General features: G+C 26.7%; 51 protein-coding genes and 5 tRNA genes (1 of these 56 running past the window's edge). 22 read left to right on the forward strand and 34 right to left on the reverse strand.

Features of this window, described 5'->3' with window-relative positions:
- Window positions 1–81: 81 nt before the first annotated feature.
- From wtpA to ABVS04_RS13135, 15 genes are all read right to left on the reverse strand, one after another.
- The gene (gene wtpA, locus ABVS04_RS13065; RefSeq protein ID WP_368031196.1) at window positions 82–1,029 is read right to left on the reverse strand and encodes a tungstate ABC transporter substrate-binding protein WtpA; all 948 of its coding nucleotides are present in this window, start codon (window positions 1,027–1,029) and stop codon (window positions 82–84) included.
- A gap of 98 nt (window positions 1,030–1,127) precedes the next feature.
- Window positions 1,128–2,150 carry an energy-coupling factor ABC transporter ATP-binding protein gene (locus ABVS04_RS13070; RefSeq protein ID WP_368031198.1) on the reverse strand — a complete coding sequence of 341 codons (1,023 nt, stop codon included), beginning with the start codon at window positions 2,148–2,150 and terminating at the stop codon, window positions 1,128–1,130.
- Window positions 2,147–2,842 (reverse strand): ABC transporter permease, encoded by a 696-nt coding sequence (locus ABVS04_RS13075; protein ID WP_368031199.1) that lies wholly within the window; start codon window positions 2,840–2,842, stop codon window positions 2,147–2,149. Before ABVS04_RS13075 ends, ABVS04_RS13070 begins: the two co-directional genes overlap by 4 nt.
- 34 nt (window positions 2,843–2,876) lie before the next feature.
- On the reverse strand, window positions 2,877–3,692 hold the full coding sequence (locus tag ABVS04_RS13080; RefSeq protein ID WP_368031200.1) for a substrate-binding domain-containing protein: 816 nt from the start codon (window positions 3,690–3,692) through the stop codon (window positions 2,877–2,879).
- 18 nt (window positions 3,693–3,710) lie between these two features.
- Complete coding sequence (locus ABVS04_RS13085; RefSeq protein ID WP_368031201.1) at window positions 3,711–4,958, reverse strand: molybdopterin molybdotransferase MoeA; 1,248 nt, start codon at window positions 4,956–4,958, stop codon at window positions 3,711–3,713.
- Window positions 4,959–5,951, reverse strand: coding sequence for a cysteine desulfurase (locus ABVS04_RS13090; protein ID WP_368031202.1), 993 nt, complete (start codon window positions 5,949–5,951; stop codon window positions 4,959–4,961).
- Window positions 5,944–6,315: a winged helix-turn-helix domain-containing protein gene (locus ABVS04_RS13095; protein WP_368031203.1), complete on the reverse strand. Its 372-nt coding sequence runs from the start codon at window positions 6,313–6,315 to the stop codon at window positions 5,944–5,946. The genes ABVS04_RS13090 and ABVS04_RS13095 overlap by 8 nt, the downstream gene beginning before the upstream one ends.
- Window positions 6,299–6,727 carry a ModE family transcriptional regulator gene (locus ABVS04_RS13100; protein WP_368031205.1) on the reverse strand — a complete coding sequence of 143 codons (429 nt, stop codon included), beginning with the start codon at window positions 6,725–6,727 and terminating at the stop codon, window positions 6,299–6,301. Before ABVS04_RS13100 ends, ABVS04_RS13095 begins: the two co-directional genes overlap by 17 nt.
- Window positions 6,720–7,508, reverse strand: coding sequence for a formate dehydrogenase accessory sulfurtransferase FdhD (gene fdhD / locus ABVS04_RS13105; protein WP_368031206.1), 789 nt, complete (start codon window positions 7,506–7,508; stop codon window positions 6,720–6,722). The genes ABVS04_RS13100 and fdhD overlap by 8 nt, the downstream gene beginning before the upstream one ends.
- Before the next feature lie 75 nt (window positions 7,509–7,583).
- Window positions 7,584–8,552, reverse strand: coding sequence for a cytochrome b/b6 domain-containing protein (locus ABVS04_RS13110; protein ID WP_368031207.1), 969 nt, complete (start codon window positions 8,550–8,552; stop codon window positions 7,584–7,586).
- Window positions 8,542–9,156: a formate dehydrogenase FDH3 subunit beta gene (gene fdh3B / locus ABVS04_RS13115; protein WP_368031208.1), complete on the reverse strand. Its 615-nt coding sequence runs from the start codon at window positions 9,154–9,156 to the stop codon at window positions 8,542–8,544. The genes ABVS04_RS13110 and fdh3B overlap by 11 nt, the downstream gene beginning before the upstream one ends.
- A gap of 9 nt (window positions 9,157–9,165) precedes the next feature.
- Window positions 9,166–11,988, reverse strand: coding sequence for a formate dehydrogenase subunit alpha (locus ABVS04_RS13120; RefSeq protein ID WP_368031209.1), 2,823 nt, complete (start codon window positions 11,986–11,988; stop codon window positions 9,166–9,168).
- A gap of 19 nt (window positions 11,989–12,007) precedes the next feature.
- Complete coding sequence (locus tag ABVS04_RS13125) at window positions 12,008–12,220, reverse strand: Tat pathway signal protein (RefSeq protein ID WP_368031210.1); 213 nt, start codon at window positions 12,218–12,220, stop codon at window positions 12,008–12,010.
- Window positions 12,221–12,319: 99 nt separating this feature from the next.
- A complete protein-coding gene (locus ABVS04_RS13130; RefSeq protein ID WP_368031211.1) occupies window positions 12,320–13,093 on the reverse strand; it encodes a molecular chaperone in 774 nt (257 codons plus the stop codon).
- Window positions 13,083–14,780: a 4Fe-4S binding protein gene (locus ABVS04_RS13135; protein ID WP_368031212.1), complete on the reverse strand. Its 1,698-nt coding sequence runs from the start codon at window positions 14,778–14,780 to the stop codon at window positions 13,083–13,085. Before ABVS04_RS13135 ends, ABVS04_RS13130 begins: the two co-directional genes overlap by 11 nt.
- Window positions 14,781–15,009: 229 nt before the next feature.
- Between ABVS04_RS13135 and ABVS04_RS13140 the strand changes: the two genes are divergently transcribed.
- Genes ABVS04_RS13140 through ABVS04_RS13150 form a run of 3 tightly spaced genes read left to right on the forward strand, consistent with a single transcriptional unit; the run spans window position 15,010 to window position 18,335 of the window.
- Window positions 15,010–16,098 (forward strand): ABC transporter substrate-binding protein, encoded by a 1,089-nt coding sequence (locus ABVS04_RS13140; RefSeq protein ID WP_368031213.1) that lies wholly within the window; start codon window positions 15,010–15,012, stop codon window positions 16,096–16,098.
- Window positions 16,088–17,680 (forward strand): sensor histidine kinase, encoded by a 1,593-nt coding sequence (locus ABVS04_RS13145; RefSeq protein WP_368031214.1) that lies wholly within the window; start codon window positions 16,088–16,090, stop codon window positions 17,678–17,680. The genes ABVS04_RS13140 and ABVS04_RS13145 overlap by 11 nt, the downstream gene beginning before the upstream one ends.
- Window positions 17,673–18,335, forward strand: a complete 663-nt coding sequence (locus ABVS04_RS13150) for a response regulator (RefSeq protein ID WP_368031215.1) — start codon at window positions 17,673–17,675, stop codon at window positions 18,333–18,335. Before ABVS04_RS13145 ends, ABVS04_RS13150 begins: the two co-directional genes overlap by 8 nt.
- A gap of 57 nt (window positions 18,336–18,392) precedes the next feature.
- Here ABVS04_RS13150 and ABVS04_RS13155 read toward each other — a convergent pair whose 3' ends face one another.
- The 5 genes from ABVS04_RS13155 to ABVS04_RS13175 all read right to left on the reverse strand — a co-directional run bounded on the left by ABVS04_RS13155 (window position 18,393) and on the right by ABVS04_RS13175 (window position 24,474).
- Window positions 18,393–21,422 (reverse strand): efflux RND transporter permease subunit, encoded by a 3,030-nt coding sequence (locus tag ABVS04_RS13155; RefSeq protein WP_368031216.1) that lies wholly within the window; start codon window positions 21,420–21,422, stop codon window positions 18,393–18,395.
- A 3-nt stretch (window positions 21,423–21,425) separates the two neighbouring features.
- Window positions 21,426–22,124: an efflux RND transporter periplasmic adaptor subunit gene (locus tag ABVS04_RS13160; protein WP_368031217.1), complete on the reverse strand. Its 699-nt coding sequence runs from the start codon at window positions 22,122–22,124 to the stop codon at window positions 21,426–21,428.
- 34 nt (window positions 22,125–22,158) lie between these two features.
- Entirely contained in the window at window positions 22,159–22,773 is a 615-nt protein-coding gene (locus ABVS04_RS13165; RefSeq protein ID WP_368031218.1) for a TetR/AcrR family transcriptional regulator, read from the reverse strand.
- Window positions 22,774–22,869: 96 nt separating this feature from the next.
- Window positions 22,870–23,313, reverse strand: a complete 444-nt coding sequence (locus ABVS04_RS13170) for a hypothetical protein (RefSeq protein ID WP_368031219.1) — start codon at window positions 23,311–23,313, stop codon at window positions 22,870–22,872.
- A gap of 333 nt (window positions 23,314–23,646) precedes the next feature.
- Window positions 23,647–24,474 (reverse strand): LysR family transcriptional regulator, encoded by an 828-nt coding sequence (locus ABVS04_RS13175; RefSeq protein WP_368031220.1) that lies wholly within the window; start codon window positions 24,472–24,474, stop codon window positions 23,647–23,649.
- 97 nt (window positions 24,475–24,571) lie between these two features.
- Here ABVS04_RS13175 and ABVS04_RS13180 point away from each other — a divergent pair, with 97 nt between their 5' ends.
- Window positions 24,572–25,495, forward strand: coding sequence for an AEC family transporter (locus ABVS04_RS13180; RefSeq protein ID WP_368031221.1), 924 nt, complete (start codon window positions 24,572–24,574; stop codon window positions 25,493–25,495).
- Window positions 25,496–25,520: 25 nt separating this feature from the next.
- On the opposite strand, the gene ABVS04_RS13185 is transcribed toward ABVS04_RS13180, so the two are convergent.
- From ABVS04_RS13185 to ABVS04_RS13210, 6 genes are read right to left on the reverse strand one after another with little or no spacing between them, the layout of a single operon-like run.
- Window positions 25,521–26,225 (reverse strand): pirin family protein, encoded by a 705-nt coding sequence (locus ABVS04_RS13185; protein WP_368031222.1) that lies wholly within the window; start codon window positions 26,223–26,225, stop codon window positions 25,521–25,523.
- A gap of 3 nt (window positions 26,226–26,228) precedes the next feature.
- Complete coding sequence (locus ABVS04_RS13190) at window positions 26,229–26,732, reverse strand: NADPH-dependent FMN reductase (RefSeq protein ID WP_368031223.1); 504 nt, start codon at window positions 26,730–26,732, stop codon at window positions 26,229–26,231.
- 32 nt (window positions 26,733–26,764) lie between these two features.
- Window positions 26,765–27,532 (reverse strand): class III extradiol ring-cleavage dioxygenase, encoded by a 768-nt coding sequence (locus ABVS04_RS13195; RefSeq protein ID WP_368031224.1) that lies wholly within the window; start codon window positions 27,530–27,532, stop codon window positions 26,765–26,767.
- A gap of 8 nt (window positions 27,533–27,540) precedes the next feature.
- Window positions 27,541–27,744: a CDGSH iron-sulfur domain-containing protein gene (locus ABVS04_RS13200; protein ID WP_368031225.1), complete on the reverse strand. Its 204-nt coding sequence runs from the start codon at window positions 27,742–27,744 to the stop codon at window positions 27,541–27,543.
- Between the two features lie 26 nt (window positions 27,745–27,770).
- On the reverse strand, window positions 27,771–28,337 hold the full coding sequence (locus tag ABVS04_RS13205) for a YceI family protein (RefSeq protein WP_368031226.1): 567 nt from the start codon (window positions 28,335–28,337) through the stop codon (window positions 27,771–27,773).
- A gap of 55 nt (window positions 28,338–28,392) precedes the next feature.
- Window positions 28,393–28,845: a MarR family winged helix-turn-helix transcriptional regulator gene (locus ABVS04_RS13210; RefSeq protein ID WP_368031227.1), complete on the reverse strand. Its 453-nt coding sequence runs from the start codon at window positions 28,843–28,845 to the stop codon at window positions 28,393–28,395.
- A 124-nt stretch (window positions 28,846–28,969) separates the two neighbouring features.
- Between ABVS04_RS13210 and ABVS04_RS13215 the strand changes: the two genes are divergently transcribed.
- Complete coding sequence (locus tag ABVS04_RS13215) at window positions 28,970–29,899, forward strand: AEC family transporter (RefSeq protein WP_368031228.1); 930 nt, start codon at window positions 28,970–28,972, stop codon at window positions 29,897–29,899.
- Window positions 29,900–29,912: 13 nt separating this feature from the next.
- On the opposite strand, the gene ABVS04_RS13220 is transcribed toward ABVS04_RS13215, so the two are convergent.
- The 3 genes from ABVS04_RS13220 to ABVS04_RS13230 are packed head-to-tail and all read right to left on the reverse strand — an operon-like array spanning window position 29,913 to window position 31,609.
- The gene (locus tag ABVS04_RS13220) at window positions 29,913–30,188 is read right to left on the reverse strand and encodes a heavy-metal-associated domain-containing protein (protein ID WP_368031229.1); all 276 of its coding nucleotides are present in this window, start codon (window positions 30,186–30,188) and stop codon (window positions 29,913–29,915) included.
- A 3-nt stretch (window positions 30,189–30,191) separates the two neighbouring features.
- Window positions 30,192–30,518 (reverse strand): hypothetical protein, encoded by a 327-nt coding sequence (locus tag ABVS04_RS13225; RefSeq protein ID WP_368031230.1) that lies wholly within the window; start codon window positions 30,516–30,518, stop codon window positions 30,192–30,194.
- Entirely contained in the window at window positions 30,515–31,609 is a 1,095-nt protein-coding gene (locus ABVS04_RS13230) for a transglutaminase-like domain-containing protein (RefSeq protein ID WP_368031231.1), read from the reverse strand. Before ABVS04_RS13230 ends, ABVS04_RS13225 begins: the two co-directional genes overlap by 4 nt.
- Window positions 31,610–31,858: 249 nt before the next feature.
- On the opposite strand from ABVS04_RS13230, the gene selD reads away from it, so the two are divergent.
- The gene (selD, locus tag ABVS04_RS13235) at window positions 31,859–32,896 is read left to right on the forward strand and encodes a selenide, water dikinase SelD (protein WP_368031232.1); all 1,038 of its coding nucleotides are present in this window, start codon (window positions 31,859–31,861) and stop codon (window positions 32,894–32,896) included.
- Window positions 32,897–32,927: 31 nt separating this feature from the next.
- Here the strand turns inward: selD and ABVS04_RS13240 are convergent, their stop codons facing one another.
- A complete protein-coding gene (locus ABVS04_RS13240; RefSeq protein ID WP_368031234.1) occupies window positions 32,928–35,477 on the reverse strand; it encodes a transporter substrate-binding domain-containing protein in 2,550 nt (849 codons plus the stop codon).
- Between the two features lie 191 nt (window positions 35,478–35,668).
- Window positions 35,669–35,768, reverse strand: a tRNA-Sec gene (locus ABVS04_RS13245).
- Window positions 35,769–35,823: 55 nt separating this feature from the next.
- On the opposite strand from ABVS04_RS13245, the gene selA reads away from it, so the two are divergent.
- Together selA and selB are read left to right on the forward strand one after the other, a co-directional pair.
- Window positions 35,824–37,170 (forward strand): L-seryl-tRNA(Sec) selenium transferase, encoded by a 1,347-nt coding sequence (gene selA / locus ABVS04_RS13250; protein WP_368031235.1) that lies wholly within the window; start codon window positions 35,824–35,826, stop codon window positions 37,168–37,170.
- The gene (gene selB / locus ABVS04_RS13255; RefSeq protein ID WP_368031236.1) at window positions 37,170–38,999 is read left to right on the forward strand and encodes a selenocysteine-specific translation elongation factor; all 1,830 of its coding nucleotides are present in this window, start codon (window positions 37,170–37,172) and stop codon (window positions 38,997–38,999) included. The genes selA and selB overlap by 1 nt, the downstream gene beginning before the upstream one ends.
- A 25-nt stretch (window positions 39,000–39,024) precedes the next feature.
- On the opposite strand, the gene ABVS04_RS13260 is transcribed toward selB, so the two are convergent.
- Window positions 39,025–41,016 (reverse strand): methyl-accepting chemotaxis protein, encoded by a 1,992-nt coding sequence (locus ABVS04_RS13260; protein ID WP_368031237.1) that lies wholly within the window; start codon window positions 41,014–41,016, stop codon window positions 39,025–39,027.
- 120 nt (window positions 41,017–41,136) lie between these two features.
- On the opposite strand from ABVS04_RS13260, the gene ABVS04_RS13265 reads away from it, so the two are divergent.
- The 3 genes from ABVS04_RS13265 to ABVS04_RS13275 all read left to right on the forward strand — a co-directional run bounded on the left by ABVS04_RS13265 (window position 41,137) and on the right by ABVS04_RS13275 (window position 44,834).
- A complete protein-coding gene (locus ABVS04_RS13265) occupies window positions 41,137–42,762 on the forward strand; it encodes a UvrD-helicase domain-containing protein (protein ID WP_368031238.1) in 1,626 nt (541 codons plus the stop codon).
- A 63-nt stretch (window positions 42,763–42,825) separates the two neighbouring features.
- Window positions 42,826–43,572: a hypothetical protein gene (locus ABVS04_RS13270; protein WP_368031239.1), complete on the forward strand. Its 747-nt coding sequence runs from the start codon at window positions 42,826–42,828 to the stop codon at window positions 43,570–43,572.
- Window positions 43,573–43,580: 8 nt separating this feature from the next.
- A complete protein-coding gene (locus tag ABVS04_RS13275) occupies window positions 43,581–44,834 on the forward strand; it encodes a response regulator (RefSeq protein WP_368031240.1) in 1,254 nt (417 codons plus the stop codon).
- Between the two features lies 1 nt (window position 44,835).
- Here ABVS04_RS13275 and ABVS04_RS13280 read toward each other — a convergent pair whose 3' ends face one another.
- Window positions 44,836–45,951, reverse strand: coding sequence for a response regulator (locus tag ABVS04_RS13280; RefSeq protein ID WP_368031241.1), 1,116 nt, complete (start codon window positions 45,949–45,951; stop codon window positions 44,836–44,838).
- Window positions 45,951–47,567 (reverse strand): sensor histidine kinase, encoded by a 1,617-nt coding sequence (locus tag ABVS04_RS13285; protein WP_368031242.1) that lies wholly within the window; start codon window positions 47,565–47,567, stop codon window positions 45,951–45,953. The genes ABVS04_RS13280 and ABVS04_RS13285 overlap by 1 nt, the downstream gene beginning before the upstream one ends.
- A gap of 148 nt (window positions 47,568–47,715) precedes the next feature.
- Between ABVS04_RS13285 and ABVS04_RS13290 the strand changes: the two genes are divergently transcribed.
- The 11 genes from ABVS04_RS13290 to pdxH all read left to right on the forward strand — a co-directional run.
- Window positions 47,716–48,090, forward strand: a complete 375-nt coding sequence (locus ABVS04_RS13290; protein WP_368031243.1) for a hypothetical protein — start codon at window positions 47,716–47,718, stop codon at window positions 48,088–48,090.
- 73 nt (window positions 48,091–48,163) lie between these two features.
- A tRNA-Gln gene (locus ABVS04_RS13295) sits at window positions 48,164–48,238 on the forward strand.
- Window positions 48,239–48,261: 23 nt separating this feature from the next.
- A tRNA-Tyr gene (locus ABVS04_RS13300) sits at window positions 48,262–48,346 on the forward strand.
- A gap of 23 nt (window positions 48,347–48,369) precedes the next feature.
- Window positions 48,370–48,445: transfer RNA gene (locus ABVS04_RS13305), tRNA-Phe, on the forward strand.
- Window positions 48,446–48,474: 29 nt separating this feature from the next.
- Window positions 48,475–48,561: transfer RNA gene (locus tag ABVS04_RS13310), tRNA-Leu, on the forward strand.
- A gap of 138 nt (window positions 48,562–48,699) precedes the next feature.
- A complete protein-coding gene (locus tag ABVS04_RS13315) occupies window positions 48,700–50,886 on the forward strand; it encodes an ABC transporter substrate-binding protein (RefSeq protein ID WP_368031244.1) in 2,187 nt (728 codons plus the stop codon).
- 93 nt (window positions 50,887–50,979) lie between these two features.
- Window positions 50,980–52,971, forward strand: a complete 1,992-nt coding sequence (locus ABVS04_RS13320) for a transporter substrate-binding domain-containing protein (RefSeq protein ID WP_368031245.1) — start codon at window positions 50,980–50,982, stop codon at window positions 52,969–52,971.
- 79 nt (window positions 52,972–53,050) lie between these two features.
- A complete protein-coding gene (locus tag ABVS04_RS13325; protein WP_368031246.1) occupies window positions 53,051–53,560 on the forward strand; it encodes an NADPH-dependent FMN reductase in 510 nt (169 codons plus the stop codon).
- Window positions 53,561–53,641: 81 nt separating this feature from the next.
- Complete coding sequence (locus tag ABVS04_RS13330) at window positions 53,642–55,018, forward strand: PhoH family protein (protein ID WP_368031247.1); 1,377 nt, start codon at window positions 53,642–53,644, stop codon at window positions 55,016–55,018.
- Window positions 55,019–55,498: 480 nt separating this feature from the next.
- Complete coding sequence (locus ABVS04_RS13335) at window positions 55,499–57,007, forward strand: HD domain-containing protein (RefSeq protein WP_368031248.1); 1,509 nt, start codon at window positions 55,499–55,501, stop codon at window positions 57,005–57,007.
- 51 nt (window positions 57,008–57,058) lie between these two features.
- On the forward strand, window positions 57,059–57,671 hold the 5' portion of the coding sequence (pdxH, locus tag ABVS04_RS13340) for a pyridoxamine 5'-phosphate oxidase (protein ID WP_368031249.1). The gene runs 26 nt beyond the window's last position; the window shows 613 of its 639 coding nt (coding positions 1–613); the start codon lies at window positions 57,059–57,061; its stop codon lies off the right edge, out of view.

Raw genomic sequence — 57,671 nt, forward strand, 5'->3', positions numbered from 1 at the left:
AAAGATTTAGAACAAATCATTCATATGCTCAGAGTTTACACTAAAAAACAATTAGGTTTTATGTGCGAAAGTTGAGAATAATTATTTAAAAAGAATAGAATTATTTCCTGTAAAAATAGTAGGATTAATTACCCCTTGACCATTTTTAATCATAATATCTTGTCCTTCTTGAGATAATACAAAATTTACAAATTTAACTGCACCTTCTTTGGCTAATGGTAATTTTTCATTTTCAATAATTGTAATACCATAAATCATTGAATCACCTTTTTTGGTTGTAAAAGAGTTTGATTCTTTACCATCGATATTAAATGAAACTGTTTTATAAAATTCAGAAAATTCGTTATCTTTTAATGAGATTTCTTTAGGTAAGGTTATATATTTTAAATTATGTTGTTGTGCAACTGATTTATAAATATATAAGTAATCATATTTATTTTCTTCAAGAAGTTTCAATAATTCGGATTCTGCAGGTCTTACAATAACTTTATTTTGATTTTCTTCACCTATAGTATAAGAATCTCCATATGAAAATAATTTATTATAAAGATTTGGTATTTTATAATAATCTTCTGCAAGTTTAGTAACTAACATTGCTCTGTAACCACATGGATCCATATTTGGGTTAGAGTGTCCAATTTTAACATCTTCTTTCAAAAAAATCTCTGGCCAATTTTTACTATTTATTTCATCTGAATATTTAGCATTTTTAGTGAATGCAATTACCATTTCATTAGTAGAAAATTGAGCATTAAATTTTGCATATCTTGGAATAAGTAAGTTATCTATTACTTTATAATCAGCACTTGCTAAAACATCAGCATTTCTATTTCCTTCTGTAATCTTTTTAGCTGCTTCAATTGAACCTGAAGATTCTACAACAACATCATATTGAGGATATTTTGCTTCAAAAGCTTTTTCGATTTCTCCAAAAGGAACTTTTAAAGAACCTGCTTGAAAAACAGTTATAGTTTCTTTTGCTAATAGTGTTGAACCTATTAATCCTAGTATAAATAATTTCTTTTTCATCTCTTTTCCTATGTAATATTTTATAATATGCAAAATTTGCATATTATAAAATATTAAAAAAACAATCTCTTAAATTGCTTTTTTAATCATTTAAATCTTTAAATCCAACAAACACCAGAAAGATTTATATTTACAAAAATTTTATCCCCTGGAAGTAGTGATTGTTTTTGCATATCTTCCCTTGTAATTTTACAATTAAAACTCATACTACCTATAGAAAATTCTATTAATAGGTGACTCTCATTTGTTTGTTGATATATAGAACAAATAGTTGCTACAAGTGTATTTTCATTTTGCATTTCATCACAATCTTTTCTACAAATATCAATATGTTCAGTATTTATCATCATGACTGAATCTCTTTTCTTTACTTCACTATTTGGAATAGTTAATCTTTGACCATCTGAAAAAACTTTTACTAGATTTCCTTCTTTATTTTTTTCCCATGGAGCAAAAAGAAGATTTACACTAGAATTTTCTACAAGATTTCCTTGAAATAAAGCGATTCTTCTATCACAGATATGATTTAACCAATTATGATCATGGCTTGAAATAAAAATAGTTGTATTATATTTTTGTTTTGCTGTTAATATTGCTTCTTTTATAAGCTGAGCTGAATTTGTATCAACCCCCGCTGTTGGCTCATCCAAAATTAATACTTTTGGCTTTAATATCAATCTTGCTGCAAGAGCTACTCTTTGCGCTTCTCCACCTGAGAGTTGACTCCATTTTCTATTTGCAAAACTTGTATCTAGACCTACTAAGGTTAATGCTTCTTGAACTTTTTCTTTTAAATTATCAGTATTATTTCGCAAGCTTAATCCATAAGCAATATTGTCAAATACTGTTCTTTTTAAAAGATATGGATTTTGAGGAACTATTACCACACTCTGTTTTGTTTCTAAATCAATTTTTTTATTGCAAATACCATTAAATAATATTTCACCCCTTGTTGGTTTACAAATAAAAGAGAGTAATGAAAAAAGTGTAGACTTCCCACTACCATTAGGTCCAAAAAAACCAATAATTTGATTTTCTTCTAAGCACAGTGCATCAACACTAAGTATTTTTTTACCATCATAATATTGTTCTATATTATTTAGTTCATATAAGTTACTCATTGATTCCATTTCCTTTTCAATACAGATAAAGCAATATTAACCATCAAAGCAACTGCAAATAAAACTAAACCAAGAGCAATACCTGTCACAAATTCACCTTTTCCTGTTTCTAGAGCAATTGCAGTGGTAATTGTTCTTGTATGGTATTTTATATTTCCACCAACCATCATAGATATACCAACTTCTGTGATAATTCTTCCATAAGCAGTCATAGCAGCTGTCATAAGACCAAATCTAGCTTCAATTAAAGTACCAACTAAAATTTGATAAGAACTTGCTCCTAAGCCTTTTAAAGATGTATATAATCTTTTATCAACAGCTTCTACTTGGGTAGCAGTTAAGGCAATAATAATAGGTAATCCTAAAACAATCTGACCCATAACTATAGCTTGTTGAGAAAAAAGTAAATTATACTCTCCCAAAGGTCCTACCTGTGAAAGCATTGTATATGCAATCAATCCAATTACAACCGTTGGAAGAGCTAAAAAAGTATCAACAATTGTACGAACAATTGTTTTACCTGGAAAGTTATAATATCCAAGTAAAAAACCCAAGGGTAGCCCTATTATTAAACTAATTAATAATGACAATGAAGAAACAGTAACTGTTACACTAATTGCTGAGTATACACTCTCATTTCCTGAAGTAAGAAGTTCTATCGCTTCATTGAAGCCATCTGTAAAAAGATTCATTCTATAAACTAACCCTAATCTTTAAAATTTTTATTTATTTACTTGCGTTTGGTGTAAATAATGTTTTATCTAATAATTTAAAATCACCAATGAATTTTTGTGTTTCATCTTTTACTAACCAATCACTAAAACTTGCTGCTAATTCAGATTTTACATTTGGACATTTATCTTTATTGATTGGAATAACACTATATTGGTTAAATAATGTTTTATCTTTTTCAACTACAATTTTCATTTTATTATCAGCACCTTTTTGAGCTTCATATTTAATCCAAGTACCTCTATCTGTCATTGTATATCCATTTTTTTCAGCGGCCATATTAATAGTAACTAACATACCTTGACCTGTTTGAACATACCAAGAATCAGCTTCAGGAAGAACTTTAGTTGCATTTTCCCATAAAGAAAGTTCTTTTTTATGTGTTCCTGAATCATCTCCCCTTGAGAAAAAATTAGCTTTTGCATCTTTGATTGTTTTTAAAGCTTCAACTGTACCTTTTCCAGACACATGTGCAGGATCTGATATTGGTCCTACAATAATGAAATCATTATACATAACTTCTTTTCTATCAACTCCAAAACCATTTTCAACAAATTTTTTCTCTGATGCAGGTGCATGAACTAATAAAACATCAACATCACAATTTTCACCCATTTTAAGTGCTTTTCCAGTTCCTGTTGCTACCCATTTAAGATTAGTTCCTGTTTCTTTTTCAAACTGTGGTGCTAAATAATCTAATAATCCAGTGTCATCAGTACTTGTTGTTGTTGCCATCATTAAAGAATCAGCTGATAAACTCATAGCTAATAGTGTAGATAATCCTACTGATAATAAAGCTTTTTTAATCATTTTATATTTTCCCTTTTATTAATTAAATATATTTGTTTCTTGTGTTGTTGATATGTTATTAAAGCTAATAACATACACCTCTTGCCCCACTTCTATAGATGATGTACTCTCTTTTGTTACAAGAATAGAATTACTCTCATATAAAGCTGTTATCATCCCTGATCCATATTTATTGTTTCTAGTTACTTTAAAACCTCCATTTTTAAGTTTACCAAGGACGATATTTACTCGTCCCGCTTTTGTTTTAAATTGTTCATAATTCATAGCAAATGCCGTTTCATGGTAAATATTTTCATTTCCTTGAATTTTATTTAAAATAGGAATTGCAAATAAATAAATATTAACCATTGCAGTTAATGGATTTCCAGGAAGACAAATTACAAGCGATTTATCCATAGTTCCCATCATAATAGGACGACCTGGTTTTATATTCACTCCATGAAAAGCTGTTTTTAAACCATTTTGTAAAAATGCCTCTCCTACAAAATCAGCATCTCCCATAGAAATACCACCACTTGTAATAATCACATCATAGTTTTTCAAAGTTTTTATGTAGTTTTTTGAATCTTCGAGATTATCTGGAATTACTCCACAATAAGTTGCCTCAAAACCTTTTTCTTTTAATTGTGAAATTAAAGCAAATGAATTACAATTGTAAATTTCTTCTTCATCCGCATTTTCCCATGGTTCTTTAATTTCATTTCCAGTTGATAAAACAGCTATTGAAATTTTTTTATAAACTTCAACCATAACCAAACCTTGAGAAGCTAAAAGAGTAATATGAGATGAGTTAATTTGCTCACCTTTTCTAAAAAGAATATTACCTTGCTTTTGCTCTTCTCCTTTTAATCTTAGGTTCGCACCTTTTTTTATATCATTAGGAATTCGAACTGTAGTAGAAGTAAGATCAAAACAGTTTTCAATAGGAACAATAGTATCAGCATCAGAAGGAACTTTTGCTCCTGTCATGATTTTATAACACTCATTATCCCAAAGTGATTCTTTTACTTTTTCACCTTTGTCTCCTGCAAATATAGTTTTATTTATATTTAAAGTCTTCCCCGCATCTTCAAATTTAAAAGCAAAACCATCCATTGCAGAATTATTAAAAGAAGGAAGATTTTTTACACACACAACATCTTTCGCAATAATTCTTCCAATAGCTTCACTAATAGAAATAATCTCAGTGAAAGTTGTGGGAATTGCTAATTCCAAACTCTTTTTTACTGCATCTTTAAAATCTAAAAAATTCATTTTTTCGGCCATTTAATTTCCTTGATTTAAAACTTTTATTTGTTTATATTTTTTTGCAATTTTATTTACAATTTTCTCTATTTCTATCTCTTCTAATTTTTGAGTAAATGTTAAAGATATAGAGTTTCTACTAGTAGTTTCATCATAATCCATAGCTTGAATAATTCTTGAAGGTTTTGACAGTCCAAGAGAACATCCTTCTCCATTTGTAATATATATTTCATCTAAAGCAAGTGTTCTTATAAGTTCTCTTGCTTTAATATTTTTTAATGCAAAATGAAGAGTATAAGGTAATGTTTGAGTATTATCAACGAAAAAATAAATATCATCTTTTAGCTCATCTTTTAATTTTTCTATAAATTTATCTTTTATTGATATTTCAAATTTTTGAATTTTTAAAGCTTCAAAAATATTAAAAAGTGCAATTCCATCTTTGTTTGAGATTACTTGTTCTTCAAATAAATCTCCATTAAAAAGAATTAAACCATGAAAAGAGTATCCCGTTAGTTTATATGGATCAAAATAAATTACGTCACTATTTTTATCAAAATGTGCGCTGGCATTTGAAATAATTTTTGCATTTGTTGATTTTTTTATATTTTCTATTGATGTTTTTACAAAAGTATCCATAACATAAGAAGATATAAAAATAAAATCCATTTCTAAATCTTCTAATTTTTGAATATTTACATTTCCATCTTTTAATAAATCAATCCAAATTATTTCAAATCCCAACTCTTCAAAAAGAATTGCAGCATCTATTAAACTCTGTGTTTCACCTACACTAATTGCAATTTTGCCTTTTTTATTCAATTCTAATAATAAAGATAAGAATCCGCTTTTAGAAAAAGAAAAACTATTAATGTTTCCAAATGAATATTTTTCTTTGAACTCTTTTTCAGTTTTGTTATACTCTTCATTATTACTTAGAATATTTAAAGACATGTCATCTTTAATATGCAAATTTTGCATATTATTATATTGCAAAATATTAAGTTTATACATTTTTACTTTCCTTTACTATATTTGATTCCCTATCTAAAAAAAGTTCTTTAAACCTTTTTTGAGAATATTCTTTTATATCTGCATCAAGTGTTTTATAAAGCTTCATCAACTCTTTTGCTTTTAAAGTTAATTTACTCCCACTATCTTGAGCTCGACCTTTTTTTGTTAAAACTAAATCATCTTCAATGTATTCTTCAAGTATTTTTATATGACTCCAAGCTTTTTTATAATTCATTCCAACATTTTGTGCAGCTTTTGCAATTGATCCTGTTTGGTCAATTTGATTTAAAATCTCAGTTTTTCCACTTCCAAAAATAAGATTTCTATTTTCATCTTCTATCCAAACCTTAACTTTTATTTCCATTTTTATGACCTTTTTTTTCTCTAAAACATCCTAATTGACAGTGAACAACTTCAATATCAGAATTTTTAACAGTAGAACCTACTGTTCGCAGTGTTGAATTTTGAGCTTCATCCCATAATACTTTACATTCTAAAGTTTTATGCCCCATATAGTTTTGTTTTAGTTTATTATAAACTTGAATATTTGGATCTTGGAACTTTAATTTTCCAAAAACACCCAACTCACAGTTTGTAATTTTTATACCTAAGCTTTTTGTTATTGCACTCATCTCTTTTGGTTTTTTACCAATTAATCTAGCAACTTTAAAAGCTTTTAGACAAGAGAGTTTCCCCTCTTCATCTAAATTTGTCATAAGTAAATCTTTTTGAACTTTATCTAGTTCTATTTTTAAATTATCATCAATACTAGACATCTATTCTTCCACCATGTGTATATAGATTCATTTTTCTTCCTCTTGCAAAGCCAATAAGAGTAATTCCATGTTTATGTGCCGTTTGGACACCTAAATACGTTGGAGCAGTTCTTGAAACTATAATAGGAATTCTATGCATAACAGCTTTTGTAACCATTTCAGAACTTAATCTTCCACTTACAAATAGTATTGATTTAGTAGTATCAAGTCTTTTTATTTTACACTTTCCAACTGCCTTATCAATTGCATTATGTCTTCCTATATCTTCAGCTGTCACTGTTGTTCCATCTAATAAATATACCATTGCTTTATGAACACAACCTGTTAGGTTATAAAGTTCACTTTCACGATAAAATATTTTAATTTCATCTGAAATAGTTTCGGGTTTAACTTTAAAAGCAGTTTGATTAAATGGTATTTCTAAACTTCCTTCTATATTTCCAGTGATTCCTCCACCACAACCACTTACAAGTGTTTTTTCTTTATACAAATTTTGTAGGGAATTTTCATCAATTTTTGCTTTTACATCTACTCTTAATCCATCTTCACTAACGATTAGTTCTTCAATGTCATCAATAGATGTAATTACATTTTCACTCATTAAAAAACCAATTGCATGTGCATCCTGGTCCATGGGAATACACATCATTGATATAGCTTTTTCACCATTTAAAAATAGATTTAAACGTGATTCATCAATGGTCACGTCTTCGTACACAGTTGCTTCATTTTCTATAAGTTTGTCTATTACTATTGTTTTTAAATATTTGGCGTTGTCCATATCTTTCCTTAAATATGCAAATTCTGCATATTATAATATATAAAGAAAAGTAAAAAGGCTAATTTAGCCTAATTACTAATCTTTTTTTAATAAATCTTTGTCTTCTTCTAGAACGTCGGGTCTTAATTGTTCTAGATATTCAAGAGGCAATTTACCAGTTATTACACCTGGAATATAACCTTTTACAGATACAAAGTATGAGTAAACTGTTTCAAAAGTAAAAAACGAAATAATCGCACTACCCATGAAATGTATAAACAAAATAAATCTTTTTATCTGTATTGTTTCAGCATGTGTTGCAGCATTTGGAAACATATACCAAATTACAAATCCACTTAATACTAATAATGAACCAAAAGCAACATACATATAATAATTAATTCTATCCATATGACCATACTTTCCTCTTAAGAAAATTTTATTCCATATTTTAGAACTAGGTCTTATAAAAAACTTATGGTCTTTAAAAGCAATTATAGTCATAATAAACCAAATTGGCATCCATCCAAGACCTACTATTTCATGTGTTGCTCTCATTAATCTTGCGATATATCCACCACCTGTCCAGTTTCCAAATGTAATTGAAAAACCTGTAATAAATAGATATATCATAACGATAATATTTAGTAAAATAACAAGTCTTTGAAAGACTGAATATACTTGAACTTTATCGTCTTCTCTTGTAATTTTTGCTTGTTTTCTTCCTTTTGCTACAATAAACATTGCTAAGAATAAGAAGAATTCAACTGTAAATACTATAGGTAGTAAATGTTGTCTTTCTTCAAATGCTCTTATAACTTCTGGGGCAACTGCATCATATCTTGGTCCAAAAAGTCCAACTTCCATCTGTTGATAGTGAGTTAAACTTTCAAATGGAACAACTTGACCTGTGAAATTACCTTGTAACATTTGTAATAAAAATTTATATACATAATTTATATCAGCAATTGTTGCTAACCAGAAATACCAATATGTTAAAAGGACGAATATGAAGCCTATAATAAAATAGGCCTTATATTCACTTAGAAAACTTTTATTTTCCATACGCTTTATCCCAACCATAAGGCATAGATTGTACACCATGACCAAATGACATTACTCTTTCTCTATAAATATTTGAAATTGATTCAGCATCTCCAACTAATAAAGCTTTTGTTGAACACATAGCAGCACATACAGGAACTTTTCCTTCTGCGATTCTATTTTGTCCATAAAGTTCTCTTTCGTGTTCAGAATTTGTATCATCTGGACCACCTGCACACATTGTACATTTATCCATTACACCTTTTGTACCAAAAGCACCATTAGCTGGGAACTGAGGAGCTCCAAATGGACAAGCATATAAACAATATGAACAACCAATACATTTATCTTTATCATGTAAAACAATTCCATCTTGTCTAATATAAAAACAATCAACAGGACATACTTGTTCACAAGGTGCATCAGTACAATGCATACAAGCAACAGATAAAGAAAACTCCATCCCTTGCTTACCTTCATTAACTGTTACAACTTTTCTTCTAGAAATTTCAACAGGTAGTTCATGTGCTTCAGCACAAGCAACAGAACAACCATCACAATGAATACATCTGTGTTCATCGCAGTAAAATTTCATTCTGGCGAAATCTACATTATTATTACTCATGTTACTCTCCTACACTCTTGAAATCTGACATAATCCACCTTTTGTTTCAGGGATTTGTGTAACAATGTCATAACCGTAGTTAGTAACAGTATTTGCACTTTCACCTGTCGCATAAGGAGCAGTTCCATCAGGATATTTATGAAGTAAACTTTCACCTTCTAATACACCTGCAAAGTGAATTGGAATAAATATTCTATCAGGACTAACTGAATGAGAATAATGTGCTTTTACTTTAATTTTTGTTCCTTGAGGTGAATGAATCCACATCATAGAACCATCTCTAATACCATATCTTCCTGCCAAATCTGGATTAATATCACAGAACATTTCAGGTGTTAATTTTGCAAGATATTTAGATGCTCTATTTTCCATACCAGCACCATTCATATTTACAAGTCTTCCTGTAACTAAGTTAATTGGGAAATCTTTTGCCCAATCTTGTTTACTTTGCTCAGAAACATATCTTGTATCAACTCTCCAGTGATCTGGTTTGTCTGCAAAACTTGGATATTCTTTCGTTAAATCAGTTCTTGGCGAATGTAATGGTTCCCTATGTTTTGGAATCTCATCAGCCCATCCCCATACTCTTGCTCTTGCTTTTGCATTTCCATAAGGAGCAATTCCGGCTTCCATACATTTTTGAACAATAATATTTGATTTATCAACTTTCCAGTTTTTACCAATTTTTGCTTTTTCATCTTCTGTTAATGTAATACCTAATACAGCTTCAATGTTTTCAGCAGTAATTTCAGGATATCCATCTTTAAGTTTTGAATCTTTTGGTGCACTTCCACGAGCGGCAAGTAAATCAACACCATCTTTTTCTAAACCAAAGTTATTTCTGAATCCCATACCACCTTCTTTAACTGGCTTGTTAATGTTGTATAGAACGGGACTTCCTGAGTGTGAAGTTGTCCAACAAGGCCATGGTAAACCATAGTACTCACCAGTCATTTCTCCATAACCACTTAAAGTTACTTCATCAAACATATGCCAATTATCTGTATGTTTTTTCAATCTATCAGCTGTCCATCCAGTCAAACCAATAGTTTTAATGATTCTTGAAATTTCATTTGTTGCATCTTCAGGCCATGAGAAATCTTTTCCTTTACCCATTCCAGCAATAAATTCATCATAGAATCCTAATCTTTTTGCTAATTCAAACATAATGTCTTGGTCAGCTTTAGATTCATACATAGGCTTAATAATTTCATATCTCCATTGTGCAGATCTATTTGTAGCAGTTACAGAACCACTTGTTTCAAATTGAGTTGCTGCTGGTAAAATATAAACATCATTTTGCTTATCTGTTAAAATTGCACCTTCATTAACAAAAGGATCACAGAATACCGCTAATTCTAAATTGTCTAATGCTTCTTTAACTTTTTTCGTTTGAGCAGTTGAAGTAATTCCATTACCCATTACAAATAAAGCTTTAAGTCTCGTTCCAGCATTATGAATAGCATCTTCTCCTGGATTTTCTCCTAAAACTCCAGCCCACCATCTAGCTAATGTAAATCCTTTTTTCTCCATCCATGTTTGATCTTTGAATCGACCTTTTAGCCATTCATAATCAACACCCCATGATGAAGCAAAATATTTCCACGCACCATCTGTGATACCATAATATCCTGGAAGTGAATCAGATAAACAACCAAAGTCAGTAGCACCTTGAACGTTATCATGCCCTCTTAGAATATTAGTTCCACCACCTTCAACACCCATGTTTCCAAGAGCAAGTTGTAAGATCGGAGCCATTCTTGTATTTGATGTTCCATTTGTATGTTGCGTTAATCCCATTGCCCAAATTAATGTTCCTGGACTTGCTGCTGAATATAATTTTGTAATTTGCATAATCAAATCAGCTTTAACACCTGTTACATCAGCAACTCTTTCAATAGGCCAATTTTTAGCCTCTTCCATAATTAGATCCATTCCAAAAACTCTATCACTAATAAAGTTTTTATCCTGCCATCCATTTTCAAAAATAATATTTAACATTCCATACATAAATGGAATATCTGTTCCTGGTCTAATTTGTGCATATAAATCTGCTTTTGCAGCAGTTTTAGTAAATCTAGGATCTATTACAATAATTTTTGCATTATTTCTTTCTTTTGCTTTTAAGAAATGTTGAAAACCAACTGGATGATTTACAGCTGGATTTGCTCCAAAAATTATAATTGCTTTAGAATTTTGAATATCTCCTAAAGAATTTGTCATAGCACCATAACCCCATGTACTTGCCACACCGGCAACTGTTGAGCTATGTCAAATTCTAGCTTGGTGATCTATATTATTAGTTCCAAACATTGATGCAAATTTTCTATAATAATACGATTGTTCATTATTAAACTTTGCTGATCCTAAAAACATTGTTGAATCAGGTCCTGACGTTTTTCTTAAATCTTCAAGTTTAGATGCAATTCCATCTAATGCTTCATCCCAAGAAATTCTTTGCCATTGACCATTTTTCTTAACCATTGGATGTTTAAGTCTTACTTCTGATCTAACCATATCAATCATATCGGCACCTTTACAACAGTGACCTCCAAGAGATACAGGATGATCTTGAGCAACTTCTTGTCTTACCCACACACCATTTTGAACTTCTGCAATAACACCACAACCAACTGAACATGCTGTACAAATAGATTTAACCATTTTTGAACCTGGAAAAGGATTTTTAATCTCTTCAACAGTAGCTTGTCTAGTAGCAGTAGTACTTGCAAAAGATGATGTAACTCCAAATGCAGTTGCAACTGCAGCCATTTTCATAAATGACCGTCGTCCTACTTTTGCATTTAGAGACTCATATGTATTTGCTGACATACTATTCCCCTTCTAAAATTTATTTTGCTTTCTTGTAGAATTCTTCCCAAGCAGCAGTTTTTTTATATAGAATCTCTTTTTTTCTAGAGCTTCCTAAAACAACACCATTATTGCTATCACCTTGAACAGATGATTCACCACTATTAGCCAACACACTAGAACCACCAACAACTGCCGCTCCCGCAGCGACCATTGCAGCTTTTTTTGCAAATTCTCTTCTGCTTTCTTGCACGACTGACCTCCTTATAGAAATTGAGCCCCTTAATCTTAAGAGACTTTATAAAAAAAGCTAAGCTTTCTTTATAAAACCTCCAAAAAGAGTTTCCTCTTTTTAGACTTCCGTTTCTCCAACACTTACAATATCAATAGGACAAGCTTCTTCTTCTTTTGGTCCTAATGCCTTTAGTGCCTTATTTCTTGCACGTCTAGCCATCTCTTCTTCTGAAATAACTTCACAAGCTTCTTCTTTTTTAATTATACGCTCTTTTTTAGGAGCTTTTGAAACTTCTAAATATAATCTTTCAAAAGCAATAAATGAGTGTAAAACTATCATTAACTCTTTGTATATTTTAGAACTATTATGCTCAAATACATCTTTAGCAAACTCTTCAATAAATTCATTTAAAATTTGTGCAAAAATACAATGAACTGTATTTTCATAAATTTTTTCTCCATTTGCAATTTGATTTGATAATTCAGCCATTAAAGAAAAAATAAATCCAACTGAATCTTCATATTCAAAATAGTTTTTTTCATCACGTCTAAGTTTTGTTTTTGCAACAAAATCAATCATTTCAACTCTTTTTTTACCAGATTCAACACCCTCATCATAAAATGATGCTGTTTGTCTTATTTTTTTAGTTGTTGGATTATGGAATAAATCATCAAACTCTTTTAGTAAAGCTACATTTGAAGATGGATCAAGTGAAGTTGAAATATTTTCTAAAGCTTCACCTGAACTCTCATCAAGGGGGTTTTCTTTTAAAACATTTATTAATCTTACTAGTTCAAAATAATTTTCACTTTTTGAGCTTTCTACAAAAAAATTAGCAAAAAGGTTATAGTATAAAGCTCTTGCTTTATTTATTGCTTGATTATCTTGCATCATTTGCTCCTTGATTTTTTTTGTCAAAATAACTTTGCATCATAATTTTTGGTTTACAATCCGCACAGCAATATAAACTTCGCTCTTTTACTGGATCAACAGAAAATATTGGTCCCATCATAGCTGCTATTTTTTCAATAGCTTTTGTAGTGGCAAATTCTTTACCACACTCAACACATGCAAAAAGTGTATCTTTTGCTAGTATACTTTCTTTAAACCAAGACGCTTGTAACTCTATTATATCACGCTCTATAGTTAAACAATCTTTTTCAGGACATGAAACTTCGCAATAACCACATGATGTACATAAACTTGGATTTAATCTTAATGTATTATCTTTGGCATCAGCAACTAAAGCTCCTACATTACAAGCTCCAACACAAACCAAACATAAAGTACATGTTGATTCATTTACAATAACTTTTCCATAATGTACATGTTCACCTGTTTTTACAACACCTAGATTATCTTCACCAACAATTTTTTGAAGTCTATGAGAAAAAATTTCTCTTTTTTTAAGAGTATCTTGATTAAAGTTAAAATATGAATTTTCGATAAAAGAGACTTCTTCTAAAGCATTTTTTAACTCATCTTCATTCATAGCTACCAAAATTGCATCTTTTGCATATTTTTTTTGATAAATATCATTTACAATTCTAATTGCATCTTTTGAACCTTTTGAAAGAAAATCACTATAAAAGATTACTTGTGAACCTGACATTTGAAGAATAGTTAAAAAAGAAGATTCATCTAAAAACTTTTCACCTTCAATTGCAAAAGGCAGAACATTTTCTTTTATTGAAACTTCTATTTCAGAAATTTTCATTTTTTCAGGAATAATTAAAGGGTGAGTCTCTTTATAAAACTTACTCATTTCAAATATTGATTCTCTATTTATAGGAGCATATTCTAAAGCTCCACTTGGACAAACAGATATACAACCTCCACATCCATGGCAATCTATTTGAGAAAAAGTTAATGTTTTAGTTTTATCATCTTTTGTAATAGCAACGGTAGGACAAACTTCTTCACACTTACTGCAAATAACTTCTCTTCTACCATCATATTGACAAATTTCTTTATCATAAGTTGTGAATTTTTTATAAGAATATGCGTTTATATTTTGTTTTAAAGTCTCTATTACATCATCTATACTCGATAGGTTTGGATCAAAAGTTCCACTTTGATCTAATCCTATTTGTTTTGCATCAAACCAAACTATTTGAGATACATTTAAAGTAACATCTTCACCTTCGTCATCAACAATTACTTGTAGATTTCCTATATGTCCTGATATTGATTTAATTATATTTTCGTTTATTGAGAAAAGTTCAAAATCATTTGGTTTAATCTTTGATATAAATAATTCATAATCTTCTGATCTACTTGTAATCAAAAGAAGTTCTTTTGAAATATCTGCTGAGTATGAAATATCTTGCGCAAAATCATATTTAGTAGCAGCAATTTCATATAATTTTGAAACGTTTTTTATTTTATTTGATAGTATATCTTGTGTATTTTTTATATAGAAATCTATTTCTTGTGCACTTAACTCACAATTAATTTCTTTTGAGTTTGAAATTAAAAAATTTTTATCTTTTAATTCTTCAATATCTTTTGTCACTAGTATTTGCTCACTAATAGGGAAATCAAGCCCTGAAGCATTATAATAAATAAATTCTTGCATAAACTATGCCCTTTTTAGTAAAAAATATTTTACTTATTTTATTTGTTTAAAAATTAAACACTACTTAAAAGTTAAAAAAAAATTTACCTTTTTCATATAAAATGTTACTTTTATATACTATCAATTTAAAGTATTTTTTCGATTTCTTTCAGTAAACTAACGTATGATAAAACGACTACCTATAATTATATTTATATTTATTATTTTCTACTTATATTTCAAAGATGATGTGTTCAAAAATAAAACCATTGTTATTGGTGCTTCACTACCAAATAGTGGAATTATTAAATCTTGGGGAGAATCAGTTACAAGTGGAGTAAATAGTTATTTAAACTATGCAAATGAAAATAATTTAATAAAAGATAAGAAAATAGATTTTTTATCTTATGATGATAAATACGAACCTGAATTAACCCTTGAAAATACTAATAAACTTATATATGAACAAAATGTTTTTGCTCTTTTTGGCTTTGTTGGAACTCCAACTGTAAAAAGAGTATTACCAATTTTATATGATGAAAATATTCCATTCTTTTCTGCATTTACAGGGGCTTCGTTTTTAAGAGATAATAAAAATGAAAATTTTGTAAACTTTAGAGCATCTTATGAACAAGAAATTGAAGCATTAATAAATTATTTAGCTAAACAAAAAAAGTTAGATAAAATTGCAGTTTTTTATCAAAATGATGATTATGGAGAAGAAGGCTATGTTTCACTTTTAGAATCACTAAAAAAGAAAGGTATAAAACTAGCAGCTGAGGGTTCATATAAACGAAATACACTATCAATAGGTCATGCCTTTAATGAAATAAAAGATGCTAATCCTGACGTAATATTTATGATTGGAGCTTATAAAACAAACTCTTTATTTATCAAAAAAGCAAAAGAAAATGAAAATTTAAAAGATACAATTTTTTGTAATATATCATTTGGTGATGCAAATTCTATGATAAAAGAACTAGAAAAATTAAATACAAATACTCAAAATCTAATTTTTTCACAAGTTGTTCCTAGCTATATGAATACAAATATTCCAGTTGTTTTTGAGTATCAAACTCTTATGCACAAGTATTATCCAAATGCAGAATTAGGTTTTTTATCCCTTGAAGCATTTTTATCTACAAAAGTTTTAGTAAATGCAATTTCTAGAATACAAGGGGATATTACAAGAGAAAAATTTATTTATATGTTAGAAACAACACCAACTAAGTTACTTGAAGGAATAGATATAAACTTTGAAAAAACTCAACTTTTAAATTCAGTTTATTTATTTGAATACAAAAATAATCAATTTATTGAGCTAAAAAATGAAAAATAAACTTGAAAAACTAATAGCTTATTTTGATAATTTAAAGTTTAGATATAAAACAGCTTTTTTAATTTTTATTATTGCTGGAGGAATGATTTGTATTATTATTCTTTCACAAATATCTATCTTTGCGGTAAAACAAGATTTTGATATTTTATTTGATAAAAGAACAAAAAGTTTAATGCAATTAGAAAATATAAAAGATACTTTTCAAGTAAATGTACAAGATACTTTAGATGATTTTGAGAAAAAACAAATTTCTTTTGAGCAAACAAATGAAGTTTTAAAACTAGCTCAAGAGATTATAGATAAAAATTGGCTTTTATATAAAGACCAAATAAAAGTGCAAAATGAAGATATATTAACAACTCTTATTAAAAAGTTTATAATCAAAGAAGAAAACTATTATGAGAATAAAGCACTAAAAAACAATATTATGAATAATATTAATAAAAAGATGGAAATCATAAAAAATAAACTCGAAAAAATAAATATAAATTCCAATGAAGAAAAATATCACTCAGAATTAAATCTTCAAATAAATGCTGTTTCTATTTATCTAACAAGTTTAATTAACTATGATTTATCTTTAGCAATAAATGAAAAAAGAAATACTGATAAAATCTTTAGTATCATTTTAATTTTTTCAATTATATCTATTTTTATAGTATTTTTATTTTCTATTATTTTATCTATTTTTATTATAAATAATTTTAAAAAACTACATAATTCTTTAGAGCAAAAAGTAGATATAAAAACAAAAGAACTTCAAGAGTTAAATATGTCTCTTGAATCAAAAATATCAAAAGAAGTTTCTCAAAATAGAAAAAAAGATATCATAATGTTTCAACAGGCAAGACTAGCATCTTTGGGGGAAATGTTAAATAATATTGCTCACCAATGGAGACAACCTCTAGGCTCTATTACAATGATTATTCAAAGTTTTCAAACTAAATTATTATTAGGAAAACTAACGCCTGAATTTGTTGATGAAAAAGTTAGTGATGCCCTATTTCTAGCTTCTAATATGTCAAATACTCTTGATGATTTTAAAAACTTTTTCTCACCAAATAAAATAAAAAGTAAATTTTTAATAAAAAATTGTATTGAACACTCTATTGAGCTTTCTAAATATCTATTAACAAAAGAGAATATCAAAGTTAAATTAACCATAAAAAAAGATTTAGAAATAGACAGCTTTTACAATGAGCTATCTCATGTATTCTTAAATATAATCACCAATTCAAAGGATGCTTTATGTTCTAATGTTAATAAAAATGATAGAATGATAAAAATAATTGTAAACAAATTTGAAAATAATCTTGTTGTGAATATTGTAGATAATGGAGGGGGAATACCCCAAGAAATCTTAGCAAAGATTTTTGAGCCTTACTACACTACAAAATACAAAAGTGCAGGAACAGGAATAGGACTTTATATGTCTAAACAAATAATTGAAAAACATATGGAAGGTCAATTATCTTGTAAAAATATTAAGCATAAAATTAAAGATGAAAGAGTTTTTGATTGTTCTTTATTTACAATAAAAATACCTATTAAAGATAACTACAAAGAGAGTGATGATGAATAACAATGACTTAAATATTTTACATGATTTTAATATCTTATATCTTGAAGATGATGAAAATCTATTAAAACATACCAAAGATATTTTAGAAGATTTTGTAAATAATATTTATGCTGTAAAAACTATAAGTGAAGCATTAGATATTTTGCTAAATAAGAGAGTTGATGTGATTATTTCTGATATTTTATTAAAAGATGAAAATGGAATTGATTTTTTAAAACATATAAAAAATAAGAATATCAATATTCCTACAATCTTAACAACAGCACATACAGATACTCAATATTTACTAGATGCAATTAGATTAAAAGTAGAAAACTACATAGTAAAACCTATAAATATTAAAGAGTTATTAAATAGTTTACATGATATCTTACTTCCAATTGTACAAAAAAAAGAGATTAAAAAAAATAATAATCTAATTAGAACAATTTCAGCAATAACAGATGGAAAGCAAGTTGCAATTATAAAATATATTCTAAATAACCTTGATAATCAAAATTTATTTACTGCTTCATATACAGATATAATGGATAGTTTTTCAATTTCAAAACCTACACTTATTAAGTTATTTAAAGAGTTAGCAGAAAAAAATATCTTAGTAAAAGTTCAACATAAAACTTATAGATTTAATGAAAGTGCTTTAGAGAATCTTTAATTTTAAATAAAAGGCAAAAGTGATATGGAAATATCTCTTTTACCTTTATATACTTTATTATTTAACAATACCTTTTTCATACCATTTTCTCAACCATGCATCAAGTGGATACATAAATTTATAAATAGCAGGTACAACTAATAGGGTTAAAATAGTTGAACTTATAAGTCCTCCAATAATTGCTATTGCCATTGGGGCATTACTTTCATGTCCTGCTCCACTTCCAAAAGCAAGTGGAATCATAGCTCCTATCATTGCAAAAGTTGTCATTAAAATTGGACGTAATCTTTTTTCTCCAGCTTCTAAAAGAGCATCATCAATATTTTTTCCATCTTTTATGGCCCTATTTGCAAAATCCACAACTAAAATAGCATTTTTACCAACCATTCCTAAAAGTAAAATAATACCTATCATTACAAATAAACTAAATGAATAGCCACTTAAATATAAGGCAACCATAACTCCTGTAAAAGATAAAGGCATAGAAATCATAATAATAAACGGTTGAATCAGTGATTCATACAATGCTGCTAAAATAAGATAGATTAATATTACAGCTAAAAGCACAGCTGAAGCAAAAGCTTTATTTGTATCTACCATATTTTCAACATCTCCTGTATAACGATAATTATATCCAATCGGAAGAATTTCAGGCATTTTAGCATCAATTATTTCTACAATTTTATCAAGAGAAGTATTAAAAATATTTGCTGTTACTAAAACTTTTCTTTCTCTATCAAATCTATTTATTGAAGCATTTCCTAATGTTTCTTTTATTTCTATTAATCCATCAAGAGCTACAAATTGACCATTTGCATTACGAACTTGTAATTTTTTTAAATCATCAAGTGAACTTCTAAAACTATCTTTTAATCGAACAGTTATATCAAACTGTCTTCCATTGTCTTCATAATAAGAAACGGCGCTATCACTTGAATATGCTGTTCCTAAAATAGAAGCAATTTCTTGAACACTAACTCCAACTCTTTGAGCATTTTCTCTTAAAATACCAATTTTAATTTCAGGTTTACCATCCTCGTAATCTCTATCAATATCTACAACTCCAGCAGTTTCTTTTAGTATATTCATTAATTTAGAAGAAATAACATCTAGTTCTTCTAGTTTATCTCCTGTAATTACAACTTGAACAGGTGCTGTTGTTGTTCCTGTATCAAAATCATCTACTTTTTCAACAGAAATAGTCATACCTTCAACTGAAGAAATTTTATCTCTATAGTATTGAATTATTGTTTCTTGGCTTTTTTCTCTTTCTCCTAAAGCTTTAAGTTTTACATAAATTCTACCTTTATGTAATTCTTGAGCTGAGTTGTATCCAATTGATGAAATTGAATATAAAATATCTTTATCTTCTTTTAACATATCATCAAAGGGAGCTATAACTTTTTTCATAGATTCTAAATTTATTCCAACAGGTGCTTTTATTGTGATTTGAAACTCTGCATTATCTTGCATTGGCAAAAATGACATTCCAACTTTTAATTGCGTTGAAGCAAGTAAAAGAGCTATTGTTAAAATAATTGTAATTATTTTAAAACGAAGTAGAAATCTCAATATAGAAACATAAGTTCTATCAATTGCATTTAAGATTGGCTCTGTTAAATGATAAAAACGACTCTCTTTTGTACTTAAAACCCTAGCTGAGATACTTGGAATAAACATAATAGCAACCAAATAAGAAATTACTATTCCAGAAGCTACAGTCATTGCAAATGAGTTGAAAAACATTCCTACAATTCCATCCATAAAAGCCACAGGAACAAACACAGCTAATAAAACAGATGAGATTGCAAGAATTGAAAATGCAACTTCCTTTGCACCTTCAAAAGAAGCTTGAAATGTAGTTTTCCCCTCTTCCATTTTTTTCATAATATTTTCAATTACAACAATAGCATCATCTATAAATATCCCAATTGCAAGTGTAAGTCCAATTAGTGTTAGACGATTTAAGTCATATCCCAAATAATCAATAATAGCAAAAGTTCCAATAACAGAAGTTGGAATTGCTAAAGCTGAAACAAAAGTTGCTGTTGTATTTCTTAAGAAAACAAATACGATAAAAACAGAAAGAAATGCCCCAAAAATAAGGTCAAATTGAACATTATCAATATTTACCATGATTTTTTCAGATTGATCTTGTAATACTTTTATTTGTGTATTTTCACCTGCAATTACTTGAAGTTTTGGAAGTACTTTTTTTACTTCAGTGATAATATTTAAAACATTTTCACCAGATATTTTTTTAACTTCTAAAGTAACACCTTGTTGTCCATTAAAAGAAGAAAAACTTTTCGCATCACTTAATCCATCTTTTATAGTTGCAACATCTTTTAATCTAACACCTGGTTTTACTAATAAATTTCCAATTTCTTGAATATTTTGTGCATCACCTTGAGCTTTTATAATAATCTCTTGGTCTTGATTAATAAGTTTTCCAACACCTTGTTTAATATTTTGTGTTTGAATAATACTACTTACATCAGCAGAAGTAAGATTATATTTATTTAATAAAAAAGGATCTATAAAAATACGAATTTCTCTATCTTGAAAACCTAAAATATTAACTTCACCAACACCTTTTATTCTTTGTAACTGAGGTTTAAGTTTTTCATCTGCAAGTCTCATCAATGAAGCTGTATCATTTCCCTCTGAAGCAATAAAAAGACTGATAACAGCTCCTGCTCCTCCTAATTTTTTTACAATAGGAGTATCAACTTCAGAAGGTAAATTTATTGCACCAATTTTATCTCTTACATCATTTGTAGCTTCATCTAAATCTTTTGTAAGTTTAAACTGAATAGTTACAGCACTAAAGCCCTCGTAACTTGTTGACATAAGCTTATCAATACCATCAACACTTGAAATAGCCTCTTCTATTTTATCTGTGACTTTTGTTTCAACAGTAGATGGATCAGCTCCATTGTATGTGGTTTGTACTGTAACAATTGGAAAATCTACATTAGGGAAAAGATTTACAGGCATACTTTTATATGACATCAATCCAAAAACAATAAATGTAAGAACACCCATTAAAGTTGTAATTGGGCGATTTATAGCTAATTTATACATTTTTTATTCTGCTTTTATTGTGCCATTTCCAAAAAGACCTGGCATAAGATTTACAGCTTTTACCTCAGCTTGCATTTGTCTTGTTTCATTTAAAATTTTTGGATATATTTTTGTAATAAGGCCTTCATAATTGTTATCACTTCCATCAACTTTGTAAACAAACTTTTGTCCTATTTTTATTTTTTGCCAATATTTTTCATCAAATTTCAATACTAGTTTTACATCATCTAAAGCAATAACATCAATAAGTTTCGTTTGAGAAGCTAAAACAATAGCACCTAAATCAATATTTTTTTTAGTAACTACCAAATCATAAGGTGCTCGTAATTCAGTTTTTTTCAAAATTATCTCTTTATTTTGGGCATTTAATTGAGTAATTTCTTTATCATAAAGATAATTTTCAATTTTTTCTTTGTCTATAACATCAGATATTTTTGCATATCTTGCATAAGTTTTAGCCGAATGTTCTGCATTTTTTTTTGCAGTTTCGTATTCATTTTTTTCTTGTGCATTATTTAAAGAAAGAATTAAATCACCTTTCTTTAGCTTATCACCAACATTCACATTTAATGTTGTAACAATTCCTGAAACAGAAAGTCCAAGTTCAGACTCTTTTTGGCTTACCACATCAAAAGTTGCATAAATATCTTCTGCAAATAAAGCATTCAACATAAATAATACAATTATAAAAATTTTTTTCATTATATAGCCTCTTTAAATTTTTTTACGGTCTTGTTCATAAAATCTCTTTTGTACAATTTTCAAGTAAATAATTGATATATTTATTAAAGGCTTTTTGAGTTTCTGTGAAATTCATATTTGATGCTTTTGATTTAACTAACAAACCTTTTAGAAGTAAAATTATTGTTTTTGTTAAAGTATCTACATCATCAATAACTAATTCCCCTTTTTCAACACCTTCATTTAAATACGAAGAAATTAAATCATAATCTTTTTGGAAAAAGCTTTCGAAGTATTCTGTATAAAGTTGAGTTTCATCAATAAGCATAGAACTTACAAAATGTTGGAAAAGCTTAAGTACTTGTTCTTTATCAACATCTTCTTTAAATTCATTAAAATTCAAATAATGTAAGATTTTTTCTTTTGCACGCATATTTTCTGTAATATTTTTTTGAAAAAATTCTTGATGCTGTTCAGAAAGAATATCCCAAATAGTAAAAACTATCTCTTCTTTATTCTTGAAATAAAGATATATAGTTCCTTTTGCAACACCTGCACTTTTTGCAATTTCAGTTATACTTGTTTGTTGTATTCCTTTTTCACAGAAAAGTTTTATCGCTGATAATGCTATGCTAGCCTTTTTTTCCTCTTTGTCAATAATTCTTGCCATAAGATACCTTTTCATTAATGAATGACCGTCAGTCATTAATAAAATAGTACATCTTTTTTTTGTACTTGTCAAGAGAAAATATATTAATAATATTTTCTAATCTAAAATTTTTAAAATCTCTTCTATATTCAAAATATTTGATTCTATAAATTTATCATTTTTATTATCTTCAAAATATGTTTTATTCATTTCTAATAAGTTTGCTAATTCTTCCCTTAATATAAACTCTTTTTCACTTACAATTCTATGAGTAAATGTTTCTTTTAAATCAAACTCAACATTTGATTGGATATCTATTGAAAAGTTTAAACTATAGTGAACTTCTCTTCCTTCTATATAAGCTCTTGAAGCTACTAAGTAAGCTGCGTAGAAAAACACATCATCCATTTCTCTTGAGGTGTATGTCATTTTTATTAAATTTCTAGCATTTTCGATTAAATCGTGTTTAGAGTAGTTTTCACCTAATTTTGTAAGAATATCTAAAGTCTTATCAAAATCGAAATCTTTTATTAATTGTTCTTGTATTTGCTCTAAATTCATTTATTTTAGCCTTATTAAAATCATTTTTTTTAATTTAAAGATTAAATTATAGCAACATAAATAGTTGCATATTCTTATTTAAAAAGCTTAATTATACTAAGTTAAGTAAAGATATAAAAGGAAAACGTTTATTATAAACAGTTCTAGGAAAAATAATAAAATTGGAACAGATATAAAACAATTTAAAGTTGGTGATGAAATTTATGCAAGGGTAAGAGATAATAGAATAGGTACACTTGCAGAAGAAATTTCAATACATCAATTTTGATTTTGTTTATTGATTTTGATTGGCTCTTTTATATTAAATTCTTTAGATTCAAATACTACACCTAATCAATCTAATTTCATCTTTTTTAAATAATCCCCAATCATAGGAATATAGTCTTTTCTACAAATAAGATATGTTTCTAACTCATCATTATTATCAATTTTTGTAAAATTCAAATCATTAGTATATCCATATTTTTCTACTATTTTTTTAGATAAAAAAGCTTTTCCCATTCCAGCTTTTACACAACCTAACATCACTTCATAATTTTCAATAATTATTGATTTAAAATCCAAATTTCCCTGCTCTTTTGTATAATTTACAAGATATTTATAATGAGAACTATCAACTTTATATCCTATAAGGCAGTTTTCGCTTTGTTTGTGTTTTGAATCTACTAAATACATATCATCATTAAATCTATTTAAAATCACTATATCTTTGTGATTTGGATTTCCTGTTATAAATGTCACATCAAGTTTATAAGTTAGTAGATGTTCCATTAGCTGTGGATTTGCATTTGCATATAGTTCTATTTGCATATTTGGATATTTTTTATTTAATTTTTGCATAAAAGGGAGAAGTCGAATAGCTGCATTTGCTTGACCTGAACCAATTCTTAGTGTTTCTTGATGGGTAATATTTTTCATCTTTAGTTGTGCTTCTTCAACTTTTTTTACAATTTCTATTGCCATTGGATAAAGCTTTTCACCCTCTTTTGTAAGTATCACTCCTGAGGGAACTCTATGAAATAAACTATACCCTAAAGTTTTCTCCAACTGTTTAATTCTAAGTGTTACATTTGATTGTGTGAAACCTAAAGATAAAGCACCTAAAGAGATACTTTTTTCATTTGCTACTGCTACAAAAACTTTTAAAAGTGCTGATTCCATATTACTATCCATTATATTCTATATGATTATATATTATTTGACATAATATAACTATTCATAATATACTAGCGAAAAATATTTTAAAAGGCTTTATTTTATGACTGTATTTTTAACTCTTTTAGGGAAAACCCTTCCCTTATATTTTAGTATTATTTTAGGAGTTCTTAGTACTTGGATACTAAAATGTGACAAAGATACTATTGCAAAAGTTATACTTTTTATACTTGCACCTCTTATCGTTTTTAATGCAACTATTAGTGTAAAACTTGATGCATCTGTACTTTTTTTACCGACATTTTTTTTCTTTGCAAGTACTATTTTGGCATTTGTTCTTTTATTTTTATTTAAAAAAGTTTATAGTGATAATACTGCAAATTTACTAGCTTTTAGTACTTCAACGGGAAATACTGGAAATATTGGCATTCCTTTGGCTATTTTATTTTTAGAGCCAAATTTAGTTGATGTATTTATTTTTACAGTATTATCAAATATCCTTTATCAAAATTCTGTGGGATATTATATCACTGCAAAGGGACATTTTACAGCTAAGCAAAGTATTATAAAAGTCTTAAGACTACCAGTTCTTTATGCTTTTATTTTAGGTGTTGCTTTAAATATATATGGATTTAAAATGCCTGAAATATTTGTAAATTATACTGAGTACATAAAAGGAGCTTATGCAATACTTGGAATGATGTTACTTGGTATGGGTATGGAAAAAATGAAATCAAATAACTCTTTTGATTTGAAGTTTATATCTTATGCTATGGGTATTAAATTTATATTTTGGCCTTTATTTATTTTGGCTTTTATATATCTTGATAAAACATTTATTCATTTTCTAAATGATGGTTTTTATTCTATTATGTTTCTATTTTCTATTGTGCCACTTGCAGGAAATACAGTAACAGTAGCAACACTTCTAAATGTAAAACCTGACAAGATGTCATTGGCTGTATTTATCTCAACGATTATATCTTTGTTTTATATACCATTTGTGATGTTTTTGTATATGAACTAATAATTTATTTATACCTTAGTTAGATTTACACTTTTGCCATTTCTACAAATAAAAAATGTGAATTTTCTAAGGCTTTGATATTTAATTGTTTTTCATCTATTATTTCAATTGCATCACCATTATTTAAATCAATTCCATTTATATTTGATTTTCCTTCAATTTGTACAAAATAAACTTGTTTATTTTCATTTATTTGAAAAGCTAAATTTTTATTTGAATCTAATTGGCTAACAAAAATATTTATATCTTGATAAATCTTTATATCAGCGTTTCCTTCTTGTCCTGAAACTATATTTAATAATTTGTTTTTTCTATCAATTTCTTCAAATCTTTTTGAGCCATAAAGTCTTGGAAGTCCAGCTTTTGGAGGAATAATCCAAATTTGTAAAAGTCTTAAATCATCACTTTTATGAAGATTATGTTCACTATGGTATATTCCATCACCTGCACTTAAGTATTGAACTTCACCTCTTTTTAAAGTCTCACTATTTCCCATTGAGTCTTTGTGTGTAATTTCTCCATTTACAATGTAAGAAATGATTTCCATATTTGAGTGGGGATGTGTATCAAACCCTGAATTTGCATGAATAATATCATCATTTAGAACTCTTAAAACTCCAAAATTCATATTATTTGGATTTCTATATTCTGCAAAACTAAAATGAAATCGACTCTCTAACCACCCAAGATTTGACGTACCCATTTTCTCTTTTGGTAATTTTTTTAACATTATTTACTCCTTTATAAAATTTGTAAATTGACTTAAAATTCTTTCTAGGCTATCTTCATTACAAGTTTTTTGGTAAGTAGCAATAATTTCTCTTGGCATAACAACTGCTCCAAGTCTTGTAAATTGACTTCTTAGTGCATTTAATAAATCTTGCCCATTACTTCCTGAATGAGTTGCCAATTGGATTTTTTTCATTGTAAATAATTTTCTAAAATTATCGCCAATTCTTGAAATCCAAGCTATTGTATTTACAAGAACAGGTGGAACACCAAAATTGTATTCAGGAGAAACAAAAATATAAGCACTTGCTTTTTCCATTTCTTCTGCTAAGTCTAAAGCAAGTTGGGGAATTCCATCATTTTGTTCTTTTAATGTATCATACATTGGTAGTTCTAATTCTACTAACTTTATTATTTTTGAATCTATATTTTGTTTATCTAATTTATTTTTTATAGTATTTGCAAGTTTTATATTTTCATTTAAACTTGCTACAAGTATTAGTACCATTTTTAATCCTTTGTGAATTTATTTAATTAGTTTTATTTTTCATCAAAAATAAAACTTTCCATAGAAATATTTGAATATTGTATTTCACTATTAACTGATAGCCCTTTTTTATTTATAGCACTACCATAAGCTATAAATAATGGTAAAAAATGTTCAGTAGATGGATGGTTTTTACGGAAATTAATATCAGATTTTATATTTAATAAACTATTTTCTTCTGCATTTTCTATAATATATTTAATTTTTTCATTAAAATCTTTTGCATAAGTTTTTACAGTAGAACTATAACTCATATCCCCAAGATTATGTGTAACACCACCACTACAAATAATTAATGCTTCCTCTTTAAAACTTTTTAATTTCTCACCTAAATTAATTAATTCAGCTGGAGTATAAGAATAAGGAATACTTAATTGAAGTACTGGAATATCAAGTTTTTCATATAATAAAGACAAAACATTCCAAACTCCATGATCATAACTATTTCTATCATTATCAATAGAAATAGTTATATCTAAATCTTTTAATTTATTCATAAGATTCAAAGCTAAATCCTTATCACTATTTATTTCATACATGACTTTATATAATTCATCTTCAAAGCCATAAAAATCATACATAATCTTATTTGCATTTGGATCTATGATTTTTAAGTCATTTGTAACATAGTGTGCTGAAATAACAATAATATATTTTGGTTTAGTTAATTTCTTACCTAGTTTTTGAAAATTTCTTTTTGATTTTGAGTCACTCAAAATTATATTTGGAGCACCATGTGAAATAAATAGTGTAGGATTCATTATATTATCTACTTCGCGTGTGAGCCATCACAGAATGGTGGGTTAGCTGTTTTCTTACAGCCACAAATATGATACTCTTTTGTTTCAGATACTGTAAAAACTTTTGGAGTAAATTCTGTACCTTTATGTGAACCATTACAAAAAATTCCATCTTCACTTTTACCACATGTACAGTAGTAATATTCTTTATTTGCTTCTAAATTTATTGCCATATTATTTCCTATTAAATTTTAGCTAATTACTTAGCTAAAATTCCTTCTACTTCGATATTTAATTTAACAGTTTCATCAACTAAAACACCACCAGTTTCTAAAGCTTTGTTCCAGTTAAGTCCAAAATCTTTTCTATTAATTTTTCCAGTTAATTCTAATGCAACTCTCGTATTTCCCCATGGATCAACAGCTATTCCATTGTTTTCAAAATCAAGTTTAACATCTTTTGTAATACCTCTAATAGTTAATTTTCCATAAGCAGTATCCCCATCAACTTTATCTAATTTAAATGTAAGTGTTGGATTATTTGCTAAGTCAAAGAAATCAGCTGATTTTAAGTGAGCATCTCTTTTTTCATCCTCCGTATTAATTGAAGCAACACTTGCTTCACCATTTAAGCTTTTTAATGTTTTTGTTTTTTCATCGTATTCAAAATTACCATTAAATTTATCAAATTTTCCACTTACATTTGAAATCATCAAATGTTTTACTTTAAATCCTATATTTGAATGACTTGTATCTACATTATATGTTCCTGCAAAAAGCGCACTTGAAGCTACTATTGAAGCTAAACCTATTTTTAAAAATTTCATATTATTCCTTTTTATATGTTATATTACTAATTAGTACTATTTAAGCAAAAAAATATTAATTTGCTTTATAAACCTTATTTAACAATTCATATAAAGTATTAAGTTCATCATCACTTAAAACTTCCATTGCTTTTGTTAAATTACTTGCATGATTTGGAAACACTTCTTCTATAATTTCTTTACCTTTTTGTGTAATAGACAAAATTGATGCTCTACTATCATTTGGATCTTTAACTGAAGTAATCCATTCATCTCTTTTAAGATTTCTAACTACTACTGTCGTATTTCCAGGTGTACTCATTGTTAATTTTGTAATAGAGCCTATATTTAAATCCCCTAAGTGATATAAAACCTCTAGTACTTTAAATTGATTAAACGTTAGGTTATGTTTTGCTAAATGATTTACTGTTAAATTATTGATTTTTAAATTAGTTCTTTCTAATCTAACAACTGTTTTCATAGATTTATCTGTTCTAATTCCATAAGATTTTAAGTGTTTTTCATTCATTTACATACTCCTAGCAGAATTATAGTACTAATTAGTAATAATGTCAAGTATTTTAATAACAAATTCTAATAAACTTTCTAGTACAATGGATCTCCTATTTAAAAATCATTCCAAGGAAATAAAAATGAGTCTTTTTTTAATAATACTATTTAAAGTATTTCCAATTTATATTAATGTTATTTTAGGTTATCTATCGTCTAAAGTATTAAAAGTACAAAGAGAGTCAATTGCAACTTTACTTATTTATATATTAGGTCCTATTGTTGTATTTTCTGCAACTTTAAGTGTAAAAATAGATTTTGCTGTGGCTATTCTTCCAATATTTTTATTTATTTTTTGCTCTATTATTGCATTTATTTCATTGGCTGTTTTCCAAAATTCTTGGAAAGACCCAACTGGAAATATTTTGTCATTTTCAGCAGGAACTGGAAATACTGGTTTTTTTGGTATTCCATTAGCAATAATTTTATTCCCACCTTATCTTGCTGATATTTATATTTTCACTGTATTAGCTTCTCTTTTATATGAAAGCACAACTGGTTTTTATGTAACAGCCAAAGGAAATTTTACAGTTGCACAAGCTTTAAAAAAGATGTCAAAGCTTCCTATTTTATATGCTTTTATATTAGGTATTATTTTAAATATTGCAGGTTTTGAGATTCCTGAGACTATTAGTTCTTACACTGGGCAATTTAAAGGTGCTTATGGAATTTTGGGAATGATGATGTTAGGAATGGGCTTAATTGGGCTTAAAAATGAACCTGATAATTTTGATATGAAGTTTATTTCAATTACTTTCTTTTTGAAATTTATTTTTTGGCCATTAGCAATATTAGGAGTAATTTATATAGATAAAGAGTTTTTATTTATTTTAAATAAAGAGCTATATGATGTTTTATTTTTATTTGCAATTGTTCCACTTGCAGGAAATACAGTTACCCTTGCAGTATTATTAAATGCAAAACCTGAAAAAGCTAGTTTAGCTGTGTTTTTAAGCACTGTTGTTTCAGTTGTTACCATACCACTTTATATATATTGGTATGGTGGTTTTTAGTTTTTAGTATTTATTATTTATCCGAAGTAGTTGATATTTCAACTCCTTCGTATGAAGTTGTTTTTATTGCCTCTAAAATATCCTTTAAATTTGTTTTCTCATTATAAGTAACTGTAACTTCTTTTGTATTTAATCTAACACTAACTTTTTCAACTCCATCAAGCTCTTTTACAGCTTTTTTAACAGCCGTTGTACATAAAGGACAATGCATTCCTTCCACTTTGATTAAAGATACGTTTGAAGCAAAAACAACAGAACAAAGGGTAAATATAGTAAGTAAAATTTTCATAGTTTAATCCATAAAGTAAGGTATTATTTCAGGGTAAAACAACAAAAATATCAATAAAAAAAACAGACCAATACTAAAAGTATATTGAGTGATTTTTCTTTTTTTATCTTTTTGACAAGAGATATTTTTATTTGATTGTCTCATTGCTAAAATAAATAAAAGCACTGTTAAAATAACCATAGGAATACGAAGATATTCTAAACTTGTAAAGTAAGTCAAAACTCCACTTGATATTCCAAAGAATATAAATAAAAATGCAGGTAAACAGCATAGTGTTGATAAAAGAGCAGCGCTAACTGCCCCAAATATCGTTAAAGATTTTCTTTTCAAATGATTTCTTGTGAAGTATAGCTATACTCAAAAATTTTAGCATTATAGTAATCAAGGGCATCTTCACCAATTTCTGCATAAGGATAACCTAGCATATTAAGTGGATATTGAGTTGGTTTTGGATTTAAAACGAAATCTCTAGCACTATTAAATGCTACCCAGTTCATTTCCCATGAACCGAAGAAATATTTTTTAACATCTTTGATTTTTTTATCTTCATTTGTCAATTTTTCTGAAAGTCTTACTTTTGTAACATCAGCTGGATCAACAGGAACCCAAGCTAAACCATCAATATAAAACTCAGCTCTACAATGTTGTGCACCTGTAATTTTTGCAAAACCATTTTCATCTGCTTTACCACAAGCATTTGAGATTTTTGATTGCCCTGCTCTAATTCCAAAAATTTCTCTTGCAGGAATTCCAACATTTCTTAATAAGCATACAAATACTGAACTAATATCTGTACATTTTCCACCATAAATTTTATCTTCTATAGATTTTTGAGCATCACCAATTCCACAACCAACTACACTTTCATCTCTAAACATAGTTGTAACTGTCCAGTCATAAATAGCTTCTGCTTTTGCAAGTGGAGTTTTTGCATTTTTTGTGATATCTTTTGCAAGCTTTGTTAAACTAGGAGTAATTGGAACGTGCTTAGTTCCCTCTAGGAAAACTTTTACATCACTTGGATAATTCATACTTGATGTAGCTTTTGAAAAATCTGTTGTTCTTTCTTGCATAATTACATCAAAGTTTATTTCCAATTCAGATTTTTTATCTGATTTGTCCCATTTTACATATAAAACTCTTGTATCATATTCATTTTTCACTATTTTTGCTTCAGTAAAGTTTCCTTTATAATCAAAAGATACAACTTTATGGTAACTTTCATCTTTTGGAAGTGGTACCCAAAGTTGAGTTATTTCTTTACTTGGATTGATTGAATAATTGTTTGCAACACTAAATTTTCTTGGTTTGCTTGTGATTCCAAATGGATTTGCTTCTTTATTTGCAAACGCAAAACTTGGAGCTAATAAAGCAGCACTTGATATGGCAGCCGTTGTTTTTAAAAATGTTCTTCTTTGCATGTGAGATAAACCTCTAATAGTTTTTTGTTCTACTGTAGAGATAAAGTAAGTATAGTTAACTTTATGTCAAACCATAACCTATGGTCTTGAACTAATATGGGAAGATGATAATATATATTTTATAAATAAATACTTAAAAAGTAAAAAAAACTTTACTTGTTTATAATGAATATTTTAATAAATTGTAAGTATAATAATAAAATACTAAATAAAGAAAAAAAATCCATATAATTTAATATAAGGAGTCAAATGAACAATGAATATAAATTAACAAAATTTGTTCAAGCTGCTGGTTGAGCTGCAAAAATGGGTCCGGGTGATCTTAAACAAACTATTTGCTCTCTAACACCAAATGATGAAAGAATTTTAGTAGGATTTGATACAAGTGAAGATGCAAGTGTTTATCAAATAAATGAAACACAAGCCATAGTTCAAACACTTGATTTTATAACTCCTGTTGTTGATGATCCATATATTTATGGACAAATAGCAGCTGCCAATGCTCTTAGTGATGTGTTTGCAATGGGTGCTGAAGTTAAAACTGCTATGAATATAGTAGGATTTGACAAAAAGAACCTTTCAAAAGAGGCTTTAGGTCTTATTTTAAATGGTGGAAATGAAAAAATTAAAGAGTGCGGTGGTGTTCTTTTAGGTGGTCATACTATTGAATCTCCTGAGATGTATTATGGACTTTCAGTAACAGGAATGATTCATCCAAATGATATAGTAAGAAATAACACGCCAAAAATTGGGCATGTTTTAGTTTTAACAAAACCTATTGGAATGGGGATATTAACAACAGCAATAAAAAGAGATTTGATACCCTTAAATCTTATAAAAGATTGTGCGAAAATAATGGCAAGTCTAAATTACTTACCATCAAAAATAATGAGAAAATATGAAGTAAGTTCATGTACAGATATTACAGGATTTGGTCTTTTAGGACATGCATTGGAGTGTACAAATGATTTAGTATCCTTCAGTATATCTTGTAGTAGTGTACCAATAGTAAAAGAAGCAATTGATTTAGCTGCAGATGATATAATACCAGGAGGGACAAGAAGAAATATAAAATATGTAGAAGATAAAATTTTATATATGAACAATTTACCTACTTACTGCAAAGCAATTTTATGTGATGCTCAAACATCAGGTGGTTTATTAATTGCAATGAAAGAAAATGATGCAAAAGAGTATATAAAAGAACTAGAAGAACTATCTTTTGGATATGCAAGTATTATAGGACAAGTTATTCCAAGAGGTGTACAGCCTATTATTATTCACTAAATTAAGTAAAGATATATCTTTACTTAATTAGTCAAAGTGTACAAACTTTATTTTTCCCTGTAGTTTTAGCTTCATATAAAGCATCATCAGCTCTTTTGAATATAGTTTTTATATTATCATCTTTTTGAAATTGAGATAAACCTAAACTAACAGTTTTGGTTCCTATTTTATCAAATTTTGTGTTTTCTATAATCTTTCTAATATTTTCTGCAAGAATTTTTGAATTATTTAAATTTGTATTATTACAAATAATTATAAACTCTTCGCCACCCCATCTTCCGACAATATCAGTAATTCTAATATGAGATTTTAAAATTTTTGCTATTGTTTGTAAAACATAATCTCCTACATCATGACCATATGTATCATTTACCTTTTTAAAATTATCAATATCCAATAATATAATAGAGAAATCAATTTTATATCTTCTAAATTCTTCTATTTTTATTAGCATAAGTTCATCAAGTTTAAGCCTGTTATATAAACCTGTTAACTTATCAGTCACTGATAATTCTTCAATTCTTTTTTTATCTGTAATATCTTCTGAAATTGATCTATAACCTATTTTTTCACCATTTTTAAAAATTGGTTCAATATACATATTAAAAATTATTGTACTTTTATCTTTTTTCAAATTTGTAATTTCACCAGACCAAACCTGATTATTACTTATTGCATTCCACATTTTTGCAAAAAATTCATTATTCATATTAGGATGTTTCATAACATCATGTGTAAATCCAATTAATTCTTCTTTTGAAAACCCAATAACATTACAAAAAGATTCATTTACATCAGTAATTATTCCAGTTTTGTCTGTTGATAATATTGACACATACTTATTAACCATTTTTTGTTGTTCTTCAATTTCATTTTTTACTTTTACCAACTCTTTATTAAGAAGAATAATCGCTCTATTTTTATATAAAATAGCTAAAACAATAAATAAAAATAAAGCAGAAATTTGCCACAAAATTTTATAATTAAATTCTTGAGATACTTTTATTTCTACCCATTTACCAATAATTGTTCTTTTGTGTTCTTCACTAATAGAATCTAAAGCCTTTTGCATAATAGTATTTAATATTGGTTCATCATTTCTTGAAGCAATACTAAGTTCAATATTAAACTCTAGTTTTCCTGCAATTTTTAAATCAAACATAGAGTATTTTTGAATACCATAACCAATAGTTGGCATTGTATCTATATATCCGTATAATTCACCATTACTAACTTTTTCTAATCCTTCTTTAGTATCTGATACTTCAATTATTTGTATAGAGGGATTTTTTTGTTTTAAAACTTCAATAAATGCATAACTTCTTACAATACCTATTTTTTTATTACTAAGAGACGAAGAATCTTTTATAAATAGTTTATCCATTTTTGTAGCAATCACAAAAGGTTCAGAAACATAAGGTTCTGTAAAATTCATAGCATCCCTACGACTTGGAACATTCATAGCTACTGGTAAAACATCACATTTTCTATCCCTAATATTTTGCAAAGATTGTAACCATTCATTTGTAGGAACAAGTTCAATTGGTTTATCAATATACATTGAAATAATATTCATAATATCAGCACCAATTCCTATATGTTTTCCTTTTTCATTAATTTGTTCAAAAGGAAGCCAATTTGGTAATACACATATTTTTATATTTTTTTTACTTTTTAAATAATTTAACTCTTCTAATTCAATATCATCATTTTTATAATCTAATGTTGAAATATTCATCCATTTTTCTTTTAATTTAGCAATTTCACTATGATTAATTTCTGAATTAACTTTTTCCAATATAGATTTTAATATTAGATTATCTTTATGTACAGCCATAGGAAGATTTGTTTTTAATGAAGTTCCAAAATCATCAACAGTAATAGTTTTAACATTACTTAACCAATTCTTTTGAATATAATAATTAAGAGTAGGTAAACTCCCAATTACTGCATTAGATTCACCCATTGACAAAGTTTGAATTGCTTTTCCTATTGATGATGTTAATAGTAAAGAATATTCTGGAAATTTTTCTTTTAAATAGTTATGTAAAAAAGAGTTATTTGTAACAGCGATTAGCTTATTATTTAAGTCTTTCATTGAATTAACATTACTGTTTTTATTAACTGCAATTCCTGTAGTATATTCAATATGATTAAAATTTGTAAAAGAAAAATACTCTTCTCTTTCTTTTGTAATTGCAACGTGAGGAATTAAATCTATTTCATTATTTTTTAGCATTTGAAGATAATCATCCCATGATTTATGACTAATAAACTTTATTTCAATATCTAAATAATCTCCTACTAATTCCATATAATCTACACTATAACCTTTCGCTTTACCATTTTCGTAAAAATTAAAAGGAGGCAATGTGTCCACATTTGCAACTGTTAATACTTTTTTATTTTTCAAATACTCTTTTTCTTCATTTGTTAATGATAAGTTTTTTATATTTTCATTTATAATTTGAGATGTTAAAAAGTTTTTTTTATTTATGTCTGATTCTTGTGGAATTGAAATATTTTGAGATGCATTTAAAATAAATAAAAAAGAAATAATTAAAATAAATATTTTTATCAAAACATGTACGCCTTATCATTAAATCATATATTTTATCACAGATATCTTTATTATTATATTTATGTTTAATTTATCTAAGGAAAGTAAATTTTTATTTACCATTTATTAAGTAAGTATGAATTATTTATAAGATAAAATCTTCAAATTATGATTTAAAACTGAAGTTAACGATGTTATTATAGCTTTTAAAGTGGCGAGAAGACGAAGGAATCGAACCTCCCACGGCGTATTACACATAAACCGTCAATCAGGGTTGAAGCCTGTGGTGCCCACCAGGTACACTTGTCTCCCACTTATAGATGAGATTTTACATTAAAAAATTTTAAAACTATCTGAAAGGGTAAAAATGTCTTTACTTAAATCTATTCCAAAAATTGATAAGTTTATCAATAACAAAGCTTTTGATGGATTTTCAAAAGAATTAATCACTAAAATTTCTAAAGAAATTATAGAAATCTTACGAAAAGATATATTAGATAATAAAATTGATTTTATCAATGAAGATATATTGATATTTAAAGTTTTAGAAAAATATAATAATTTAATTGAGCCTTCACTACAAACTGTTATAAATGCAACTGGAATTATAGTCCATACAAATTTAGGTAGAAGTTTAATAAATAAAAAAAGCCTAAAAAAAGCTATAGAAATAGCAACTTCGTATAACAATCTTGAATACGATTTAATAGAAGGCAAAAGAGGAGAAAGATACTCACACATTGTAAAGTCTTTACAAAACTTAACAGGCTGTGAAGATGCTATTGTTGTAAACAACAACGCAAGTGCTGTATTTTTAATATTAAATACATTTGCTAAAAATAAAGAAGTAGTAGTAAGTCGTGGTGAGTTAGTTGAAATTGGTGGAAGTTTTAGAGTTCCTGAAGTTATGGCTCAAAGTGGAGCTATCTTAAAAGAAATTGGAACTACAAATAAAACACATTTAAGAGACTATGAAAATGCTATAAATGAGAGTACTTCAATGCTTATGAAAGTTCATAAATCTAACTATTCTATTGAAGGTTTTTCAAGTGATGTTGATTTTGAAGATATTGTAAAAATTGCAAATCAAAACAATGTTATTGATTACTATGATATGGGAAGTGGCCATATGATTGATTTACCTTTTAATCTAAGTAATAAAGAGCCTTCTATTTTACAAATCATGAAATATAATCCTTCACTTCTTAGCTTTTCAGGTGATAAACTTCTAGGAAGTGTACAAGCAGGAATTATAATAGGTAAAAAAGAATTGATTTCAAAAATCAAAAAAAATCAACTCTTGAGAATGCTAAGAGTTGATAAAATTACTCTTAGCATTTTAGAAGACAATCTAAACTCATATTTAAAAAATGAACTAAATGATATCCCAACTTTAAATATGCTTTTTACATCAATAGAAACTTTAGAAAAAAGAGCAAATACTTTAAAAGAAAAAATACAAAATATTTGTATTTGTGAAGTTATAGGAAGTGAAACTTTAATAGGTGGAGGAACAACACCAAATAGAAAAATTCCATCTATTGCTTTAACTATTTCTTTTAAAGATTTTAAAGCAAATAAAATCGAAAAACTATTTAGACAAAATAATTTAATTACAAGAATTGAGAATGAAAAAGTTCTTTTAGATTTTAGAACCATTCAAGAAAATGAAATAGAGCAAATAGCAAATATAATAAGTGGAGTTTTTAACTAATGTCAAATATCATTATAGGAACAGCAGGACACATTGACCACGGTAAAACAGCTTTAATTAAAGCTTTAAATGGCTTTGAAGGTGATAGTACAAACGAAGAAAAACAAAGAGGAATCACAATAGATTTATCTTTTTCAAATTTATCAAAAGCTCAACAAAATATTGCTTTTATAGATGTTCCAGGACATGAAAAACTTATTAAAAATATGATTGCAGGTGCATTTGGATTTGACTATGTAATGATTGTAATTAGTGCAGCAGAAGGAATAAAACCACAAACAGTTGAGCACTTAGAAATCATCAATCTTTTAGGTCTAAAAGAAATAATTGTAGTTCTTACAAAAAAAGATTTAGTAAGTGAAAAACAATTAGAAGAGAACAAAAAGCAGATATTACTGTTTTTAAGCACTTTTGATTTTGAAATAAAATTTATACATGAAGTTTCTATTTATGATAATAATTCCATTGAAAAACTAAAAAACTCTTTATTTTCTATAAATAGCAGTATAAAAGAAGAAGAAAATTTCTTCAGATATTATGTAGATAGAGTATTTTCACCAAAAGGAATTGGTACAGTTGTGACAGGAACTGTTTTAGGTAAAAAAATTGAATTAAATGAAAAAATATTTATTTGTGATTCACAAATAGAATCAAAAATAAAAAATATCCAAGTCCATAATACAAATGCTCTTGAAGCAAACATCTCTAATAGAGCAGCACTAAACCTACAAGGTGTAAATATAAATCAAATTAAAAGAGGCGATTTAATTACAAAAAAAGGTCATATCAGAGGTTTTGATGGGATTGATGTTTCATTTAAATGTCTAAAAGACAAAACACTTCACCATAATCAAACATATACTTTATTTATTGGAGCAAAAAAAGTAGAGGTAAAAGTTTTACTGTTTGATTGTATCACAAATCTTGAAACAGGTTATGCAACACTTAAAGCTGATGAAAAATTGTATTGTATTTTTGGAGAAAAGATTATTTTAAGATCTGCAAATGATACTATTTGTGGTGGAAAAGTTTTAAATCCAGTAATTGATCCTATGAAAAAACATCAAAAAAGAAGATTATTAGAAGCCTTAGATAAAAGTGATTTTACACAAGCATATAAAGAACTTTTAGATGCACATAAAAAAGGTTTAGGAATCATCTCTTCAACCCAAAGATTTGCACTTTCTCACGAAAGAGCAATTGAGTTTGCCCATGAACTTGAAAATGTTTTTGTTGATGTTAAAGAACTAGTAATTTATCCAATAGAAACAAAAGATTATATAAAAGATTTTATAAAAATAATCTATACAAAAAATACTTATGCCCTACTTTCAAATGCCTCAATAAATCTTAGATTAAAATGGGCAAGTACTGCATTTATTCAAAGTGCTTTAGATGAACTTGTAAGTGAAGAATTCTTAGTAAGAGATGCTTCACTTTATAAAAATGCAAATATTACAGAGGATTTTTCAAAGGAGTTAGAAACAGTATTTCTATCTAGATTAAAACAAGAAGATATAACACCAACAGCTCCTTATAATATTTATGATGATTTGGATATTGATAGAAAACTAGGTGATGATATTTTGAAATCCCTAACAGCAAAAAAACAAGTAATAAGACTACAACACAATCTTTTTATACATTTTGAAAGTTTAAATAAAATAGTAAAAGCTATGAAAGAAATCATAAAAGATGATGGTTTTATAGAAATTTCAAACTTCAAAACTAGATTTGATTTAAGTAGAAAATATCTAATTACTTATCTTGATTATTTAGATAATTATTCAAATATTAAAAAAATTGAAAATAAAAGATTATTTAATTAAATAATCTTTTATTTTTTTAAAAGTTTTAAAAACTCTCCCATTCATCATTTTCTTTTACATTTGAAGTTTTTACAACTTGTGATTTTTTAGACTCTTTTTTAGGAGTTACAATTTGTTTCATCTCAACTATTTTTTGATGATTAATATTTTTTGCTTTTACATTTTCTTTACCTTCAAACTGTTTTTCATCTGCATCTGTAACAATTCTTGTAGCTATTCCTTGTGTCTCGTTTGCTATTTCTTTTGTTTGGCTAGCAACTAGAGCATTTGCTTGTGTTTGTTGATCAAGGGAATTAATAGCATTATTAATTTGAGCTATTCCTTGTTGTTGTTCTTTTATTACAATTTCTACACTTTTGATTAATTGCATTGTTTTAGAAATATTCTCAGTTAATCCACCATAACCTTGAATCATTTTATCAGCAATAGTTTTACCATTATTTGCTTTTCCCGTAGCATTTTCAACTAAATTTTTTATCTCTTTAGCTGCTTCTGCTGATCTTGATGCTAGATTTCGAACTTCTTGAGCAACCACTGCAAAACCTCTACCTGCTTCTCCAGCTGTTGCTGCTTCAACAGCTGCATTTAATGAAAGAATATTTGTTTGAAAAGCAATTTGATCAATAACTGTAATTGCTTCATTTATTGCATTTACTTGATTATTGATTTCATCCATTGAAACAGTTGTTTCACTTGCTAGTTTCTGACCTTCATTTGCAGAACTTGTAAGTTCATTTGCATAAAAAACCATTTGCATTACATTTTGTGTATTATTTGACATATTACTTGTAATTTCTTCTAAGGCTGCTGCTGTTTCTTCAATACTTGCTGCTGCTTGTGTTGAAGCACTACTTAACTTATCAACATTTAATAAAAGATAATTCGCACTATCTTGTAATGATAATCCATTTTCTTTATTCAACACTAGCATATCACTTATTACTTTTGCCAAAGAATTCAATCCAATAGCTGTTTGTCCTGTGGCATCAGGAATTCTATAAGCAAAATTTAAAGCTTGAAATTGAGTTAATGCAATTTCAATTTTATTTATATCACTTGAAACTTTTCCCGCTATAATTTTTAACATTTCATTAAAAATCACTTTTAACTCTTCAAGAGATTCATTTTCAGTACTAGCATTTACTTTAGTACTTAGATTACCTGTCTTAACAACTTCAACTACTTTTTTAACATCCTCAATTAAATTTTCATCTTGAAATATTAATTTTTTTGTTTTTTCAATATTTGTATTTACAAGTTCTGAAATTTTACTAATTTCATCATTTGAACTTGTATCAAGTACTGATATATCTTTAGTTTCTTTGTTTAAGAAAGCAAAAAATTTAAGTAATCCATCTTGTAATTTTTCAATAGAATTTTTAATATCTCGACCAAGTAAATATGAAAACAAAATTGTTAATAAAATTGTTAATACCGCAATTATCAAAAATACATTTAATGAAACATCCATTAAGTCATTTGTATCATTCTTATTTAAATCAATTACTTTATAAGTTTCTTCTGTAAAAAAATCTATCAAATCTCTCATTGATTCATAATCATTTAAATATGTAGAAAAATAAAAAGCTTTAGCTTCATCTAGTTTCTTATCTTTTATTAATACTATGAGTTTTTCTACATTAATTTTTGTTAAACCATAATATTTATCAAATTCTTCAAACTTATTTTTTTGATTGATTAATCTATTTGTTAATTTTAATTTAAATTTTTCAAAACGTTGATAAACTTGAAGCATATTATCATTAACGCCTTTTTCAATTAATTTATTAATTTTTTCATTATCTTCTAATGTTATCATTTGAAGTAATGCCACATTTGATTGATAAGAATCTCTATCTGCTTCCAAAAGAAATGTAATACCTGAAAAATTTACATCTGCTAATTCTTTAACATTAGATTTCATATTTGATATATTATATGAAACCAAAATACTTGATGATATAGATAATACTAATAATATAAGAAATGAAGCTACAATCTTATTTTTTATATTCATAATTCTCTCTTTATTGTTATAATTAGATTCTATCATAAATTATAAAGATTATTTTCTAATATTTCTTTATTTATATAATTATTTTATCAACAATTTATACTTAACTGCTAAAATTTCAAAATGAAATTAACTAAAGAGCAAGAAGAGATAATCAATAGTGATAAACTCTCATTTAAAATCAATGCCGTAGCAGGAAGTGGAAAAACAACAACACTTCTTGAATACGCAAAAAAAAATTCCCATTTAAAAATACTATATCTTGCATATAATAAATCCCTGCAAGTATCATTACAAGATAAGCTAAAAGAATATAGACTTCCTTCTATGCAAGTAAGCACTATTCACTCTTTAGCATATAGTAAAATAGAAGCATACAACTATAATTTAACACATGATTTAAAAAACCAAGTAATTGAAAAGATTATAACAACACACGAGCAAATCACAAATCAAAAAGCCTATTATCCAATACCTGAATATGTAGCTTTAGTAAAAGATTTAGTAAATTTTTATTGTAACTCTGCATTAATTGCTCTTGATAATAAGCTAATAGAATCATATAAAAAACAATCAGAATTAGGTGCAAAGATTTTAGAGCTTATAAACAAAAATGAGAAAAGAGTATTAGAGCATTTAAAAACTATTTTAAGTGCTATGAAAAATAAAGTTATAGATGCAACCCATGATTTTTATCTAAAAATGTTTTATTTAAATAAAAAGGTATCCAACAATCTACCCTATGATTTAATTCTAGTTGATGAGGCTCAAGATATAAGTGATGTGATGATTGGAATTGTTGAAAATCAAACTTGCAGACGTATTTATGTGGGTGATTCATTTCAACAAATTTATACTTTCAGGTTTGCATCAAATGCTTTAAATAAAATAGATTTACCCTCTTTTGATTTAACAAAAAGTTTTAGATTTGGAGATAATTACGCAAAAATCTTGCAAAACAATCTAAATAAACTATATGAAATAAACTCAAGTAAAACCCTAAAAATAACAGGTTTAGACTGCACGACACAAATAGGAAAAGAGCACATAGATTTTAATAAACCCTTTTGTGTAATAGCTAGAAGCACCTTTGGATTGGTTCAGCAATTAGTCTATTTTATTCATGATAAAAAGAAAATATATTTTGAAGGTGGATATAATTCATACTCATTTATGAACCAAACCGTTTACTCTATTTTTTATCTAAAACAGAAAAAAAACGACAAAATAACAATTGATGAAATCAAAGATTTTGACACAATAAGTGAGCTTGAACAGTTTGCAAAAGATACAAAAAATCAAGATTATTTAAATATTATAAAATTTATAAATACCTATGGTGACAATATTTTTGATATAAATAAAAAAATAAAAGAACATTTAGTAAGTGATAAAAATCAAGCTGATATTATCTTTACAACAACCCATAAATCAAAGGGTTTAGAGTACGATCAAGTTATAATGGCAGATGATTTTATTTCAAAAAAAGAGATAGTAAACACAAAAAATAAAATGTCATATCAAAGAGTAAATGAAGAGTTAAATATCTATTATGTAGCAGCAACAAGGGCTAAAAATGTAATACAACTAGCTGATTTAAATCTTTCATATACCTATAACGAAAATGATGAAAGCTCAAGCTTTGTAAAATCTCGATTTATAAATAAAAGAGCTGATAATAAAAAAAATAAGGAACTTCAAGAAGAGTGGTTAAAGAAAAATCGAGTTAATAAAATAAATGCATTTTAAATTTAAAGCAATATATTTACAAATATTTGCTAAAATAATAATAGAAATAAATAAGGGAATTTAATGCAATATTTTGGAACAATTGAAACTAAATATGAAGAGATTTTTTTAACACAAAGTTATATGTATTTTAATGCACAAGATGAAGAAATAACTATTAAAGAGTTAAAAGAGAAAATAAAAACAGCAAAAGATAGAAAGAAAAATATCATAGGAACTGTATTTTTATACAGTCCGATGGTGACTCCAGTAGGATTTGATTCAAATAAATATTTACTAGAACAAGATTTTGAAGATTTTGGAAAAATGATTGAACTAAAGGCTGAAAACTATATTACAGTTTTCAAACAAGCTATGAGAGACCATTGTGAGGGTAAAATTGTAGAAATAAGAAATCTATTTAATTTAATTGAAAAAAACATTGATATTCCTGTTTTACTTGAAAAATTTAATAGTGATTTAGAGAGCTATAACTCTTTTCAAACAACACAATTTGATAGAGATATTATGTATTTAGATGCTGCAAATTTAATTCCAAGCGGTAAATTTGTATTCTTCTGTTGGGGAGATAAAATCAAAGAAAAAGAGTTCCCATATATAAATGATTACGCAAGAACTTTATATGAAAATAGTATGAAACTTGGTAAAAAAGTAGTTTTTGTTTATAAAAAAGAAAAAACACAACAAGGTGCTGTTGATTATCTACAATTTTCAAATCCAATGCAGAATTATAAATATAAAAATGCAATAATTAGTTCAATAAAAAAAGCTTTTGAAGAGTTTCCACCTTCAATAACACCTTACGAATAGGAAAAATTATGCCTAACATTGAATATCTAAGAACCCAAACAGTACTATTTGTAGAAGATGAAGAACTCGCAAGAGACGTTCTTGCAAAAATTTTAACAAAAATTTTTAAGAAAGTTATAACAGCTACAAATGGACAAGAAGGATTAGAGAAGTTCAATAATTTTAAAAATACAAATGAAGCAATTGATTTAATAATTTCAGATATAAACATGCCTATAATGAATGGTCTTGAAATGTTAGAAGATATTAGAAAAATAGATTCTGACGTCCCAGTAATTTTTGTAACTGCTAGAAATGAAACAAGTAATATATTAAAAGCGATTGATTTAAACGTAGCTAATTATGTAATAAAACCTATTCAAACAGATGTTTTATTAAATAAAATTTTTGATGCTTGTGAAAAAAAATTTATTCAAAAACAATTAGATGATAAACAAAAAGAACTAGCAGTATATCTAGAAGCTGTTGATTGTGTTGCTTTAATTTTTAGAATGAAAGATGATGGACAAATTACATTTGCAAATAAAAGTCTTCTTGAAGCATCTTTGTATTCACAAGAAGAAATAGAAAATCTAAATTTTAATAATTTAATTCATCCAGACATACCTAAAGATTCTATAGATAAAACCTGGGAATTTTTAAGAGAAGGAAAAATCTGGAGTGGTAATACAAAGTTTATAGCAAAAAATAAAGAAGCTTTTTATTTAAAAAACACAGTATTCAAAGTAAAAATCAATTCTCAAGATGAGTATATAACAATTGGATTTTCAACTACAAAAGAAAATAATGAGAAACGAGAATTCCATAAAAAAGTATTAATGAATGTACAAGAATTTAATAGAAAAGAGTATTCATACAAAAAAGAAATTGCTGAACTGAATGATAAATTAAAACAATTAGAAGCATATCTTCCTAGGTTATATGAAGAATTAGAAGACCAAAAAGCTAAAACACTTAGTAAAAATAGACAATTAGAACACTATGAAATGCAAATGCATAATGTGGATGAAAAATATTATGGACATATGTCTGTAAAAAGTAAAGAAGTTGATGAATATTCAAAAGTTATTTCAGGATTAAGACAAGAAAATGCAAAGCTTAAAGAAAAAAATGAAGCATCACAAGAAGAAGTAATAGCCACTAAAAAAGAGTTAACACTTCTAATGGAAACAAATAACAGTAAAAATCGAAGAATAAATGATTTAAGTGATGTAATAAGATCTCTTGAATCAAAAATAAGAGATATTACAGCAGGACAATAATCTAAGTCTTCTTTTGAGGAAGGGCTATAATATATCTTAGTCCTTTTTCAGTATTATTTACTTTTAAATCTCCTTTAAAACTATTCTTTATAACAAGTTTTACCATGTATAAGCCTGTTCCTGTTCCGTTAGATTTAGTAGTATAATAAGGATCAAATAACTTCTCAAAATTATCAATATTAACTCCTCCTGCATTATCTTCAATAATTAATATAGTATAAGTACTTTTCGATAATACCGTAATATTTAACTCTTTATTTTTAACATTTCTTTCTTTAAAAGCATCAATCGCATTATTTATAATATTTAAAATAACTTGATCTAATTCTGTTTCTATTCCATAAACATTTTCATCATTAAGTTCTAGATTTAACTTTATTTCATTCACTTTAAATTGATTCCCAAGAAGTCTTAATGATCTTTCTATTGCATCTTTTATACTAAAATCTCTTTTTTGTTTATCTGGATTAAAAAAATCTCTAAAGTTATCAATGGTATCACTTAAAAATTTTATTTGCTCATTTGTATTTTTTGAAAATTTATCAATAAAAATTTTATCAATTTCATTTGAATAATAAGAGTCTTTCACATCATTACAATATAAGGACAAAATATTTAAAGGTTGTTTTAATTGATGAGATATGACACCTATCATTTCTCCCATAGTTGCCATTCGCGATTGATGAATTAATATTTTATCTTTTGATACAATTTGAGCTTCATCTAATTTTTGTTTTTCAAAAATATCAATATAAACTTTTAATTTTGAATTTAATAAAATATCATGAATAGGTTTAGTTATATACTCAACTGCTCCCAAGTTATAACCTCTTGTTTGATATTCATCTTTATCATAAATACCTGTGATAAAAATAACTGGAATATTTTTTGTTCTTTCTATATTTTTTAAATATTCTATAAATTCAAAACCATCAATTTCTGGCATTTGGACATCTGTTAAAATTAAATCAATATTTTCATTCATTAATATTTCTATTCCCTCTTGAGCACTAAGAGCTGAAAAAATATTTACATCAAAACCATCTTCAATCATCATTTTTAAAGAATAAATATTTTCAGGAACATCATCTACTAGTAAAAGGCTAAATTTTTCCATTATTTTTCCATACTATTTAAAATTTTATTTAATAATTCTGCTTTAGATATACTTTTATTTATATATTTATTATTATTTTCCATAAGTTTGAAAGATAGAATCAGTATATTAATATTTTTATCTAGACAATAAGATATAAAATCTTCAATCTCATCACTTAAATCTTTATCATCTAAAAGTACTAAATCAAAAGTTTTATCTAATTTATCATAAGCTTCTTCTATAGATTTACTATAATCTAATTTAACATTTTCTTTTTTTAAAGAAACTGCAAATGGAAAGAAAAAAGCAGGATCGCTATTAATAACTAATAACTCTTTTTCTTTATTAATAATTGGTTCTTCAATACTTACATCATCCATATCAAAAAATACTATATCTTCAATAACTGTGTTATCTTCTTTTGAAGATATATTAACTTTATCATCTGAAATATTTTTTATATTTGTTTTCTTAGGTAAAATCAACTCAAAAGTACTACCTTTTTCTAGAGTAGAAAAAGCTTTTATATCTCCTCCTAATAAAATTGATAATTCTTTAGAAATAGCTAAACCAAGACCTGTACCACCATATTTCCTAGTGGTACTTCCATCTGCTTGTTTAAATCTTTCAAAAATATGATTTAGTTTATCTTTTGCTATTCCAATACCTTCATCAATAACTTTGATTGTAATATCATTAGCATTTTCTTCCAAAAAGATATTTACAGCTCCCTTAGAAGTGAATTTTATTGCATTACTTAAAAGATTTTTTAGAATTTGTTTTATTCTGTGGGAATCACTTAAGAGAACAACATCTTTTAATAAGCAATTAAATCCTAATAAGAGATTTTTTTCATTTGCTAAAGGAGTCATTTCATTAACCAATTCTTCAATCATATCATGTATATTAATTTTTGATAAATTAATAGATATTTCCCCTGCTTCCATTTTCGAAATATCTAAAATATCATTTATTAAAAGTAATAAATCATTTCCACAAGTATTAATGATTTTCATATTTTTAATTTGCTCATCATCTAATTTCTTGTTCTTGTTTTTGCTCATGATTGATGATATTACAATTATTGAATTTAAAGGAGTTTTTAATTCATGGGACATATTTGCTAAAAAATCATTTTTATATTTATCTGATTCAATTAGTTGTTTTTGTTGCTCTTTTAATTCTTTTGTCAAACTATTAAGCATATTATTCTTATTTTTCATTCTTTGTACATTTAAGCAAGCATCAATACTAATATTTAATTTAACAATTAAATCTTGGAACATTGATAATAAAAATTCAAAATTTGTATCTGCATCTTCATAAATGATAACAAAGGCTCCTTTCTCTAAAGGAATTAATAATATTTTTTCATCATTATGATCGATAAGTTTTGTGAATGATATATTTTCTATATTTGCTTCTAATAATTCTTTATCAAAACTATTTTCTGAAAAATAAGATAAATATAAGTAAGAGGTATTTGAGTCATCTATTAAATAAAAAAAACCATTACTAGCATTTGTATCTTCTACAAATGTGATTAATACTTCTTTTAACATACGATTTAAATCTAAGCTGTTACCTATTGAACTATGACATTTATAGGTTAGAGCTAAATGTTCCATAAACATAATTTACATCCTTTTAGGATTAAATAATTTTTTAACTATAGAGATTATATTACCATAAACATTGTTTATTAGTAAAGTTATTCATAAATAAAAATTTGTATTATAAAATTAAATATGATAGAATGAGCAAAAAAATTAAGGTACATACATGAAACTAAAGAAAATATTACTAAGCATAGGTATTTTAGGACTTTTAGGAGTAAATGCTGCTGATTCAAACTCTGCAAAACATTATGGTTTTTCTGCTATATTTGGATTTACAAGTGAAACATTAATTCATAAAAACTTCACAAGTTTAAATGATATTGAAAGAGTTTCTTATGCAACATTACTTGGTTCAACTCCTGGATTGATAAAAGAATTAACAGATGATAAGTTTTCAAATGAAGATATGGCATTTAATGTAGCTGGTGCATTAACAGGAGCTTTATTATCTAATTATTTAAATAATAACACTTCAATTTTTGTTACTCATAATGAAGAAGAAAAAGCTACAAAAGTAAACTTAGCATATAATTTCTAAAATTTTTGGATTTTCCAAAAATTTTAGCTAACTTTAATAAACTTATGATTATAATTCCATCCACTTAAATTATTGGGGTATCGCCAAGCGGTACGGCAACTGCTTTTGGTGCAGTCATTCCTAGGTTCGAATCCTAGTACCCCATCCATTTAATTTAAGTATTTTTTCAACGGTGAGGTTGGAGAGTGGTCAAATCCTGCGGACTGTAAATCCGCCGCCTACGGCTTCGAAGGTTCGAATCCTTCTCTCACCACCACTTTTATCTTTAAAAGAAACAATGGTTCGATAGCTCAGTCGGTAGAGCAAAGGATTGAAAATCCTTGTGTCGACAGTTCGATTCTGTCTCGAACCACCACTTCTTTTGAAGTCTTTATATACACATGTGCGAGTGTGGCGGAATAGGTAGACGCGCGGGACTTAAAATCCCGTTCCGGTTTCGGAGTGTGAGTTCGATTCTCACCATTCGCACCATTGTATTAAAATCATCAATTTATTTTAATTTAAATCACTAACTTCAAGCTTTTTTATAAAAAAATAATTTATTATTTTACTTATATTAAAATAGTTTTCGCTATTATTTCATGTATTCAAATACTGGAAAAATTATTTATGAAAAAAATACTTATATTACTTTTATTTCTTTTTCCTCACGCTATTATTGCTCAAGAAAAAAAACTTGAAAAAGTATCTCTACAACTACACTGGAAATATCAATTTGAATTTGCAGGATTTATTGCAGCACAGGAAAAAGGCTTTTATAAAGATGCAGGTTTAAATGTTGAATTAAAGGAGTATAATTTTGGACAAAATATTATAAAAGATGTAAGTTTAGGTAAATCAAACTATGGAATTTATAACTCTAATATTTTAGTAGAATATATAAAAAAAGAACCTATTCAACTAATATCTTCATATTTCAAAAGATCAGCACTTGTTCTTATAACAAAACCAGATATAAAATATCCAAAAGATTTAATCGGTAAAAGAATTATGGCAGCAGGAGAAAATGATTTTAATTTAAATTTTAATTATATATTTTCTTTACAAAAAATAAAAATTAATGAATTAAATTTAATACCTCATAGTTTTGATGTAAAAGATTTTGCAGAAGATAAAGTTGATGCTATGACTGCTTTTATTTCAGATCAACCATATAAACTAGATAAATTAAATATAAAATATAATCTTATAGATCCAAGTAGCTATGGAATCTTTAATCTACAACTAGAACTTTTTACTTCAAATAAAGAAGCCTTAGATAATAGAGATAGAACAGAAGCTTTTAAGCAAGCTAGTTTAAAAGGTTGGGAATATGCTTTAAATAATCCTGAAGAAATCATTGAAATCATTTTGAAAAAATATAATACTCAAAATCTCAGTAAAGAATTTTTAGAAAATGAAGCTATCTATACAGAAAGATTGATTCTTCCAAAAATGTATGAATTAGGTTCAATTGATGAAATGTTTTTATTTAAACAAATTGATATTTTATATAAAGAGGGAAATTTTGATTTTGAAGAAAAAAAACAACTTATAAATGATTTTATCTTTTATTCTGAAAAAGAGATTGATAAAAAGAATCAAGAGAAGAATTATGAATTACTAAAAAAAACAATTCCTTTTTTAATAATTCTTATTCTGATTTTTCTTTATAGTCAATTTTTATTAAAAAGATATAATAAAAAACTTAAAAAAGAAGTTGAAGAAAAAACAACTGAGTTTAAAAAACAAAACCAAGAACTTATAAATTCAAATCAAAATTTCTTTGATTTATTAAATACAGCTATTGAAGCTATTGCAATATTTGATGAGAATGACAATTTAATTAAATTGAATACTTCTGGAAAAGTTATGTTTGATTACTATTTTAAAAAAAATTCTAAGAAAAAAAAGATATCTGATTTTATTCAAAAAGAGTCTCTATTTGAAGTAAAAGAAAAACTAGAAAATAAAATCTTTGACCCCTTTGAGATAAATTTATTAAGAAACGATAAAACTATTTTTCCAGCTTTAATTGCTCTAAAAACTATTATTAAAGATAATAAAACCCACACTATTATCACCGTTATTGATTTAACTCAAATTAAATTACAAAATGAATTTATACAACAACAAGCAAAACTAGCTCAAATGGGTGAACTTTTAAATATGATAGCTCACCAATGGAGACAACCATTAACAGCAATTAGTGCTGCAAGTGAAAACTTAAAATTAAAAGCTATGCTAAATAAAATAGATTCTAGTATTATAGAAGTAACAACAAATGATATAAATAAATATACAAGTTATCTAAGTAATACGATAAATGATTTTAGAAACTTTTATAAAACTGATAAGTCAATTGAAATAACAACAACAAATGAAATGATTGAAAAATCATTAAATATAATTGAAGACTCTATTTGTTTCAAGAATATAAGTATTATAAAAAATTTAAATGCAACAACATCAATAAAAACTTATTTAAATGAAGTAACACAAGTTCTATTAGCTTTTTTACAAAATGCAGAAGAAGTTCTTATTGAAAAACAAATAGTCAATCCATACATAAAAATCAATACCTTTGAAGATTTTAATTTCATTTATCTTCAAATAATTGATAATGGTGGTGGAATACCAGAGAATATCATAAATAAAATTTTTGAACCATATTTCTCAACTAAATATGAAAAAAATGGCACTGGATTAGGATTATACTTCGCAAAAAATATAATTGAAAACAATTGTAATGCTTTATTAACAGCGGAAAATAATAAAGATGAAGCTATTTTTACAATAAAATTTAAAAAAGAATAATTTAATATCATTAAACAAGTAAAAGAAAATTCGTTAACCATTTTTTTATGCACTAGGTGTTATGATGTTAGAATACATGATAAAGGATTATATTTGAGATTATTAATTTTATTAATAATTGCACTTAATATATTTGCACAAGAGCTTACAAATATTAATAAATTAACACTAGAAGAAATATCTTATCTTAATTCTAAAAAAGAACTAAAACTTTGTATTGGTCCCGATTCTATGCCTTTTGAAGATTTTGGTAAGAATGGTGAGCATATTGGTTTAACTTCTGATTATTATAAAATATTTTCTAAAAATTTAAATATTCCTATTAATATAGTAGCTGTAAGAACATGGAAAGAATCTCTTGATTTCGCTAAAGATAGAACCTGCGACATAATCTCAGCTATGCAAACAGATGAAAGAAAACAATTTTTAAATTTTACAAGTCCTTACTTGAAAACACCTGTGGTAATTGCTACAAATAATAATGGTCGTTTTATTTCAGATTTTAAAGATTTAACCAATGAAAAAATAGGTGTACCTAAAAGCTATGCTTATGTTGAAATATTAAAAAAGATTTATCCTAATATAAATTATATAGAAGTTCCAACAATAAAAGATGGTTTAAAAAAAGTTATTAATGGGGAACTATATGGACAAGTGGGAACACTTGCTAGTATTGGATATTTTTTTACTACTGATTTTGCAGGTTCTTTGAAAATTGCAGGAAAAACTGATAAAGTAAATTTAGAATTAGGAATAGGAGTTAGAAATGACGACCCTATTCTTCTTGAAATTCTTCAAAATCAAGTAAATAATATTGATGAATCTTTTCATAATAAAGTGCTAAATAACTGGATAAATATTAAATACAATACTTCTGTAGATTATTCTTTAGTTTATAAAATTTTATTTATAATATTTATTATTGCTTGTTTTCTTATTTATAAACAACTGCTTTTAAACAAATATAATAAAAAACTAGAAAAAGATGTTGAAGAAAAAACTAAAAATTATAAAATAAAAAATGATGAGCTAATTAACTCTAATCAAAACTTTTTTGATTTATTAAATACAGCCATTGAAGCTATTGCAATATTTGATGAAGAATATACTCTTGTTAAGTTAAATGCATCAGGTAAAATTATGTTTAATTATTATTTCGACAATGATTCTGATAGCAAGAAAATATCAGATTTTATACCTGAAAATTCACTTACTGAAGTAAATAATAAATTAAAACATAAAATATCAGAACCCTTTGAAATAGATTTATACAGAAGTGATAAAACTATTTTTCCAGCTTTAATTGCAGGTAAGACTATTTTGATAGAAAACAAAGTTAATACTATCATTACCGTTGTAGATTTAACACAAATTAAACTTCAAGATGAATTTATTCAACAACAAGCAAAATTAGCTCAAATGGGAGAGCTTTTAAGTATGATTGCACATCAATGGCGACAACCATTAACAGCAATTAGTGCAGCAAGTGAAAATTTAAAACTTAAAACTCTTTTAAATCAAGTTGATACTTTATTGATACAAACTACAACAGAAGATATAAATAAATATACTACTTACTTGAGCAATACAATAAATGATTTTAAAAACTTCTATAAAACAAATAAAGCACTTGAAACAACAACTCTAAATGAAATGGTTATAAAATCTTTATATATTATTGAAAACTCTATTTCATATAAAAATATAAAAATAATTAAAAATTTAGATTCAACATCTATACTTAAAACATATATGAGTGAAGTAACACAAGTAATATTAACTCTTTTACAAAATGCAGAAGAAATACTTATAGAAAAAAATATAGAAAACCCATATATAAAAATTGATACATTTGAAGATAACAAATATTTATATATACAAGTAAGTGATAATGCAGGAGGAATTCCCTTAGAAATTTTTGATAAAATATTTGATCCTTATTTTTCAACTAAACATGAAAAAAATGGAACAGGATTAGGATTATATTTTGCAAAAAATATTATAGAAAATAATTGTAATGCTTTATTAAGTGCAAAAAATAATTTAAATGAAGCAGTTTTTACAATAAGCTTTAAAAAAGAATAAATTTAATTTTGATAAATTTATCAAATAAAAGTATTCCTTAGTTATAATCTAACTTTAAAAAATATAAATAAGGATAATTATGGCAAAAATAGGAATATTAGTTGCAAGTTCAAATAACAATCAAAAACTAGGATTAAAACTTAAAGAGTTAGCATTAGGTCAAAATTGTGAAGTAGAATTAATAAATTTAGTTGATTTAAGATTACCACTTTATAGTACCGTTGAAGAAGAAGAAAATGGAATTCCTGAGACTGCACTTGATTTAGCTACAAAAATATTAGATTTAAAAGCATTTATAATTGTAGCTCCTGAATATAATGGTGTTATGCCTCCTGTATTAAATAATGCAATGGCATGGACTTCAAGAGCTACAAAAGACTGGAGAGATGCTTTTAATGAAAAAGTAGTTGCACTTGCAACTCACAGTGGTGGTGGTGGAGCAAAAGGTCTTCAAGCTATGAGAATTCAATTTCAACATTTAGGTGCAAATATTCTTGCAAGAGAAATCTTAACTACTTATGAAAAACCGCTAAATGAAGAAACTGCAATTAGTATGATAAATACCCTTGCAAAACTAGCAAAAGCTTAAGATTTCTCTTAAGCTTTAAAAATCTATTTTTTACACAATATTGTCTCTTCTTTGTAACTTTTTTTATGCTAAAATTTTATCATGAAAGAAAAAGTATATGTCCTAGACACAAACATCATCTTACAAAATCTTCAAAATCTCTACAAAATTTCAGACAATAAAACTAACCATATAGTAATCCCAGAGACAGTTCTTCTTGAATTAGAGGATAAAAAGAAACTGACTAGTGAACTAGGATTTTACTCAAGAGAATTTGCAAGACTACTAGCAAAGATGAAAATAAAAGAAGTTGATTATAAACTTGGCTTTAAAGTTGTGAAACTTTTTAATGATGAAATCAATATTGATATTATTTCAAAAGATAAATATGACACGCAAATTGAACAAATACATATTTCTGAATCAAATGATAAAAGAATCATAGAAGTAGCTTCAATAGCTCAAGAATACTACAAGGGTTGTCAAACAATCTTTTTATCTCTTGATGTTTATGCAAGAACTTTTGCTCTATTTAAAAGCATTAAAACAGAAACTCTACATGATGATAAATCAACTGTTCCTAAATTTAACTTTGTAAAAAGCATTGAACTTGATTCTTCAATGTTCAACTCACTTGAAAATAAAGATATAAAATTGATTGATAGTGAGTACGAGCCTGAAAATTTTGCTTATAGTTTTGAAAGCAATGATGGAAATAATGAATATGCACTTATTTGTAATGGTAAGATTGATGTACTAAAAGAAAATGATTTTAAATCTTTAAATGTAAAACCTGTAAATCTAAAACAAAAACTATTTACAAAAGCAATACTTTCTAATATGTATGATTTATTAGTAATTGATGCAAAAGCAGGAAGTGGGAAAACCTTGATGTCTATTGTTTCATCTATGAGATTAATAGATTTAGGGTTATATGATAAAATTGTTTATGTAAGAAACTCTATTGAATCTCTAGATAAAGGTGCTGATATTGGTTATTTAGCAGGAAATGATGAGAAATTTAGAATCTATAATATGGCCTTACAAGATACTTTAGAATTCATTGCAAAAAAGCATCTTAAAAAAAGTGAAAATAAAGAGAATCAAGAATCCATAGAATCAAAAATAAATGAACTTCAATCAAAATATTGTATTGAAACCTTATGGCCAGGAGAAGCCAGAGGAAGAACTCTTTCAAGTTCAATTGTAATTATGGATGAGTGGCAAAATTCTAGTGAAAAAACCACACAACTTATACTTTCAAGACTTGATGAGAGTTGTATGGCTATTGTAATTGGTTCAAATAGACAAATTGATAATTTATATTTAAATAAATATAATAATGGGCTTACAACACTTTTGAAACAAACAAATGAAACACATCCAGAACTTAAAATGTTCGCAATTGAATTAGAAAAAGCAGTTAGAGGTAAATTTGCTCAATTTACAGAACGAATCTTTGAAAATAGAAAAGATTGAAAAACTTGAAAAATAGAACTTTTTAGTTCTATTTTTTAGAAGAACACTTACCTTCACTCACACAACCACATCCACTTTTTCCAAAAGTTTTTTTAAGAATAAAAAATAAAGCTAACAAAACAATTGCATATATAAAATAGTCTTCCATAAAACTCCTTTTTATTGATAATAATTATTAGTATAATATAATATTTGTAATTAATTGAAAATTAATTCATACATTATATAAAAATTAAGCAGTAATAAAAACTAACAAAATTATAATAACAATAATAGTAAAAGAGAGTTTTAAAAGGAAATAAAATACAAAATAGATTAATAAATGACACTATATACAATCATATAGAGTATACAAAACTAGAAGATAAGATTTTACAAACAAAAATAGTAAATAGATTACAGTTTATAACACAAAATGCCCTTGCGTATTTTTCATATCCATCAATTACAACTAAAAGATTTATTCACTCTTTAGGAACAATGCATCTAGCATCTTTTATGTTTAAAAATGCCCTTTTGAATGCTGATAAAAAAACAAAAAACGATTTTTTATCTTCGTTAAAAAAAGTAATAAAATCAATAATAAAAGAAGAAAATATAAAAGTTACCATTGATGATATGGAGTATTTTGATAATAAAGCTTTATACCAATTTACAATTCCAACGAAATCAAAATCACAAAGAGCAGCATATTCTGTATTTCTGCAAACATTAAGAATTGTTGCCCTACTTCATGATGTTGGGCATTTACCATTTTCACATCAAGTAGAGTATGCTTTAAAAAAAGTATACAACAAAATAAAAGATAAAGAAGAAGCACAAGATATACTTTGTCAAAAAGAGCTGAAATTTAAAGAAAACTATGAAAGTATCACCAATAATAGTAAAGAAGTATTACATGAAGCTATTGGTGAGAATCTTTTAAAACTTTTATTTGATTATGAATTAGATGAGTTACTTGTAAAAGCTCACGAAAAAGAGTATTTAAAACTGATTAAAAAACTAGCTATTTTGATTTTAGAAGAGCAAGTTTATGAAGGTTTTGATTTCAAAGTTTTACATAATTTTATTGATAGTACAGTTGATGCTGATAGGCTTGATTACATAAATAGAGATATGTTAGCAAGTGGATATATAACAGGTCCTAATGATCATATAAGAATCACTAAACAAGCTGTTCTTGTACAAAAAGATGAGAAGTTTTATTTAAGCTTTTTTGATATGAGTTTAATTGATATTGAACATATGCTAGAGATGAGATTTAATCTTTATAAAAAAGTTATCTTCAATCATGGTATTGCAAAAACAGATACTTTACTTGAGAGTGTAGTTCAATACTTAGCTAGTAAATATTTTGAAAATGGCGATATAAATGAAAAAATTTCAAACAATATTTCTATGCTATGGAATTTTAAAAATAAAGATAATATAGAAAAAGAGCTAGATATTATTTCAATGCTTGATGAAAACTGGCTGATATCATTATTTAAAACAAAATATTTTGAAATAAAAGATAAAGAAAATCCAACACAAGAAGATGTAAAATATCAATACTGTTTTGAAGAGGTTTTATTTGGGAAAAGAAGGTTTAGAAGTCCTTGGAAAAACTTAAATGAATTTTACAAAGTACTTGATTTTACAACCGTTGAAAGATTTAAATTTAGAGAAAGCTTTGGCTTTATAACTGAATCAAGAGCAAAAAAACTTCAATCTAAATTAGATGAATTTATTAAAAAATGGGAAGAAAAAGAGAGTAATCTTTATCTTTCTTATCAAATAGTTTCTTTTAAACTAGGAATTGCAAAAGAGTTTTATTTGTATGATGGTGATGAATTAATTAATCTTGATGAAATCTCAACTTTAAGAAAAAGATTAAAATATTCTATGAGAAATACAGTTCCTTTTTATTTATATTCAAATAAAAAATATGTAAATGACGAAATGAAAATAGAGTTAAGAAATATATTATTTGACATTTTTGGGGAATGAATCAAATAGTTATTTTGCTAAAATAAAAAATATTAATTCAAAGGATATATTTTGGATTTAACAAATTTAAGAGCGAAATATACAACAAGAGGTTTAGATATAAAAGATTTAAATCAAAATCCTTTTATACAATTTGAAACATGGTTTAATGAAGCTATAAATGCAAAATTAACAGAACCAAATGCATTTTCATTAGCTACTGTTGGGCTTGATATGATGCCAAGTATTAGAACAGTGTTACTAAAAATATTTGATGAAAAAGGCTTTGTATTTTTTACAAACTACAAAAGTACAAAAGCTAAACAAATTGAAGAAAACCCAAAAGCAGCAGCTTTATTTGCATGGCTTGATTTAGAAAGGCAAGTGAAAATTGAAGGAAGTATAGAAAAAATTTCAAGTACAGAGTCTTTAAAATACTTTTTATCACGGCCCAAAGGAAGCCAAATAGGAGCTTGGGTTTCACACCAAAGTGAAGTTATAAGTTCAAGAAGTTTACTAGAACAAAAGTTTGATGAAATAAAAAGAAAATTTGTAAAAGGAGAAGTTCCTTTTCCATCTTTTTGGGGTGGATATGCAATAAAACCAATTAGAGTTGAGTTTTGGCAAGGTGGGCAAGATAGACTTCATGATAGATTTTTATATGAATTACAAGAAGATAATACTT

It is taken from the genome of Arcobacter sp. s6, from assembly GCF_040884245.1.
GTDB lineage: Bacteria > Campylobacterota > Campylobacteria > Campylobacterales > Arcobacteraceae > Aliarcobacter.

Coding starts and splice junctions, on each gene's coding strand:
- wtpA (WP_368031196.1), bottom strand. CDS start 1,029: ATGAAAAAGAAATTATTTATACTAGGATTAATAGGTTCAACACTATTA.
- ABVS04_RS13070 (WP_368031198.1), bottom strand. CDS start 2,150: ATGAGTAACTTATATGAACTAAATAATATAGAACAATATTATGATGGT.
- ABVS04_RS13075 (WP_368031199.1), bottom strand. CDS start 2,842: ATGAATCTTTTTACAGATGGCTTCAATGAAGCGATAGAACTTCTTACT.
- ABVS04_RS13080 (WP_368031200.1), bottom strand. CDS start 3,692: ATGATTAAAAAAGCTTTATTATCAGTAGGATTATCTACACTATTAGCT.
- ABVS04_RS13085 (WP_368031201.1), bottom strand. CDS start 4,958: ATGGCCGAAAAAATGAATTTTTTAGATTTTAAAGATGCAGTAAAAAAG.
- ABVS04_RS13090 (WP_368031202.1), bottom strand. CDS start 5,951: ATGTATAAACTTAATATTTTGCAATATAATAATATGCAAAATTTGCAT.
- ABVS04_RS13095 (WP_368031203.1), bottom strand. CDS start 6,315: ATGGAAATAAAAGTTAAGGTTTGGATAGAAGATGAAAATAGAAATCTT.
- ABVS04_RS13100 (WP_368031205.1), bottom strand. CDS start 6,727: ATGTCTAGTATTGATGATAATTTAAAAATAGAACTAGATAAAGTTCAA.
- fdhD (WP_368031206.1), bottom strand. CDS start 7,508: ATGGACAACGCCAAATATTTAAAAACAATAGTAATAGACAAACTTATA.
- ABVS04_RS13110 (WP_368031207.1), bottom strand. CDS start 8,552: ATGGAAAATAAAAGTTTTCTAAGTGAATATAAGGCCTATTTTATTATA.
- fdh3B (WP_368031208.1), bottom strand. CDS start 9,156: ATGAGTAATAATAATGTAGATTTCGCCAGAATGAAATTTTACTGCGAT.
- ABVS04_RS13130 (WP_368031211.1), bottom strand. CDS start 13,093: ATGCAAGATAATCAAGCAATAAATAAAGCAAGAGCTTTATACTATAAC.
- ABVS04_RS13135 (WP_368031212.1), bottom strand. CDS start 14,780: ATGCAAGAATTTATTTATTATAATGCTTCAGGGCTTGATTTCCCTATT.
- ABVS04_RS13145 (WP_368031214.1), top strand. CDS start 16,088: ATGAAAAATAAACTTGAAAAACTAATAGCTTATTTTGATAATTTAAAG.
- ABVS04_RS13150 (WP_368031215.1), top strand. CDS start 17,673: ATGAATAACAATGACTTAAATATTTTACATGATTTTAATATCTTATAT.
- ABVS04_RS13155 (WP_368031216.1), bottom strand. CDS start 21,422: ATGTATAAATTAGCTATAAATCGCCCAATTACAACTTTAATGGGTGTT.
- ABVS04_RS13160 (WP_368031217.1), bottom strand. CDS start 22,124: ATGAAAAAAATTTTTATAATTGTATTATTTATGTTGAATGCTTTATTT.
- ABVS04_RS13165 (WP_368031218.1), bottom strand. CDS start 22,773: ATGGCAAGAATTATTGACAAAGAGGAAAAAAAGGCTAGCATAGCATTA.
- ABVS04_RS13170 (WP_368031219.1), bottom strand. CDS start 23,313: ATGAATTTAGAGCAAATACAAGAACAATTAATAAAAGATTTCGATTTT.
- ABVS04_RS13175 (WP_368031220.1), bottom strand. CDS start 24,474: ATGGAATCAGCACTTTTAAAAGTTTTTGTAGCAGTAGCAAATGAAAAA.
- ABVS04_RS13180 (WP_368031221.1), top strand. CDS start 24,572: ATGACTGTATTTTTAACTCTTTTAGGGAAAACCCTTCCCTTATATTTT.
- ABVS04_RS13185 (WP_368031222.1), bottom strand. CDS start 26,225: ATGTTAAAAAAATTACCAAAAGAGAAAATGGGTACGTCAAATCTTGGG.
- ABVS04_RS13190 (WP_368031223.1), bottom strand. CDS start 26,732: ATGGTACTAATACTTGTAGCAAGTTTAAATGAAAATATAAAACTTGCA.
- ABVS04_RS13195 (WP_368031224.1), bottom strand. CDS start 27,532: ATGAATCCTACACTATTTATTTCACATGGTGCTCCAAATATAATTTTG.
- ABVS04_RS13200 (WP_368031225.1), bottom strand. CDS start 27,744: ATGGCAATAAATTTAGAAGCAAATAAAGAATATTACTACTGTACATGT.
- ABVS04_RS13205 (WP_368031226.1), bottom strand. CDS start 28,337: ATGAAATTTTTAAAAATAGGTTTAGCTTCAATAGTAGCTTCAAGTGCG.
- ABVS04_RS13210 (WP_368031227.1), bottom strand. CDS start 28,845: ATGAATGAAAAACACTTAAAATCTTATGGAATTAGAACAGATAAATCT.
- ABVS04_RS13215 (WP_368031228.1), top strand. CDS start 28,970: ATGAGTCTTTTTTTAATAATACTATTTAAAGTATTTCCAATTTATATT.
- ABVS04_RS13220 (WP_368031229.1), bottom strand. CDS start 30,188: ATGAAAATTTTACTTACTATATTTACCCTTTGTTCTGTTGTTTTTGCT.
- ABVS04_RS13230 (WP_368031231.1), bottom strand. CDS start 31,609: ATGCAAAGAAGAACATTTTTAAAAACAACGGCTGCCATATCAAGTGCT.
- selA (WP_368031235.1), top strand. CDS start 35,824: ATGTCTTTACTTAAATCTATTCCAAAAATTGATAAGTTTATCAATAAC.
- selB (WP_368031236.1), top strand. CDS start 37,170: ATGTCAAATATCATTATAGGAACAGCAGGACACATTGACCACGGTAAA.
- ABVS04_RS13260 (WP_368031237.1), bottom strand. CDS start 41,016: ATGAATATAAAAAATAAGATTGTAGCTTCATTTCTTATATTATTAGTA.
- ABVS04_RS13265 (WP_368031238.1), top strand. CDS start 41,137: ATGAAATTAACTAAAGAGCAAGAAGAGATAATCAATAGTGATAAACTC.
- ABVS04_RS13270 (WP_368031239.1), top strand. CDS start 42,826: ATGCAATATTTTGGAACAATTGAAACTAAATATGAAGAGATTTTTTTA.
- ABVS04_RS13275 (WP_368031240.1), top strand. CDS start 43,581: ATGCCTAACATTGAATATCTAAGAACCCAAACAGTACTATTTGTAGAA.
- ABVS04_RS13280 (WP_368031241.1), bottom strand. CDS start 45,951: ATGGAAAAATTTAGCCTTTTACTAGTAGATGATGTTCCTGAAAATATT.
- ABVS04_RS13285 (WP_368031242.1), bottom strand. CDS start 47,567: ATGTTTATGGAACATTTAGCTCTAACCTATAAATGTCATAGTTCAATA.
- ABVS04_RS13290 (WP_368031243.1), top strand. CDS start 47,716: ATGAAACTAAAGAAAATATTACTAAGCATAGGTATTTTAGGACTTTTA.
- ABVS04_RS13315 (WP_368031244.1), top strand. CDS start 48,700: ATGAAAAAAATACTTATATTACTTTTATTTCTTTTTCCTCACGCTATT.
- ABVS04_RS13325 (WP_368031246.1), top strand. CDS start 53,051: ATGGCAAAAATAGGAATATTAGTTGCAAGTTCAAATAACAATCAAAAA.
- ABVS04_RS13330 (WP_368031247.1), top strand. CDS start 53,642: ATGAAAGAAAAAGTATATGTCCTAGACACAAACATCATCTTACAAAAT.
- ABVS04_RS13335 (WP_368031248.1), top strand. CDS start 55,499: ATGCATCTAGCATCTTTTATGTTTAAAAATGCCCTTTTGAATGCTGAT.